Raw genomic sequence first — 56,975 nt, 5'->3', positions numbered from 1 at the left:
GCACTACTGGATGACGCCGTGGTTCGAACGCGTGCGCTTCGGCCGCTGGGACGAGATCGCGGCGCTGCCCAACCCCGCCGCGGACCTGCCCTATGTCACTGCGATCTGGCACTACGCGCAGGGCGTGGCGGCCGTGCGCCAGCATCGGCTGGACGCCGCCGGGCGCCACCTCGCCGCCCTGCGCCCCTTGGCGGCCGACCCGCTGATGGACACGCTGATGGTGTGGGACCGGTATCCACTGGCGTACTCGGCGCGAATCGCCGAACGCATCGTGACCGCGGAGCTGGCGCATGCAAGGAGCGCGCACGCCGACGCCGTGGCCGCCCTGCGAGAAGCGGTGGCGATGGAAGATGCGATCCCCTACGACGAGCCGCCCGGCTGGCACGCGCCAGTCAGGCATTCGCTGGGTGCCGTCCTGCTGGAGGCCGGTCGCGCCGCCGAGGCCGAACAGGTCTACCGCGAAGAGCTGCGACGCAACCCGGACAATGGCTGGTCGCTGCAGGGGCTGGCTTTGAGCCTGGCCGCGCAGGGCAAGCGGCAACAGGCGGCGGAGGCCGAGCGCAGCTTTGCCGCGGCCTGGAAGCATGCCGACATCAAGCCGGGGACTTCGCGGATGTAGGCGCCGCCACCCGATTGCAACGCCCGGGATCCGGGGCTTTCCGTCAGCGCCTCAGCGCCGGCGAATCCCATCCGGGGCGCGGCGCAAACCGGTCGCCGTGCGTTGCCTGCAACGCCTTCAGCCGCAGCAGCAGGGCGTCCGCCCCCGATTCGCGCACGTACTGGATCGGGCCACCCCGGAACGGCGCGAACCCGGTGCCGAAGATCACGCCCGCATCCAGCAGGTCGCCGTCGGCCACCACGCCTTCGTGCAGTGCCGCCACCGCTTCGTTGACCAGCGGCAGGATCAGGCGATCCTCGAGGTCTGCCGGCGCCTTGTAGTCCTTGGGCACCTCCGGCTTCTTCGCCTTGCCGTTTTCCCAGGCGTACAGGCCCTGGCCGTCCTTCTTGCCGCGCTTGCCCGTCCCGGGCGGCGTCGCCAGCGATGCCGGGATCGGCAGGCCAAGGAAGGGCGCGAGTTCGGCGCCCACGCCTGCGGCCACGTCCAGGCCCACGGTGTCGATCAGTTCGATCGGACCCATCGGCATGCCGAACTTCACCGCGGCCCTGTCGATCACCGCGCCCGGAACGCCTTCCGAATACGCGGTAGCGGCCTCGAGCATGTAAGGAAACAGCAGCCGGTTGACCAGGAAGCCGGGCGTCCCCGCCACCGGCACGGGCAGCTTGTCGATCGCCTTGCAGAACGCGGCAAGGCGGCGCTCGGTATCGGCGTCCATCGCCTCGTGGCGCACGATCTCCACCAGCGGCATCAGCGCCACCGGGTTGAAGTAGTGCAGGCCGGCGAACTGCGCCGGTCGCGCGAGGCCGGTGCACAACTCGTCAAGCGGGATCGAGGAAGTGTTGGTGGTGAGCAGGGCGTTGGCCTTGAGCTTTGGCTCCACGCCCGCGTACAGCGAACGCTTGGCGTCGGGCTGTTCGATGATCGCCTCGATCACGAGGTCCGCGCCGGCCACGCCGTCGCCGGCCAGGTCCGACTTCAGTCGCGCCGCGACCTCGGGCCGCTTCGCATCGACTTTGACCTTCTTCGCGAACAGGTCCTGCGCGCGTGCCAGCGCCGTGTCGATATAGCCCTGCTCGCGATCCTGCAGCGTGACCTCGAAACCCTTCAGCGCCGCCCACGCCGCGATGTCGCCGCCCATCACCCCGGCGCCGACCACGTGCACGCGCTGGATGCCGCTGTCCTTGCCGCCAAGCGCCTTCAACCGCTCCTGGAGGAAGAACACCCGCGTCAGGTTGCGCGCGGTCGGCGTGCCCGCAAGCTTCACCACCGACTTGCGCTCGGCGGTGAGGCGGTTCTGGATGCCGCCGCCGGTGCGCCGCCAGGTCTCGATCAGCGCGTAAGGCGCGGGGTAATGCTCCTTGCGTGCCTTGCGCGCGACCTGCTTGACCAGCATCGGCGCCATCAGTTGCCGCACCGGCCCGGTGTTGGTCAGCCAGCCCGTGAAGCGCTGCTTGAGCGGGCGCACCACGCCCTTGAGCGCGAGCCCGGCCGCGGCGTCGACCAGCTGCGCCGGTTCCACCACCTTGTCGACCAGGCCGATGTTCTTCGCCGCCGACGCCGACAGCGTGCGTCCGGTCAGCATCATGTCCATCGCCGCCGGCGTGCCCACCAGGCGCGGCAGGCGCACGCTGCCGCCCCAGCCGGGATAGATGCCCAGCTTCACCTCGGGCAGGCCGATGCGCGTGGAGGGGTCGTTGCTGGCCACGCGATAGCGGCAGGCCAGCGCAATCTCCGTGCCGCCGCCCATGCAGAACCCGTGGATCGCGGCCACGGTGGGGCAGGGCAGTTCCGCCAGGCGCTGGAAGGCCTGCTGGCCGCGGCGGATGGAATCACCGATGGTGCCCCTGGCGTCGAATTCGGCGAATTCGCGGATGTCGGCGCCGGCGATGAAGCCCTTCGCCTTGCCGGAGCGCAGCACGAGCGCCTTCGGGGGATCGAGCGCCAGCCGTTCGAGCAGGGCGTCGAGTTCGACCAGGACGTCCTGGGCGAAGGTGTTCACCGACTCGCCTTGGCGGTCGAAAGTGAGCAGCACAACGCCGTCTGTGCGCTGCTCCGCCTGCCAGTGGCTGAAGCGCAGACCGTCGAGGCCAGGAATCATGCGGAACCATCCGTGCGGGTACGGGGGAATTGCCTATGATCCAGAGTCTGTTTCACCGGCGTCAAATGGTCCGCCCCGGCCAAAGCGGCTTGCACGCGGCTGAACGCGACCCCAGATGATCCTGCAGCAGGGAACTTTTGCCCGGCGTGAAGGTCATAACCGGCCCCAAGGGCCGGTCCCGAGGAGAGCACCGGCCGATGACTGAAATCGACAATACGCGGCTCGACCAGGACCTTGTCCGCCGCGTCCAGCAGGGCGACATGGCGGCGTTCGACCTGCTGGTGCGCAAATACCAGCATCGCGTGGCCGCCGTGGTGGGGCGCTATGTGCGCGACTGGAGCGAGTGCCAGGACATCGCGCAGGAGACCTTCATCCGCGCCTATCGCGCGATCGGCACCTTTCGCGGCGACTCGCAGTTCTACACGTGGTTGCACCGGATCGCGGTCAACACCGCCAAGAACCACCTGGTCGCGCACAGCCGCCGTCCGCCGACCGATGACATCGAGGTTGGCGACGCCGAACACTTCGACTCCGCCACCGGCCTGCGCGACAACGACACGCCGGAGCGAGAGCTGATGCGCCAGCAGATGGAACAAACGGTGCTTCGCGCGGTCCAAGCACTGCCCGAGGAGTTGCGCACGGCCATTACCCTGCGCGAAGTCGAAGGCCTGAGCTACGAGGAAATCGCCTCGCGCATGGACTGCCCCATCGGCACCGTCCGCTCGCGGATCTTCCGCGCCCGCGAGGCGATCGACATCGAGCTCGAACCCCTGATGGACACCGGATCCGCGCCCGAACGCGCGGCGCAATGAGCACGCTGATGACCAACGACTACGACGACATCGACTTCGAACCGGCGCCGCCGGACAAGCTTTACGCCCACAACCGCCGGCAGCTCTCGGCGATGCTGGATGGCGAGCTGTCACCGGACCAGGCGCGCTTCATGCTGCGCAGGCTGCAGCACGACGCCGAGCTGGCGACATGCTGGGAGCGCTGGCAGGTCTGCGGCGAGGTCCTGCGCGGTCGCGGGCACGCCCTGTTGCCGGCGGATTTCTCCAGCCGGGTGGCGCGTGCCATCGCTGCGCCCGAGGCGACGGCGACCGCGTCCGCGGCGGGTCACGCGCGGACGCGGCGGGCCCGGACGCCGCGCTTGCTGCGCTGGGGTGGCGGTGCGCTGGCTGCTTCGGTCGCCCTGGTGGCCTTGTTCATGGCCCGCCAGCTGCCCGACGCCCAGGCGCCAGAGCTGGCCACGGCCTCCAGTACTTCGATGTCCGCGCCGGCCATGGTCGAGCGCGATGGAGTGGCGAGTTCGCTCGCCCACGCGACGGATGCCGGACGCACCGGCGACGACGCGGCGCCTGCCGCCACCGGGACCGATCCAGCGCCCGGCCTGCTGGCTGCAGCCGCGCCCCTGGCGATCGCGGTGGCCGAGGTTCCGCGCCGCGCCGCCGATCGCGGCAGCACGCGCAGCCAGGCGCAGCGCGCCGCGGCGCGCCGCTCGCAGGGGGTCGCCGACGCCCCGGTGCGGGCGGTGGCAAGGGCGCGACTGCCCGTGGCACCGCCGGTTCCGACGCACGGGGTCGGCCAGGGCTCGCGCCCGGCTGCGGTCGATCCGGTCGATGTCGGGCTGCCGGCGCTGGCGGCACTGCCTTCAGCCGCTGTCGGCGGTGAAGCCCTGTTTGGCGCGCCCGAGGCCGCCACCCGACCCTGGCCTCGCGCCACGCTGTCCGGCCTGCCGGGCACCCGACCGTTCGCGGCCAGCTACGGGCTGCAGCAGGCGGACGCCTTCGCGCCGTTCCAACCGCGCCTGGACGCGGCGCCCGCGGCGGCCAAGCCCCTTCCCGTTCATCCAGTCGAGGCCGATCCCCGATGAAAAAATCCGTCTTCGCCGTGGCACTGGTCGCCCTGACCGCTGCCGGCACCGCCGCGGTCGTGATCCCGGCCGCCACCGCGCAGTCCCAGGAGCAGGCGCCGGCCGCCGCGGTGTCGGCCCCGCCGTCCGCACCGCTGGTCACCGGCCTGCCGGACTTCACCCGCCTGGTCGATCGCGTCGCGCCGGCGGTGGTCAACATCGAAGTCACCATCGGCGCCCGCGGCAACCGTCAGGCGCAGGCGATGCCCGACGAGATGCCCGAGTTCTTCCGCCGCTTCTTCGGCCCCGGCATGCCCTTCCCGGGCGTGCCGCAGGATCCCGGTGGCGGCCGGGGCGGCATGTCCATGGGCAGCGGCTTCCTGATTTCCGGCGACGGCTACGTGATCACCAACCACCACGTGGTGGATGGTGCAAGCGAGGTCCGGGTGACGCTTCCCGACCGCCGCGGCTTCAGCGCCGAAGTGATCGGCAGCGACGAGCAGTCCGACGTCGCCGTGCTGAAGATCGACGCCAAGGGGCTGCCCTTCCTGCGCGCGGGCGACGCGAACAGCGTCAAACCGGGGCAGTGGGCGGTCGCGATCGGCTCGCCGTTCGGTTTCGACCAGTCGGTCACCGCCGGCATCGTCAGCGCCGTGGGCCGCGCCAACCGCTATTCCAACCAGCGCTACGTGCCCTTCATCCAGACAGACGTCGCGATCAATCGCGGCAACTCGGGCGGCCCGCTGCTCAACACCAGCGGCGAGGTGATCGGCATCAACTCGCAGATCTTCTCCAACTCCGGCGGCTACATGGGCGTGAGCTTCGCGATTCCCATCGACGTGGTGATGAACGTGGCCGAGCAGCTCAAGGACACCGGGCAGGTGCGCCGCGGCCAGATCGGCGTGCAGGTGCAGGAGATCCGGCCCGACGACGCGAAGGGTCTCGACCTGCCGGACATCCGCGGGGCGCTGGTGGTCGACGTGATCCAGGGCGGCGCGGCGGACAAGGCCGGCATCGAGCGCGGCGACGTGATCCGCGAGGTGGATGGCACGCCCATCAGGCAGTCCAGCGACCTGCCACCGATGATCGGTGCCAAGGCCCCGGGCAGCCGTGTCCGCGTCAAGGTCTGGCGCGAAGGGCGCAACAGGGACCTCACCGTGACCCTGGGCGAGCTTGACGAAGGCATCGTGGCCGCGGGACCCGGCCCGGCGACGCGCGCGCCGGCGGCGCAGCAGAGCAATCCGCTGGGTCTCGTGGGCAGCGAACTGGGCGCCGAGCAGCGCCGCAGGCTGGATCTGAAGCCCGACGAGGGCGTGGCCGTGGCCCGGGTCGAGGGGCTGGCCGCGCGCAGCGCCGGCATCCAGCCGGGCGACGTGATCCTGCAGGTGGGCCGCGTGAACGTGGCCACCCCGGCCGCGCTCGACCGCGAGCTTGGCAAGGTCAAGGCCGGGGAAACGGTCATGCTGCTGGTCCGCAACCGCAGTGGCGGCACGCAGTTCATCGCAGTGACGCCCCGCAAGAGCGCCGAGTAGGGGGCCCCACAACCCTGCGTGACCGGCCCTGTTTGAGCGGTCGTATGAGTGCGGCCATGCGGGAGCGGCCATGGCCGCGATGCGTTGCCGCCATGTTCGCGGACCCATCGCCGCCATGGCGGCTCCCACTGGATGGCGAGGCGGCGCCCACTGGCTGGCGCGCCGGATCCCGCAAGGGTGATGTGGCGCTTTGCACAGACGGCGCAGCGGCCCGCGGCGGCTGTGCGACAATATCCCGTTCGATCGCCCAGCCCCGGCCACGGGGCCACCAGACTGCCGCCCATGCCCCCCGAATCAATGCGGAACATCCGCAACTTCTCCATCATCGCGCACGTTGACCACGGCAAGTCGACGCTGGCCGACCGCATCATCCAGCTGTGTGGCGGACTGACCGCGCGCGAAATGGAGGCGCAGGTCCTCGACAACAACCCGATCGAACGCGAGCGCGGCATCACCATCAAGGCGCAGTCGGTATCGGTGCCGTACACGGCGCGCAACGGCGAGACCTACCACCTCAACTTCATCGACACCCCCGGCCACGTCGACTTCAGCTACGAGGTCAGTCGCTCGCTGGCAGCCTGCGAGGGCGCGCTGCTGGTGGTGGATGCGGCCCAGGGCGTCGAGGCGCAGTCGGTCGCAAACTGCTACACCGCGGTCGAGCAGGGCCTGGAAGTCATCCCGGTGCTCAACAAGATCGACCTGCCCACCGCCGACATCGAGCGCGCCAAGGCCGAGATCGAGGCCGTGATCGGCATCGACGCCACCGACGCGGTGGCGGTCAGCGCGAAGACCGGCCTCAACGTCGAGGAGGTGCTGGAAGCGATCGTGCACCGCATCCCGCCACCCGTGCCGCGCGACACCGACAAGCTGCAGGCGCTGATCATCGACTCCTGGTTCGACAACTACCTGGGCGTGGTGTCGCTGGTGCGGGTGATGCAGGGCGAGATCAAGGCCGGCGCCAAGATGCTGGTCATGTCCACCGGGCGCACCCACCAGGTCGACAAGGTCGGCGTGTTCACCCCCAAGCGCAAGGAAACCGCGGCGCTTCGCGCGGGCGAGGTGGGCTGGATCAACGCGTCCATCAAGGACGTGCACGGCGCGCCGGTCGGCGACACGCTCACGCTCGCCAACGATCCCGCGCCGCACCCGCTGCCCGGCTTCCAGGAGATGCAGCCGCGGGTGTTCTCCGGCCTGTTCCCGGTGGACGCCGACGATTACCCGGACCTCCGCGAGGCACTTGAAAAGCTGCGCCTCAACGACGCCGCGCTGCGCTTCGAGCCCGAGAGCTCCGAGGCCATGGGCTTCGGCTTCCGCTGCGGCTTCCTCGGCATGCTGCACATGGAGATCGTGCAGGAGCGCCTGGAGCGCGAGTACGACCTCAACCTGATCAGCACCGCGCCGACCGTGGTCTACGAAGTGCTGATGACCGACGGCGAGGTCATGTCGCTGGACAACCCGGCCAAGCTGCCGCCGTCCAACAAGATCGAGGAAGTGCGCGAGCCGATCATCCGCGCCAACATCCTCACGCCGCCGGACTACGTCGGCAACGTGATCACCCTGTGCGAAGAGAAGCGCGGCAGCCAGATCGGCATCAACTACCTCGGCAGCCAGGTGCAGATCAGCTACGAGCTGCCGATGGCGGAAGTGGTGCTGGACTTCTTCGACCGCCTGAAGTCGGTCAGCCGCGGCTACGCCTCGCTCGACTATCACTTCGTGCGCTTCGACGCCGGCCCCTTCGTGCGCGTGGACACGCTGATCAACGGCGACAAGGTCGACGCGCTGTCGATCATCGTCCACCGCAGCCACGCCGACCGCCGCGGCCGCGACCTGACCGACCGCATGAAGGACCTGATCCCGCGGCAGCAGTTCGACGTCGCGATCCAGGCCGCCATCGGCTCGCAGATCATCGCCCGCAGCTCGGTCAAGGCGCTGCGCAAGAACGTGCTGGCCAAGTGCTACGGTGGCGATATCAGCCGCAAGAAGAAGCTCCTGGAAAAGCAGAAGGAAGGCAAGAAGCGCATGAAGCAGGTCGGGCGCGTCGAGATCCCGCAGGAAGCCTTCCTCGCGGTGCTCCAGGTGGACAACAAGTGATGGCGGCCAACGGGCGTGCCACGGGCGAGGTGCGCGCATGATGAAGTGGTTCGAACTCGGCCTGGTCATCCTGACCTTCGCCTCCGGCATCATCTGGCTGCTGGACCGGCTGTTCTTCGCCAAGGCGCGCAAGGCGCGTGCAGGCTTGCTGGACGAGGACAGGGAGCCGGTCGTCGTCGACTACGCGCGCGCCTTCTTCCCGATCCTGCTGGTGGTGCTGGTGCTGCGCAGCTTCATCGCCGAGCCCTTCCGCATTCCTTCCAGTTCGATGATGCCGACGCTGCTGATCGGCGACTTCATCCTGGTCAACAAGTTCGCCTACGGCCTGCGCCTGCCGGTCAACAACAGGAAGGTGGTCGAGATCGGCCTGCCCGAGCGCGGCGACGTGGTCGTGTTCCGGCCGCCCGCGCACCCGGACCAGGACTGGATCAAGCGCGTGGTCGGCCTGCCCGGCGACCGGATCGCCTATGCCGACAACGTGCTGTACGTGAATGGCGAGCCGGCGGCCTACCAGCCGGTCGGCGAATACGTGGGCAAGGGCCGCGGCGAGGAGATGACCGGCGCGACCCTGCTGGCCGAAGACCTGGGCACCGGTCCGCACGAAGTGCTGGAGATCGAAAGCCCGCTGTTCGCCAGCCACGGCGTGGGCGAGTGGACGGTGCCGGCGGGCGAGTATTTCGTGATGGGCGACAATCGTGATAGAAGCGACGACAGCCGCTTCTGGGGCACGTTGCCGGAGGCCCAGTTGCGCGGCAAGGCGTTCCTGGTGTGGATGAACTTCGACAGCGCCGCCGGCGGCGTGGACTTCAAGCGCATCGGCACGCGCCTGTGACCACGGCCGCACCGGCCGGCGCGACAACCAACGCATCGCGGACCAAGGGGAGAGGGGCAATGAGGAATTCACAACGCGGCATCACCCTGCTCGGATTCATCATCGTGCTGGCGGTCGTGGGCCTGTTCGCCTACGTCGGCATGAAGCTGTTCCCGATGTATTCGGAGTACTACAGTGTGCGCTCGGCGATGAAGGGGCTGGCCAACGAGCCGGGCATCGCCACCACCGAGCCGCGCAAGATCCAGGACCTGTTCTTCCGCCGGCTGTACATCAGCTATTCCGAGAACGTGAAGCCCGAGCACGTCAAGCTCAAGCGCGTTGGCGCCGGCTGGCAGATGGACGTCAAGTACGAGGTCCGCAAGGAACTCATCGGCAACCTGGACGTCGTGGGCAAGTTCGAGTCCACGCAGATGCTGACCAGGGCCGGTGCGGTCGATTGATGCCCCTGCGCGCATCGCGGGACACGTGTTCCGCGATCCCGCGCTCCTGGCGCAGGCGCTGACCCATCGCAGCGCCGGCGCACCGCATAACGAACGCCTGGAGTTCCTCGGCGACGCCCTGGTCGGGCTGATCGTGGCCGAGGCCCTGTACCTGCGCTGGCCCAAGGCCGACGAAGGCGCGATGACCCGCGCCCGCGCCGAGATGGTGCGCGAATCATCGCTGGCGCGGATCGCGCGCACGCTTGAGCTTGGCGCCCGCATCACGCTTGGCCCGGGCGAGATGAAGTCCGGCGGGCACCGCCGCGACTCGATCCTCTCCGATGCGCTTGAAGCGGTGGTCGGCGCGATCTACCTCGACGCGGGCTTCGACGCCTGCTGCGCCGCGGTGCTGCCCTGGTTCGAGCCGGAGATCGATGCCCTCCCGGCCGCGGGCATCGGCAAGGATCCAAAGACCCGGCTGCAGGAGTGGCTGCAGGCGCGCCAGCGTCCGCTCCCGACCTACGAACTGCTGTCGGAAGGCGGCGAAGAGCACGCGCGGATCTTCATGGTCCGCTGCCAGCTCAGCGATCCCGCGACCGGGGCCGAAGGCAGCGGCAGCTCGCGCCGCGCCGCAGAACAGGAGGCCGCGTCCGCGGTGCTCGCCCAACTGGAACCAGTGAAACCATGAACACCCAAGCCCCCAGCCGCAGCGGCGCGATCGCCATCGTCGGCCGGCCCAACGTCGGCAAGTCGACCCTGGTCAACGCGCTGGTGGGCGTCAAGGTCAGCATCGTCTCCAACCGCCCGCAGACCACGCGCCACCGGCTGCTGGGCATCGCCACGTTCCCCGGCGGCCAGCTGCAGCTGGTCGATACCCCCGGCATCCACCGCGGCGAACGCAGGCAGTCGGCGACCGCGATGCACCGGATGATGAACCGCGCCGCGCGCGGTGCGGTCGAAGGCGTGGACGCGGCCGTGCTGGTGGTCGAGGCCGGGCGCTGGGACGAGGAGGACGGCCTTGCCTACGAAGCCCTGCGCGAGGCGAAGGTGCCGGTGGTGCTGGTGGTCAACCAGGTCGACCGCATCAAGGACAAGGCCAGCCTGCTGCCCTACCTGCAGCAGGCCACCGCGGACCGCGAATTCGCCGGCGTGCACCCGGTGTCCGCGCTCAAGCGCACCGGCCTGGACGCGCTGGTGGCCCAATTGCTGGCGCTGGTGCCGGAAGGCGAGCCCGCCTACGACGAAGACGCCATCACCGACAAGAGCCAACGCTTCCTGGCCGGCGAGCTGCTGCGCGAGCAGCTGATGCGCCAGCTGGGTGCCGAACTTCCGTACTCGACCACGGTCGAGATCGAGTCTTTCACCGAAGAGACCTCGAAGTCCGGGCCGCTGGTGCGCATCGGCGCCGTCATCTGGGTGGAGCGCGACGGCCAGAAGGCGATCGTGATCGGCAAGGGTGGCATGCGCCTGCGCGAGATCGGCACCAAGGCGCGTCTGTCGATGGAGCGCCTGTTCGACTGCAAGGTCTTCCTGGAGACCTTCGTCCGCGTCCGCGCCGGCTGGTCCGACGACGAAGCCGCCCTGCGCACACTCGGCTACGGCGACTAGCCACTCCCCGGAGGCCCGGAACCTACAATGGCGGGATGCGAATCCTTGGCGAGCCCGCCTACGTCCTCCACGCACGGGCCTGGCGCGAAACCAGCCTGTTGATCGAGGTGCTGTGCGCGGAGCACGGGCGCATCGGCCTGGTCGCGCGCGGCGTGCGCGGGCCGAAGCGGCAGGCGCTGCGCGCGGCGCTGCAGCCGCTGCAGCACATCCGGTTTGATGCCGTTCTCCGCGGCGAACTCGCCCAGTTGACCACGGCCGAAGCGCTGGACGCCGCGCCGCGGCTGCAAGGCGACGCGATGCTGTCGGGCTTCTACGCCAACGAACTGATCCTGCGACTGGCCCCGCGCCAGGACCCCCAGCCGGAGCTCTACGCCACCTACGGCGAGCTGCGCGCGCGCCTGGGCGCCGGTGAACCGCTCGCGTGGACCCTGCGTCGCTTCGAGCGCGACCTGCTGGATGCGCTCGGCGTCGGCCTGGACTACGCGCACGAAGGCGACGGTGACCCGCTGGATCCCGCGGCGCGCTACCGGTTGGACCCGGAGCAGGGGCCGCTGCGCGTGCACGGCGACCGCGGCGGCGATCGCGCACGGAGCGCCACCGGGCGCGCGTTGCTGGCGCTGGCCGCGGATGACGCGCCGCCGGCGGAGGATCTCGGCGGCCTGCGTCGCGTGCTGCGCGAAGTGCTGCAGTCGCACCTCGGCGGCAGGCCGCTGGCCTCGTGGCAGCTGCTGGGCGACCTGGGCCGGATGACCGCGGCGCCGGCGGGTCAGGGCGGCGGTGAGAGTTCCTGAGCCGCGGCGTCGAAGTGGGCCAGTGCGCCGGCCGAGCCCGGCGCGCGCTGCAGGGCGGCCACGGCCTGCTCCAGCCGCGCCGCGCCCACGAACCCGCAGCTCGCGCGCAGGCGGTGCAGGGCGTCCTGCAGCGCCTCGTGCCGGCCCGACTGCCCCGTGTCCATGACCAGGCGATGGGCGGCCGGCAGCTCCGCGAGGAACAGCTGGCGCAGGGCGTGGACGTGCGCGCGCTCGCCGTTGAGCGCGCGCAGCGCCGCGACGTCGTCCCAGGCCGATGGCGCGGCGCCCTGCGCGTCCGGGGCGTTGGCCATGTCCGGCAGCTCCTCGGCGATGCGCGTCGCCAGCCCTCCGGCCAGCGTGCCCGCGATCGCCGCCCGCAGCGCGGCCGCGGCCAGGGGCTTGACCAGCACGGCGTCGAAACCCGCTTCGTGCAGGTACCGGTGCACGTCGTCCTCGCGCGCGGCGGTGTGTGCGATCGCGGGCGTGGACAGGCCCAGTGCCCGCAGGTCGGCCAGCAGGCCCGCACCGTCGCCGTCGGGCAGGTGGGCATCGACCAGCCACAGGACGTACGCGATGTTGGCGGCCTGGGCGCGGGCGGCGGCGCGCGTTCCCACGGTATCCACGCTTGCGGGCAATGCTTCCGCGGCGGCGGCCAGGAAGGCGGCGGTGGTCGGGTCGTCCTCGACCAGCAGGATGCGGGGCTTCATCGACGCATACGCTCCTGTCGTTAACCTGACAGCCATGTCAGCGTGGATCTTACCCCTGCTTGGAGTGTCCGCGCTGCTCTGCGCCGGCGCCGCCGATGCGCAGGTGCTGACCGCGCGCGTGGCCACGGTGTCCACGCCGGTCGCCACGCTGCATGAAGTGGACGTGCGCCTGGACTGGCCGGCGGGTGCCGAGGCCGGCGACCTGCGGATCAGTGCGGGGCGAGCCGAGGCCACGGACCTCGGCTACCGCTTCCGCGCGCTGTCCTGGCGCTGCCCGCTGCGCCGCGACGGCGAGGGCGGCTGGAGCTGCGAGGGCGAGATCCGCCAGGAGCGGGGCGCGCCGCTGCGCCTGGCGCTGGCCCTGCCGCGCGGCGACATCAGGGCCGCGCTCTCAGGCGCCGAGGGTGCGCGCCTGGCCCTGCAGCGCAGTGCGGCTGAGCCCGACCTGTTCGCCATCGATCTGGCGCGGGTACCGGTGGCCTGGGCCCAGGCGCTGGCGGCGCAGGCCTGGAGCGAGGTCCAGCTCGGCGAGGGCCGAATCGACGGCCAGCTGCAGGTACGCGTACCCGACGCCGGGCCGCTGCGGGTGGAGGGACGCCTGGCGCTTGCCGAGGCGGCTTTCGACAGCAGCGACGGCCGCGTCGCCGGCGCCGGCCTCGCGGCAGGCCTGGACCTGGACTGGCTGGCGCTGGAGGACGGCCCGCTGCTCGCCCTCGACGGTGAACTGCACGGCGGCGAGCTGCTGCTGGGCAGCGGCTATTTCGTGTTCCCGGACGCGCCGCTGGCGATGCGCGCGCGCGCACGCGGCGCGCCCGGCGGCTGGGCCGTGACCGGATTCTCCGCCAGCGATCCCGGCGTGCTGGAGGCCCGCGGCAGCGCGTTCCTGGGCGATGCGGGCGTGCGCGATCTGTCCCTGTCGCTGCGCAGTCCCGACGTCTCGACGCTACCCGAACGCTATCTTTCGGGCTGGCTTGGCATGGCCGGCCTGGGCGGGCTGTCCATGGCGGGAGCGCTGGACCTCGACCTGGCGCTGCGCGACGGCGCCCTGGCCGAACTGGACCTGCGGCCGCGGGCGCTCGACGTGTCCGCGCCCGACGGCCGCTTCCGCTTCGAAGGCCTCGACGGCCGGGTGCACCTGGTGTCCGCGGGTAGCGTACAGAGCGACCTGCGCTGGCGCAGCGGTGCGCTGGGTGCGATCGGCCTCGGCGCTGCGCACCTGCCGTGGCAGAGCAGCGACGGCGAACTGCGGCTGCGCGTGGCGACCGCAATACCCGTGCTCGACGGGCGGTTGGCCGTGTCGGCCCTGAGGCTGCGCCCGCCCGGCGGGGCCGGCCCGCTGCTGGTCGAAGGCGCACTCTCGGTCGAGGCGCTGGACATGGCGCGGCTGATGCCGGCGCTCGGCCTGCCGGCCTTCCCGGGCACGCTGTCCGGCAGCATCCCGGGCGTGCGCTACGTCGGCGAACGCCTGGATTTCGACGGTGGCCTGGCCATGCATGCCTTCGACGGCGAAGTGCGCGTGTCGTCGCTGGCAATGGAGCGGCCCTTCGGCGTCGCGCCCACGCTGCTTGCCGACATCCGCCTGGATGGCCTGGACCTGCGGGCGCTGACCGGCGTGTTCGAGGTCGGCGGCATCAGCGGGCGGCTGCACGGCCATGTCGAGGGCCTGCGCCTGGTCGACTGGGAACCGGTGGCCTTCGATGCCGAGCTGCATACCGAACCGCGCCGCGGCGTGCGCCAGCGGATCAGCCAGCGCGCGGTGCAGGACATCTCCAGCGTCGGCGACGCCTCGTTCACCGCCGGCCTGCAGGGCCAGCTGCTAGCGCTGTTCGACGACTTCGGCTACCGCCGCATCGGGCTGTCCTGCCGGCTGGTGAACGGTGTCTGCACGATGGCCGGACTGCAGCCGCGCGGCAGCGGGTTTGTTATCGTCGAAGGGTCCGGGCTGCCGCGGCTGGACATCGTTGGTTTCAACCGGCGCGTCGACTGGGACACCCTGGTCGAGCGCCTGGCCGCCGCAGGTTCCGGCGAGGTCTCGCCGGTGTTCGATTGACCCGTCCCAGGAGGACTGCATGCGTTCGTACACTCTGCCAATCGCCGCTGCGCTGGTGCTCACCGCCTGCGTCACCATCAACGTGTATTTTCCCGCGGCCGAGGCGCGCGAAGCCGCGCGCGAGTTCGTGGAGAAGGTGATCGGGGAGGATGGCGCGGTAGCGGATCCCGCGGCGCCGGACCCCGCTGCGCCGGATCCCGTGGACGGCACGCCCGGTGGCATGGCGCTGCTGCCGGCGCCTGCGTCGCGCCAGCTGGCCTTCGATCCGTGGATCCTGCTGGGCATCGCCCCCGCGCACGCCCAGTCGCCCGACATCAGCATCCGCACGCCCGCGATCCAGGCGATCCAGCAGCGGATGGAGTCGCGCTTCACCTCGACCCTGCGCCCGCACTTCGACAGCGGCGCGCTGGGCTTCGGCAGCGACGGCCTGCTGGTGGTGCGTGACGCGTCCAGGCTGCCGCTCAAGGACCGCGTGGCGGTGAACGCCGCGGTGGCCGACGACAACCGCGACCGCAACGCCGTCTATCGCGAGATCGCCGTCGCCAACGGCCATCCCGAATGGGAGTCGCAGATCCGCGACGTGTTCGCGAAGCAGTGGGTGGCCAGCGCGCGTGCCGGCTGGTGGTACCAGCAGGGCGGCGCCTGGCGGCAGAAGTAACGCGGCAGCAAGAGGCAAAATGGCGCTTCGATAGATTGTTCCGGGTATTTTTCATTGGCACGCATCAACAAGACTCCATTCGAAGCCGAAATCCTCGAGCTCGGCGCTGACGGCCGCGGCATTGCCCGCCGGCCGGAAGGCCATCCACACGCCGGCAAGCCCGTGCATATCGCAGGCGCGCTGGCCGGCGAACGGGTACTGGCCGTGCAGACGCGCCGCGCACGCCGCTTCGACGAAGCCGAAGTCGTCGAGGTGCTGCTGGCCGCGCCCGAACGCGTGGAACCGGCCTGCCCGCACTTCGGCACCTGCGGCGCCTGCAGCCTGCAGCACATGGCCGGGGACCGGCAGATCGCCACCAAGGCGCGGATGCTGGCCGCGGACTTCGAGCACATCGGGCAGGTGCGGCCGGAAATGACGCTGCCCCCGCTCACCGCGAGCCCTTGGGGCTATCGCCGGAAAGGGCGGTTCTCGGTGCGGCGCGTGGAGAAGAAGGACAGGACCCTGGTCGGCTTCCGCGAGCGCGATGCGCGCTTCGTCGCGGAACTGAGCGAATGCCGCACCCTGGTTCCGCAGCTTGGCAGCCGTCTCGGGGCGCTCGCAGCCCTGGTCGACGGCATGGACGCGCGCAGCGCGATCCCGCAGATCGAGTTCGCAGCCGGCGATGACGCCACCGCGCTGGTGTTCCGCCACCTTGAGCCGCTCGGCGAACGCGACCGCGCGGCGCTGGTGGCGTTCGCGCAGGCGCACGATTTCGCCGTGTACCTGCAGCCGGGCGGGCTCGACACCGTTGCGCCGCTGTGGCCCGAGAACCCCAGGCTGTCGTTCTGCCTCGCTGCCTGGGACGTCGAACTCGAATTCCAGCCGCTGGACTTCATCCAGGTCAACGCCGCGCTCAACGAATCGATGATCGCGCACGCGCTCGACCTGCTCGACGTGCAGCCCGGGGAGCGCGTGCTCGACCTGTTCTGCGGACTGGGAAACTTCAGCCTGCCGCTGGGGCGGGTCGCGGACGAAGTGGTGGGCGTGGAAGGCGATGCCGGGCTGGTCGAGCGCGCGCGCGGCAATGCAGTGCGCAACGGCATGGCGCACGTGCATTTCCACATGGCCGACCTGACCACCGACCTGCGTGAGCAGCCGTGGATGAAGGCCGGCTTCGACCGGCTGCTGCTCGATCCGGCCCGCGCCGGCGCGCTGGAGGTGCTGCAGCAGCTGCCGCTGGACGGCCTGAAGCGCATCGTCTACGTCAGCTGCCATCCCGGCTCGCTGGCGCGCGACGCCGGCTACCTGGTCAACGAGCGCGGCTGGCAGCTGCGCGCCGCCGGCGTCATGGACATGTTCCCGCACACCGCACACGTCGAATCGATCGCCGTCTTCGACCCGCCAGCTCCCGCCCAACCCCTGCAGGAGCAGCTATAGCTGCGACCAGCCTCACCCCCACCTGTGGGAACGGCCATAGCCGCGATAAAGCCTCACCTTCACCTGTGGGAGCGGCTATAGCCGCGATAAGCGTCACCTTCACCTGTGGGAGCGGCTATAGCCGCGATAAGCGTCACCTTCACCTGTGGGAGCGGCTATAGCCGCGATAAGCTGTCTGGCCGGGATCGCAGCTATAGCTGCTCCTACAGAGGCAGGTCGCGGCCATGGCTGCTCCTACAGAGGGTTGTGAAGGTTCATGGGCATCGAGATCGAACGGAAATTCATGGTGACCGGTGAGGGTTGGCGCGATGCGGCCCACGCGGTGATACCCATGGCCCAGGGTTACCTCAACGACCAGTCGTCGATGGACGAAGGGCGGCAGCGCGCTTCGGTGCGCGTGCGGCTCGAGGGCGATGGAGCATTCCTCAACATCAAGTCGCGCGAGCTCGGCCACACCCGGCAGGAGTTCGAATACCCGCTGCCCGTGAGCGAAGCCCGCGAGCTGCTCGCGCTGTGCGTCGGTGGCCTGGTGGAAAAGCGCCGCCACCTGGTGCGCCACGGCGACCACCTGTGGGAAGTCGACGAGTTCCTCGGTGACAACGCCGGCCTGGTCGTGGCCGAGATCGAACTCGAATCCGCCGGCGAGGCCTTCGAACAGCCGCCGTGGCTGGGCGTCGAGGCCACCGATTGCTCCCGCTATTACAATCTGGCACTGGCCGCGCGGCCGTACTCGCTGTGGAGCGATGTGGAACGCGCGGGGCCGGCCGCCTGAGGAGAACCACCATGCTTGTCATCGGCATCGCCGGTACCGGATTGACCGCGCAGGAGCGCGACTGGCTGCAGCACGATGCCTGCGCCGGCGTGATCCTGTTCACCCGCAACTTCGCCTCTCGCGCGCAGGTGGCCGAACTGTCCGCCGCAATCCGCGAGACCGCGCCGCGGCCGCAGCTCATCTGCGTCGACCAGGAAGGCGGCCGCGTGCAGCGCTTCCGCGAGGGTTACAGCGCGCTGCCGCCGCTTGAGACCTTCGGCCGCGACTACGCACGCCACCCCGACGCCGCGCTGCAGCGCGCCCGCGAACACGCCTGGCTGATGGCGAGCGAAGTCCGCGCCTCCGGCGTCGACCTCAGCTTCGCGCCGGTGGTGGACCTTGGCCGCGGCAACCTGGCCATCGGCGACCGTGCCTTTTCCGACGATCCGCAGGTGGTTGCCGCCTTCACCCGCGCCTACGTCGAAGGCATGCACGAGGCCGGCATGGCCGCCACGCTCAAGCACTTCCCCGGCCACGGCTCGGTGCGCGAGGACACCCACTTCGACGACGCCGTCGACGACCGCGCGCTGGACGTGATCCGTGCCCAGGACCTTGTGCCCTTCGTCGCCGGCATCGACGCTGGTGCCGATGCGGTGATGCTCGCGCACGTGGTCTACCCGCAGGTTGCGCCCGAGCCCGCCGGCTACTCGCCGCTGTGGATCAACGACATCCTGCGCAAGGACATGGGCTTCCGCGGCGTGGTCTTCTCCGACGACATCGGAATGGCCGCGGCGCACGGCGTCGGCGGCATCAAGTCGCGCGTGGATGCGCACCTGGACGCCGGCTGCGACGTGGTCCTGGTCTGCCACCCGGAACTGGTGGAGGAATCGCTGGCCGCCGTCGAAGGCCGCAGCCTCAACACCATGGCGCTTGCCGGGCTGGTCGGCCGCGGCGCACTGGGCTGGGACGGCCTGCTTGCCGACGCGCGCCATGGCAGCGCATCCGCGCGCCTGGGCGGCGGGGTGGCGGCATGAACGCCCCGAGACTGGCCGAGGTCATGGTAGATGCCGACCTGATCCACGACCGCGACGTGCTCGAGGACGCGATCGAGGACATGGCCGATGCCATCAGGACCGAGTACGCCGATGACGAGCGCCCACCGCTGTTCGTGACCATCATGAACGGCGGCATGCCGTTCGCGACCCAGCTGGCGTTCGCCCTGGGCGAGCGCGGCCTGGACCTCGAATTCGACTACCTGCACGCCACCCGCTACCGCGGCAATACCAGCGGCTCGCGCCTGGCCTGGCTGCACCGCCCGGCCACGCCGATGCGCGGCCGCCGCGTGATCCTGGTCGACGACATCCTCGACGAAGGCCATACCCTGAAGGCCGTCACCCGCTGGTGCGAGGACGAAGGCGCCGCCGACATCCGCGTCGCGGTGCTCGCCACCAAGGTCCACGACCGCTGCGTGGACGGCGTCTGCGCCGACTGGTCGGGCGTCGACGTGCCCGATCGCTACGTCTTCGGCTACGGCATGGACTACAACGAACAGGGCCGCAACCTGCCCGCCATCTACGCGCTGGCCGACTGAGCGCACCACGCAGGAAGCGGACATGTCGCCCAAAACCAATGCGCCAGCGCTCGCCGATGAGCCGATCGCCCTGGCCGTGATCGGCGGCACCGGGCTGTACCGGCTCGCCGGCCTCGAAGACGTGGAATCGCACCAGCCGCCCACCCGCTACGGCGCGCTGTCGGGACCGGTGCGGATCGGCCGCATCGCAGGCCACCAGGTCGCGTTCCTGGCCCGCCACGGCGAGGGCCATTCCGTGCCCCCGCACCTGGTCAACTACCGCGCCAACCTCTCCGCGCTGCATGCGCTGGGCGCACGTCGGGTGCTCGCGCTCAACACCGTGGGCGGCATCACCGACGCTTTCGGCCCGCGCGTGCTTGCCTGTCCCGACCAGCTGATCGACTACACCTGGGGCCGCATCTCGACCTTCTGCGAGGAGCCGGGCACCGAGGTGCTGCACGTGGACATGGGCGACCCCTATACGCCCGCGCTGCGTGGCGACGTCCTGGCGGCTGCCGCACGTGCCGGCGTCGCCCTGGTCGATGGCGGGTGCTACGGCGCCACCCAGGGGCCGCGCCTGGAGACCCGCGCCGAGATCGCACGCATGCGCCGGGACGGCTGCGACCTGGTCGGCATGACCGGGATGCCGGAAGCCGGACTCGCGCGCGAACTCGGCCTGGACTATGCCTGCCTGGCCATCGTCGCCAACTGGGCGGCGGGCGCGGGCCCGCAGGTGGACGAGGTGATCACGCTTGATGACGTGCTCGCCAACGTTGCCGCGGCATCCTCCGGATTGCCCGCACTGGTCGCCGCGCTGCTCGCCGGCTGATTTGCACGGCGGCGCCGGGCTTTGCATACTCGGGGCGCGCATGTCCGGTCCCTTGCAGGTCGGCATGCGCAATCGCAACCAGACAAGGTAGGACGAGTCATGCAATTCGGCACAGTGAAGTGGTTCAACGACGCCAAGGGTTTCGGCTTCATCGCTCCAGAAGACGGCAGCTCCGACGTGTTCGTGCACTATTCGGCGATCTCTTCCGAAGGCTTCCGCAGCCTGCAGGAAGGGCAGCGCGTCAGCTATGAAGTCACGCAGGGCCCGAAGGGCGCGCAGGCGGCAGGGGTGGCGCCTGTCGCATAAGCGGTAGCGCAACAATATTTTCCTGTTCCAGGGCCCCGGAGTGTTTCCGGGGCCCTTTTTCGTAGCCCTTCCGCTTCACGACGTGTGATCCCGCACCTGGGCGAAGAACATTTTTCGTGCAGCGCCAATGCCGCGCATGATCGACAGGTGCGCCGACGCGCCGGGATTCACGTCTCCGCGCGACTGCCGCCGATAGGCTGGCCGCTCCACCGTTTCCGCAAGGCGATCCTGTCCCCGACAGTCCGATGGACCCCATCGCGCCGCCTACGCCAAGCCGGCAGGACGCACCTCGATCCCCAGCGCCGGCGCGATAGCCCGCATCGCTTCGTCATCGCGGCTCAGCGCGATCCAACCCGCCGTGGTTTCGGTCCCCGTCTCCCACACCCACAGTGTGTAACCGTAGGCACGCAAGGCGTCGTAGGCCACGTGCAGCAGGTCGGGGATGTTGGCGCTGGCCAGGAATTCAGGATCGGTCGCGTCGTCCACGTCCCAGTCCAGCTGGAGGTTCCAGCGCTCCACCAGCTCGTTGATGCTTTCCACGACGGCGGCGGCATCGTCGTCGTGCACCTGGAAGCCGGACTTCCAGTCGATGATGTCCTTCAGCACCCAGGCCGGCTCGAACTCGTCCTCCCCGGCGTCGGCGGTGGCCTCCCGGTAGGCGCCAAATTGCTGCAGGGCGGTTTCTTCGTCGTCCGGGTTGATGAGCAGCAGCAACTGCCAGACCAGCACCTCGGTGCCGGCGTCTTCGTCGACCTCCATGTCCGGTACGAAGCCGCTGGCGTAGTTGTCGTCGGGGTCGAATTCGCTGTCGGGGGCGTGCATGGCGGTGGTCCGGTGTGGGGAACACAGGATAAGCGCAGGCTTGCAGTGGCGCCCGTCGCGCGCCCGCGACCGACCGTCAGGCGCACCTGCCGTGGGACCATGTCCGCACCATGCCGCCCGGAGCGACCGTGCCGACCGATCACGTCCCCGCAATGCCCGCCGAGCGCGCGGATGCGGTGTTCACCTTCAGCCCGATCGCGTTCGTGCGCTCGCCCTACGCGCGGCGCATCGATGCGCCGCACCAGGCCACCGTGGTGGCGGGCACCGAAACCGGGAGCGCCGTCGACGCGCACATCGATTTCGTCCCGGCCGTGCCGGCCGCCGCCTTCCGGGACCTGGCCGGCTTCGCGCGGGTCTGGCTGGTGTTCGTGTTCGATCGCAGCCAGGGATGGAAGGCGGAGGTGCGGCCGCCGCGCGGAGGCGGCAAGCGCAGCGTGCTGGCCACCCGTGCGCCGCATCGGCCGAACGCGATCGGGCTGTCGGCGGTCGAGCTCGTGGCCGTGGAGGAAGCGCGGCTGCGGGTGCGCGGGCTCGACCTGCTGGACGGCACGCCGGTGCTGGACATCAAACCCTACGTTCCCTATGCCGATGCCTTCCCGGACGCGGCGGCGGGCTGGATCGACGGAATCGATGCGCGCACGGGCCGGCAGTCGGCACCGGGGCCACGGCGACCCAGGGTGCGTTGAAGGCTGCGCGGGCCACGCGCTATCGGGGCGTGGCATGCGCCTGGGACGCATGCGGGCCGGGCGCTGTCGTTTGCGGCGCCAAGCCCGCAAACTATGCGCATGACCACGACCCCTCCGGGCGCCACTGACGCCCGCACGCCGCTGCCCGCCGATTCCATCGAAGCGCGGCTGAAGCTTGCCACCGACACCCTTGAAACCGTCGCCGCGGACCACGCGCTGCTCGACGCGCTGGACGATGCCACCCGCGAGCGCCTGCATCGCGCGGTCGCCGCGCTTGGCGCACCAGTGGATGCGGTCGCCCGCCGCCAGCGCCGCAAGCAGGCCAAGCGCAGCCGCGTGGAAGCCAAGAACGCCCACGATGATGCGCTGCTCGACGCCACCGGCATTCGCACGTTGCGCCGCCAGCCGGTGTTCACCACCCCGAATTACTTCCCGCCCGTGGGCTTCGAGCCACGCGACTTGGACGCCGAGGTGCCGCCGCACCACGAGACCCTTGAGCCGCAGCACTGCTACGTGTGCAAGGAGAAGTATTCGCGCATCCATCATTTCTACGATCAGCTGTGCCCGACCTGCGCGGACTTCAACTTCGCCAAGCGCACCGAGCTCACGGACCTGACCGGCAGGGTGGCACTGCTGACCGGCGGCCGGGTCAAGATCGGCTACCAGGCCGGGCTGAAGCTGCTGCGCTGCGGCGCGCGGCTGATCGTGACCACGCGCTTCCCGCGCGATTCCGCCGCGCGCTACGCCGAAGAGCCCGACTTCGCCGAGTGGCACGACCGCCTGGAGATCTTCGGGCTCGACCTGCGCCACACGCCCAGCGTGGAGGCCTTCTGCAGCGAGCTGCTGGCGACCCACGACCGCCTCGATTTCATCATCAACAACGCCTGCCAGACCGTGCGCCGCCCACCGGGCTTCTACACCCACATGATGGCCGCCGAGACCGCGGCACTGCACGAGGCACCGGAGCATCTGCGCAGGCTGCTCGGCCGCTACGAAGGCCTGCGCGCGGACGCGCTGCTGCCCGACGCCGCCGCACTGGCCGGCGATGGCCCGGGTCACGCCGCTGCATTGCCTGGCGTCGGGGGATCAGCGGGCCGCAACCTGCGGCACGAGGCCGCCTCCGGCCTGGTCCGTGCCGCCGAGCTGTCGCAGGTGCCGCTGCTGGCCGAGGAGCTGCTGGGCCAGTCGCACCTGTTCCCCGAGGGCCGCCTGGACCAGGACCTTCAGCAGGTCGACCTGCGCGGGCGCAACTCCTGGCGCCTGCAGATGGACGAAGTGCCGTCGGTGGAGCTGCTGGAAGTGCAGCTGGTCAACGCGATCGCGCCCTTCCTGATCAACGCGCGCCTGAAGCCGTTGATGCTGCGCACGCCCGACGGCTCGCCGCCCTCGCGCGACCGCCACATCGTCAACGTGTCGGCAGTCGAGGGACAGTTCTACCGCAACTTCAAGACTACCCGGCATCCGCACACCAACATGGCCAAGGCCGCGCTCAACATGATGACGCGCACCGCCGCCGCCGATTACCACGGCGACGGCATCCACATGAACTCGGTCGATACCGGCTGGGTGACCGACGAAGACCCGGTGGAGATCGCCGCGCGCAAGACCATCGAGGAGCGCTTCCACCCGCCGCTCGATATCGTCGACGGCGCCGCGCGCATCGTCGACCCGATCATTGCCGGCCTCAACACGGGCGAGCACGTCTGGGGCCAGTTCCTGAAGGACTATCGCCCGACCGACTGGTAGCGGCAACGCCGCAGGTCTCAAGCGGGCTGTTGCCGGGTGCTAACGTTCGCGATGGATCCCACCGGAGCCGCGCGATGAAGCCCTTCCAGACGCACGAGGTCGCCAACCAGCCACCGCCATTCGGTGCGCACGATCTCTGGAGCGACGACATCGCGCTGCGCGAAGCCCTGCAGCGCGAAGGCGGTCAGGCGTTCAGCGTCGAGGTCGGAGCCTACGGCGCGCTCGCCGGTGGCGAGCTGCTGGCCCTCTCCCACGATGCCCACCGCGACCGCCCGCGCCTGCGCACGCACGACGCTACCGGGCACCGCATCGACCGCGTCGAGTTCCACCCTGCCTACCACCGCGTGGTGGAAGCCGCGATCGCCCACGGTGTCGCCGGCCTCTCCTGGGCGCGGCCGGAGCCTGGCGCCCACGTCGCGCGCGCGGCGCTGGCCTACCTGCACTACCAGGCCGAGCCCGGCAGCAGCTGCCCCCTGACAATGACCTACGCCGCCGTCCCGGTGCTGCGCCAGGCACCGGCGCTCCGCGAGTGGGCGGACAAGGTCGCCAGCTGCCGCTACGACGCGCGCGATATCGCAATCGGAGACAAGTCCGGCGTCACCCTCGGCATGGGCATGACCGAGAAGCAGGGTGGCAGCGACGTGCGCGCCAACGCGACCACTGCCACGCCGAGTGCCGCGGGCGGTGAGGCCTACACCCTGGTCGGCCACAAATGGTTCATGTCGGCGCCGATGTCCGACGGCTTCCTGGTATTGGCGCAGGCGCCAGGCGGCCTGACCTGCCTGTTGATGCCGCGCCGCCTGCCAGACGGCAGCCGCAACGCCTTCACCCTGATGCGCCTGAAGGACAAGCTGGGCGACTGGTCGAACGCATCCAGCGAAGTCGAATTCCAGGAGGCGCTGGCCTGGCGCGTCGGCGACGAGGGCCGCGGCGTGGCGACCATCCTTCAGATGGTCATGCTGACGCGGCTGGACTGCATGCTTGGTTCGGCCGGCTGCATGCGCATGGCGCTGGCGCAGGCCGTGCACCACGCGCGCCACCGCAGCGCCTTCGGCCGGCCTTTGTCGGAGCAGCCGCTGATGGGCAACGTGCTGGCCGATATCGCAATCGAGACCGAAGCGGCATTGGCACTATCGATCCGCGTGGCTCGCGCGGTCGATGCCGCCACACGCGATCACGCCGAAGCCGCGTTCGCGCGCATCGCCACGGCCATCGGCAAGTACTGGATCTGCCGCCGCGCGCCCGCAGTGGTGAACGAGGCGCAGGAGTGCCTGGGCGGCGCGGGTTATGTCGAGGAATCGCTGCTGCCGCGGCTGTACCGGCAGGCGCCGCTGAACTCCATCTGGGAGGGCAGCGGCAACATCCAGTGCCTGGACGTGCTGCGCGCGTTGAAACGCGAGCCGACGGCCGCGCACGCGCTGCGCGCCGAGATCGAAGCCGCGCGCGGGCTGCACCCCGCGCTCGACAGCTTGGCCACGAATCTTGCAGACCTGCTCCGGGCGGCGGATGAGGCGGGATCAAGGATGCTGGTCGAACGCCTGGCACTGGCGCTGCAGGCTTCGGTGTTGCTGCGCGCCGGAAGCCCCGTCGCCGATGCCTTCTGCCGCAGTCGCCTGGGCGGTGAACACGGCCTGGCGTTGGGAACGCTGCCGGCCGGCGTGGACTGTGGCGGGGTCATTGCGCGGGCGTTGCCTGGTTGAAAAGCATTTTTGCCACGAGGTGTGGGTGTTTCACTGCGGGGTCGCAGCTACAGCTGTTGCTGCAGAAGGCGTTTGCCCTGCCGGCCCTCGCGCCTGGCGGCCACGTCAGGGCGTAGAGGCAGGCGCGGCGTCGAGGAACTGCAGGCGCGCGAGTTCCGCGTACAGCCCACCCTGGGCGAGCAGTTCGGAGTGCGTGCCCTCGGCGACGATGCGCCCCTGGTCCATGACCACGATGCGGTCGGCGCGCAGCACGGTCGCCAAGCGGTGGGCGACGACGATCGTGGTGCGGCCTTCCATCAGGCGCTCGAGGGCATGCTGAACGGCGCGCTCGCTCTGCGCGTCGAGCGCCGAAGTGGCCTCGTCCAGCAGCAGCACCGGTGCATCGCGCAGCAGGGCGCGGGCGATGGCCACGCGCTGCTGCTGGCCGCCGGACAGTCGCGCGCCGCGTTCGCCCAGCTCGGAGGCATAGCCTTCCGGCAGCGCGGCGATGAAGTCGTGCGCTTCGGCCGCGCGCGCCGCGGCTTCGACCTCGGCGTCGGTGGCGTCCAGGCGGCCGTAGCGGATGTTGTCGGCGGCGCTGGCGGCAAAGATGGTGGGGCGCTGCGGCACCAGGGCCATGGCTTCGCGCAGCGCCACGGGATCGAGTTCGCGCAGGTCGATCCCGTCCAGCGCGACGCTGCCCGACTGCGGATCGCGGAAGCGCAGCAGCAGTGAGAACACGGTGCTCTTGCCCGCCCCCGACGGCCCGACCAGGGCCACGGTTTCGCCAGGCGCGACTGAAAGCGTGAAGCCCTCCAGCGCAGGCGCGTCGGGCCGGGTCGGGTAGTGGAACACGACGTCGCGCATCGCGACCGCGCCCCGCACCGGCTGCTGCAGCGCCTTCGGCGCGGCGGGCGGTACCACGGTGGCCTGTTCATCCAGCAGCTCGCCAATCCGGCCCATGCCGCCGGCGGCCTTCTGCAGCTCGTTCCAGACCTCGGCCAATGCGCCCACCGAGCCCGCGCCGAACATCGCGTACAGCACGAACTGCCCCAGCGTGCCCGCGCTCATGCGGCCATCGGCCACGTCGTGCGCACCCAGCCACAGCACCAGGGTGATCGCACCAAACACCACCGAGATCGCGACCGCGGTTACCAGGGCCTGCACGCCGATGCGCTTGCGCGCCACCGCCACCGCGGTCGCCACCGCCGCGCCGAAGCGGCCGCGCTCGTGGTTCTCGCGGGCATGCGATTGCACGGTGTCGACGGCGCCCAGGGTTTCGGTGGCCAGGGCATTGGCATCGGCCACGCGGTCCTGGCTCTGGCGCGAGATCTTCTGCAGCCGGCGGCCGCCCAGCACCAGCGGCAGCACCGCCAGCGGGATGCCGACCAGGGTCCAGGCGGCGAGCCGCGGGCTGGTCACCACCAGCATCGCCACGCTGCCGAGCACCATCACCGTGCTGCGCAGGGCCACCGACATGCTGGTCGCGACCACGCCGCGCAGCAGCTCGGTGTCGGCGGTCAGGCGCGAGACCAGTTCGCCGGTGCGGCTGCGTTCGAAGAAGGACTGGTCCAGGCCCACCAGGTGGCCGAAGAGCTTCGTGCGCAGGTCGGCGACCACGCGCTCGCCAAGCAGCGAAACGAAGAAGAAGCGCGCCGCGGTGGCGATCGCAAGCGCGAAGGTCACCAGGAACAGGAGCATGAACGCGGCATCGATGCCGGCGCCGCTGGCGAAACCGTCGTCGATCATGCGCCGCACCGCCAGCGGCAGGCTCAGGGTCGCGGTGCTGGATGCCAGCAGCGCAAGCAGCCAGGCCACCAGCAGGGCCCTGTGGCGGGCCAGGAAGGGCCACAGCGGGCGCAGGGTCGACAGCGGGACCCTGGACTTTCCGGTGGAATCATCCCCGCGCGCGCCGGTGGCGGAGGGCGGGGTGGGAGTGTTCGCGAACTGGGCCATCCGGCCATTGTCGCCGATGCCCCCGCCCTATGGGTCGCCCACGCGCGCGCGATCGCGCGTGGCGTCGCGCAGGTGGGCAGCCAGTTCGGCCACCCGGGCCGACGCCAGGCGCAGGCGGAAGTGGACGCCGTCGACGGCGAAGTCCTCGCCCAGCTTCTCCGCCTCGAAGGCCGGCAGCGCGGCGTGCACCGCGGCGAGGTCGGCGAAGGGGCAGGTGACATCGACCTCGGCCATCTCGACCACCTCGCGCCGCTCGGCCGTGCGCAGGCACTCGGCGGCGGTGCCTCCATAGGCACGGACCAGGCCGCCGGCGCCAAGCTTGATGCCGCCGTACCAGCGCGTGACCACCACCACCACGCCGTCCAGGCCCTGGCCGTCGATGGCGGCGAGGATCGGGCGCCCGGCGGTGCCGGCGGGCTCGCCGTCGTCGCTGGAGCGGTACGCGTCACCGAGCCGCCAGGCCCAGCAGTTGTGGGTGGCGTCGGGCACCGAGGCCGCGGCGATGAAGGCGGCCGCGGCGTCGACGCCATCCACCGGCGCCGCGTTGGCGAGGAAGCGGCTGTGCTTGACCACGAGTTCGTGCGCGGCGGCCGCGGCCAGGGTGGTGCTCATTCTTCCAGCAGGGAGCGCAGGCCCTCGGGCAGCGGCGCCTCGGGGTGCCGGCGGCGGAACTCGGCGAAGCTTGCGCGCGCCTCGTCGTAACGCTCGGCGGCGACAAGCTCACGGATCCGGGCCAGCCAGGCCTCGCGCACGGCCGGCGAGTCCACCGAAGCCGGTGGCGTGTCGTCGAGGGGCTGGTCGAACCACGCTCCGTCCTCGTCGTGGGTGCCGGTGTCGTCCGCGTCCCCGCGGGCGGCGCTCGCGCCGGTGGCCGGGGGCGGAGCGAAGCCCGCGTCCGCGGACTGCTGTTCGCTCCGCGCCCGGGAGCCCGCGGGCGGGGGTGGGGGCAGCGCCCGCAGCGGCCCGGGTTTTGCTGCCACGGGAGCGGGCGGCGAAGGCGGTGCGGGCGGGGACGCCGGTGCCGCGGTGGGTTCGATCCTGCCGAACACCACCGGCGGCGCGCTGTCGGCCTCCGGCAGTGCCTTGGGCGCCCGGGGCGTGGCGTTGTGCGGTTGCGGCGCGAGCGTGGGTGCCGGTGCGGGTGCGGGTGCGGGCGCGGGCCGGACCGGTGCTTCGGCAGGCGCTCCACCGGGCTCGAACGTGTCCGGGGGCGATGCCACGGGGCGGCCGGCCGCCGGCATCGCCTGCCGTGCCGCATCCCGTGCAGCCGGCGGGGCGTGCGCCGGCTCCACCGCCGGCGTCCCGGCCGCGCGCTCGGCCCGGACCGCGGCGAGGGGTGCTTCGCCGGCATCCATCGACACCGGGTAGGGCTCCATGTGTGGCTTCATCTGCCAGGCCACGCCGACCGCGACGACCAGTGTCGCGGCCAGCGCGCCACCGCGCAGCCAGGCAGGGCTGCGCCGGAGGCTGCGATGCGCGGCGGCTGCGGCCCTGGCGGGACCGGTGGTTCCAGGCGGGGCGGGCGCGCCGGTGGCGACGCCCGCCACCGACGCCGCCCGGTCCGCCGCGGCACCGCGCGCGGCCGCGATGATGGCCGCGTCCAGGCAGGCCGAGGGGCCCTGGGACGACGCCGTGCGGGCCAGCGCCTCGGCCAGCTCGCGCTCGTCGGGCTGCAGTGGATCGGGGCCGGCGGGGCGCGTCATGGTGCTTCCTCCCGCACGGCGGCCGTGGCCGGCGGAGCCAGGGCCGCGCGCAGCTTGTCCATGGCGTAGCGCAGGCGTGATTTCACCGTTTCCCGGCCGGCACCGGTGATTTCGCCGATGTCCTCCAGGCTGAGCTCCTGCTCCAGGCGCAACAGCACCACCTCGCGCTGCTCGTCGGGAAGTGCGTCGAGGGCCTGCTGCAGCTCGCGGCGACGGGCGAAGGCGAGCATCTGCAGTTCGGGGGTGTCGGGGTCTTCGACCCGCAGCGTGCGCTCTTCGGCGTCGACGGGCGCCGGTGGCCGGTGCTGCCGGGCGCGCCAGTGATCGGCCACCAGGTTGCGGGCGATGCGGTACAGCCAGGATGCGAACAGCGTTTCCGGACGCCAGTCGCGGCCGGCCGCCACCACCCGCTGCCAGGTGTCCTGGAAGACCTCGTCCGCCAGGCCCGGGTCGCGCAGCTGGCGCAGCAGGAAGCGGTACAGGCGTTCACGGTGGCGCGCATACAGTGCCTCGAACGCGCCCACGTCGCCCCTGGCCCAGGCGAGCATCAGCGCGTCGTCATCGGCCGCGCCGATGGCATCTTCCGGATCATGTCCCCGTGAGGTGTCCATCGCCACGAGGTTAAGCCCTGGGCGGCAAGGCGGGAAGTCCGTGCGCGCGGCCGGCCCAGCGGGCATGATGGCGGCCGTGGCTGCAGGGGGCGCGCGCGCGGCCCTGCCGTCGCTTGGCGCATACGCCGTTTTCCCCATGGTGCCGGACCGGAGAAGAGGGCGTTGCGAGTGCAGGTCGTGCAGGACATAGCGGTCACATCGCCAACCCGCGAGGTCGACCTCGCAGGGCTCGCGGACATGCTTGCCCAGTCGCTGCCCACCGGCTCCGGCGTGGTGGTGTGCTGGGAGGACGAGCGGCTGGGGACCGGTTCCTCCGAGGTCGAGGGCGTCACCGGCGAGTTGCGCAGGCACGCCGCCCGGCTCGTGACCGGCAAGTGCGCCGTGGACAGGCGCAAGGGCGCGGTGATCGATGAATGCTGGAACGAGGGCGAGGCCCGGGTCGCCATCGCGGCGCGGCTTCCGGAGCCGCTGACGCCCTCGTCGCGCGATGCGTGGCGCGCCCTGGCGCGGCGCCTGGTCTCGGCCACCATCGCTTCGGCGCAGGCGGAAAGCCGGATCGAATCGCTGCGCAAGTCGGAGCGGCTGCAGCAGAGCCTGTACGAGATCGCCGACCTGGCCGGCTCGGGCCTGGAGATGGCGGAGGTGCTCAAGCGCATCCACGGCATCGTGGGCGGCCTGATGTCGGCGGCGAACTTCTACATCGTCCTGTATGACGACGTGCGCGACACCATGCGCTTTCTGTATTTCGCCGACCGGCTGGACCCCTGGCTCGCCGATCCCGCCATCGAGACGCCGGTCGCGACGATGCCCACCAGCCTGACCGTGGCCCTTCTCCGCCACGGGCATCCGCTGCGCGGGTCGACCGGGGCGATCCGCCGGCAGCTGGCCGTCGACGCCGACCTGGCCCACGGCCCCGAGGCCGCGGACTGGCTGGGCGTGCCCCTGCGTCGCGAGGGCCGGGTCAGCGGCGCGATCGTGGTCCAGAGCTACGACCAGCCGGACTGCTACACCGACGAGGACCGCGCACTGCTGGAGTTCGTGGCCCAGCACATCCTGACCGCGCTCGACCGCAAGCACGCCCAGGCCGAGCTGGAACGCCGGGTGGATGCGCGCACGCGCGAACTGCAGCAGGCCAACCAGGTGCTGCAGGCGGAGATCATCGAGCGCCAGCGCGCCGAGCGCCTGCAGCGCGCGCTGTTCCGGATCAGCGAGCTTTCGTTCACCGCCGAGAGCGTGGAAGGCTTCTACGGTGACCTGCACGCGGTGGTCGGCGAGCTGCTGTACGCGCGCAACTTCTACATCGCCATGGTGTCCGGCGACGGCGGGCACATCGAATTCCCGTACTCGGTGGACGAGCGCGACATCGTGCGCCAGCCACGGCGGATGATCCACGGCCTGAGCGAGTACGTGATCAACAGCGGACGCGCGCTGCTCGCCGACCGCGAGGTCATCACGCGCCTGGAATCCTCCGGCGAGCTGCGCCACCACGGCACGCTGGCGCATTGCTGGCTGGGGGTGCCGCTGCTGCGCGACGGCATGGCGGTGGGTGTGATCGCGGTGCAGAGCTATTCGCGGGACATCGCCTTCACGGTGCAGGACCAGAAACTCCTGACCTTCGTGGCCCACCACATCGGCGGCGCGCTGGCGCGCAAGCGGTCGCAGGACTACCTGAGGGCGGCCCACGCCGAGCTGGAGCACCGGGTCGACGCGCGCACGCGCGAGCTGGAGGACACCAACCGCGAGCTGCGGGCCCAGGTGTCCGAACGCATGCGCGCCGAAGAACGCCTGATCCACCAGGCGCGCCACGACCACCTCACCGGGCTGCCCAACCGCATCCACCTGCTCGACCGCCTCGACGCCGCCATCGCCGAAACCCGGACGCGCGAGCGCGGGCCGTTCGCGGTGCTGTTCCTCGACCTGGACCGCTTCAAGCTGGTCAACGACAGCGTCGGCCACGCCGCCGGCGACGATATGCTGGTCGAAGCAGGGCGCCGGATCGCGCGGATGCTGCGCGAAGACGACGTGGTCGCGCGCCTTGGCGGCGACGAGTTCGCGGTCATGCTCGCGCATGCGAGCGACGAATCGGTGGCGGAGGCCGTGGCGGCGCGGATCCTCGCCGAGCTGGGCAAGCCGATGTGGGTCGCCGGCCGCGAACTGTTCCCCTCGGCCTCGGTGGGCATCGCGATGTGGCAGCCGCGCTACCAACACGGCGAGGACCTGCTGCGCGACGCCGACGCCGCGATGTACCGCGCGAAAGCCCGCGGGCGCGACCGCAGCGAGCTGTTCGACGAGGAGATGCGCGCCGAGGCCACGCGCCTGCTCGATCTCGAGGCCGACCTCAGGCGCGCGATCCTTGCCGATGCCTTCGAGCCCTGGTTCCAGCCGATCATCGACCTGGCCACCGGCAAGGTGGTCGGCCACGAGGCGCTGCTGCGCTGGAACCACGAGGTTCACGGAGCGCTGTCGCCCGGCGACTTCATCGGCGTGGGCGAGGACAGCGGCCTGATCGAGCAGGTCGACTGGCTGGTGTACCGGCGCGCCTTCGCGTGGATGGCGCGGCACCGCGATGGCTATGTGTCGATCAACGTTTCGCCGCGGCACTTCCACTCCGACAACTTCGCCGAGCGGCTGCTGCAGATGCTTGAGGACAGCGGCGCCGAGCCTGCGCGGCTGCGCATCGAGATCACCGAGGTGGCGCTGCTGGACGACGCACCGCGCGCGCTGCGCATGCTCAAGACCCTGCGCGCGCGCGGCATCCTGGCCCTGCTGGACGACTTCGGCACGGGCTTCTCGGCGCTGTCCTACCTGCACCGGTTCCCGATCCACGCGCTGAAGATCGACCAGAGCTTCGTCGCCGGCCTGGACGACGCCCTGCATCCCGAGAGCCTGGCGCTGGTGCGCGCGATCCTGGCCCTGGCCAGCACGCTGGGCATCGACACCATCGGCGAAGGCGTGGAGACCGAAGCGCAGGCGACGATCCTGCGCCAGCTCGGCTGCACCATGGGCCAGGGTTTCCTGTTCGGGCGGCCGAGGCCCGCGCCCGCCGCCGAGAGCCGCGGCGCGGCCTGAGCGGACGCAGGGCGCGGGCATCGCTCAGCCGCCGGTGTGACCGCGGCTGTCGCGGCCACCGTCGCGGTCGCCGCCGTCGTCGCGACCATGTTCGCGGCCACCGTCGCGGGTGACCGCGCGTCCGGCCTCGACCAGTTCGGCGAACTCCGCGCGCAGGCCCCAGCGGTCGGCGCCGCGATTTTCGCGCGCGCTGGCGGAGATCGCATCCCAGTCCCAGCCGTCGAGGTCGTGGCCGCCGCGGAGGGCGTCGGCGAAAGCGGCGACGGTGGCGGCGAAGCGCAGCGTCGGGCCGGCCTGGTCGCGGATGTCCGCGCGGCGCAGCGGCACTTCGATCAGGCGGCTCGTGTCGCTGTCGGGCTGCTTGTAGCGCAGGCGCAGGTGGCCCAGTTCGCTCGTGCGCGTCGGAGCCTGCGAGTCGCCTGCGCCGTAGCGCAGCGCCGGCAGGCGTTCGGCGCCGGAGCCGGCCAGCGCGATCTCGTACAGCGCGGTGACCTCGTGCCCGGCACCGATGTCGCCGGCGTCGACGCGGTCGTTGGCGAAGTCCTCTTCGCGCAACATGCGGTTGGCATAACCGACCAGCCGGTACTCGGCCACGACCGCCGGGTTGAACTCGACCTGCACCTTGACGTCGCGGGCGATGGTCAGCAGCGTCGAGGACATCTCTTCCACCAGTACCTTGCGCGCCTCCAGCAGGGTGTCGATGTAGGCATGGTTGCCGTCGCCGGCGTCGGCCAGGCGCTCGGCCATGGCGTCGTTGTAGTTGCCGGTGCCGAAGCCGAGCGTGGTCAGGGCGATGCCGGACTTGCGCTGGTCGGCGACCAGGGCTTCGAGCGTTCCGCGCTCGATGGTGCCGACGTTGAAGTCGCCGTCGGTGGCCAGGATCACGCGGTTGGCGCCGCCTTCGACATGGCCCTGGCGCGCCATGGCGTAGGCCAGCGTGATGCCGGCGCCGCCATTGGTGCTGCCGCCGGCCTGTAGGCGCTCGAGCGCGGCCAGGATCTCGCCCTTGCGGTCGCCGGACGTCGGCGGCAGCACGAGGCCTGCGGAGCCGGCATAAGCCACTATCGAAACCTTGTCCTGCGCACGCAGCTGGTCGGTGAGCGCGGCAAAGGCCTGGCGCAGCAGCGGCAGCTTGTCGGGCGAATGCATCGAGCCCGATGTGTCGACCAGGAACACCAGGTTGGCCGGCGGCAGCTCGGCCTTCGCCACGTCATAGCCCTTGATGCCGACCATCAGCAGGTGGCGCTTCGGGTTCCAGGGCGCGGGCGCGATCTCGGTGGTGACCCGGAACGGCACCTCGCGCGTGGCCGGTGCGGGGTGGCCATGGCTGAAGTAGTTGATGAACTCCTCCGCGCGCACCGCGTCAGGTGGCGGGCGCACGCCCATGCGCAGCATGCGGCGCACATTGCTGTAGCTGCCGGTGTCGACGTCGACGGAGAAGGTCGAGACCGGATGTTCGGAGGCGCGGCGCACGGGGTTGTCCTCGACCTCCGCGTATTCCTCGGTGTTGGCGGGATCCGCCGGCCACGCGCGCGGCGGCGGCATGGGGTGGTGGCCGGGACCGAACGGCGAGGCCGCGTGGAGCGTGCGTGCCCGAGCCGCGTCGGCGCGTCCGGCCTTCACGGCCATGGCGCTGGCTTCCAGGGCCGCCGGGGAGGGCGACGCCGGCGGTGCATGCATCGGGCCGTGCGGCGTCGATGGATCGGGCGCGCCCCCGCCGGCCTTGTCCGCAGTGGACTGCGGGGTCTGGCAGGCGGCGAGCAGCAGGCTGGCCGCGAGTGCGGCGATGGTGGCGATGCGGTTCATTGCGGGCTCCGTCGTTGGGCAGGAGCGACAACGCGCGAAGAGCGCACTTGGGGTTTTCCGCGCGGAGGCCTACAGGTGGGCGGGGTTGTCCCGGATGACGAGCAGGCGCGGCTCGGTCATGTCTTCGATGGCGCTCTTGATGCCCTCACGGCCGAGGCCGGAGTCGCGGACGCCGCCGTAGGGCATGTTGTCGACGCGAAAGCTGGGGATGTCGCCGACCACCACGCCGCCGACCTCAAGCCGGTCCCAGGCGCGCATGGCGTGGGCAAGGCTTGCGGTGAACACGCCGGCCTGCAGGCCGAAGTCGCTGTCGTTGGCGCGCGCCAGGGCGTCGTCGAAATCGTCGAACGACTCCATGCATGCCACCGGCCCGAACGCCTCCTTGCGGTACAGGTCGGCGTCGCGCGGCACGCCTTCCAGCAAGGCCGCCGGGTGCATGTTGCCCTTGCGTTCGCCGCCGGCGAGCAGCTTGGCCCCCGCCTTGCGCGCGTCGCCGATCCACTGCTCGACGCGCTTTGCCGCGGACTCGTCGATCATCGGGCCGACGAAGGTGCTTTCGTCGCGCGGGTCGCCGCTGCGCAGTTTCCCGACCGCGGCCTTGAGCTTGCGGCGGAGGGCGGGGTAGACGTCGGCGTGGGCGATGATGCGCTGCACGCTGATGCAGCTCTGGCCCGACTGGTAGTAGGCGCCGGAGACCAGGCGCTCGACCACGTGGTCGAGGTCGACGCCGGGGTCGGCATCGACGATGCAGGCGGCGTTGCCGCCGAGCTCCAGCGTGACCTTCTTCTTGCCCGCGTTCGCCTTCAGCTCCCAGCCCACCAGGCCGCCGGTAAAGCTCAGCAGGGCGATGCGCTCGTCTTCCACCAGCTGCGCCGCGTCGTCGTTGCTGCAGGGCAGGACCGAGAACGCGCCCCTGGGGAGATCCGTCTCGGCCAGTACCTCGGCGATGATCAGCGCGCCGATCGGCGTCTTCGCCGCCGGCTTCAGCACGAAGGGACAGCCGGCCGCGATCGCCGGCGCGACCTTGTGCGCGACCAGGTTGAGCGGGAAGTTGAACGGCGTGATCAAGCTGCAGGCGCCGATCGGCACGCGCTTGACCATGCCGCGGTAGCCTCGGGTGCGCTGGGACAGCTGCAGCTCGATCACCTCGCCGCCGATGCGCGTGGCTTCGCCGGCCGCGATGCGGAAGGTGTCGACCAGGCGTTCGACCTCGCCGCGGGCGTCGCTGATCGGCTTGCCGGCCTCGATGCACAGCGCCAGCGCCAGCTCTTCCGAACGTTCGCCGAAGCGGCGGACGCAATGTTCGAGCACGTCGCGGCGCGCATCCGGCGGGAACGCGGCCATTGCCGGCCGGGCCTTGTGCGCGGCCACGATCGCCTTGCGCACGGCGCCGGCATCGGCGAATGCGACCCGCGCGGCGACCTTGCCGCTGTATTTGTCCAGCACGTCCAGGTCGGTGTTGGCCGCGACCGGCCGGTTGGCCAGGTAGTAGGGGTAGCTGGCGGCCAGCGCACCCGGCTTGCCGGATGTGCCGGGTGTGTCGGACCGTCCGGCCTTGGCAGCCGTCCCCGATTTGCCGGTCTTGCCGGTCTTTCCCGGCGTACCGCTCGCACCGGCTGCCGCGCGTCCCGCGTTCGCCTTCTTCTGCCTGGGCATGGTCGCTGTCCTCCTCGAATCCGTATGCAGGTGGCTATTCCACCGCGGCGCTGAGCCGCGGGATCTCCTCGTTCAACAGCCAGTCGTCGTCGCCGTAATCGATCGGCACGTCGATCAGGTCGATGCCGGGACTGTCCAGCGCCTTCCGCAGCAGCGGCATGAACTCATCGGCCGACGCGGGGCGATGCCCGCGCGCACCGTAGCTCCCGGCGTATTCCACGAAATCGGGATTGCCGAGGTCCATGCCGAAGTTGGGATAGTCCTCGTGCGCCTGCTTCCACTTGATCATGCCGTAGGCGTTGTCGCGCAGCACCAGCACCACCAGGTCCAGTCCAAGGCGCACCGCGGTCTCCATCTCCTGAGAGTTCATCATGAAGCCGCCGTCGCCGCACACCGCCACCACCTTGCGCCCGGGATGCACGATGGCCGCGGCGATCGCCGACGGCAGGCCGGCGCCCATGGTGGCCAGCGCGTTGTCGAGCAGCAGCGTGTTCGGCCGCCGGCAGCGGTGGTTGCGCGCGAACCAGAGCTTGTAGAGGCCGTTGTCGAGGCAGGTGATGTCGTCGGGGCCGAGCGCCCGCGCCAGGTCGGCGACGATGCGCTGGCTGGCCATGGGGAAGCGCGCGTCGCCGCTTCGCTCCTTCAGCTGTTCGCACAGCGCCGCGCGCACGCGGTCGAAGAAGGCGAAGTCCCAGTGCGCCTGCGGCTCGATGGCCTCGGACAGGCGCCAGACCGCATCGGCGATGTCGCCGACCACCTCGACCTGCGGGAAGTACACGGCATCGACCGCGGCGCCTTCGTAGTTGACGTGGATCACCGTGCGCCGGCCCTCGCGCATGAAGAACGGCGGCTTCTCGATGACGTCATGGCCGACGTTGACGATGCAGTCGGCGGCGTCGATCGCGCGGTGCACGTAGTCGTGGTCGGACAGCGCCGCGGTGCCGATCCACAGCGGGTCGGTTTCATCCAGCACGCCCTTGCCCATCTGGGTGCTGAAGAAGGGGATGCCGAGTCTGTCGACAAAGGTGCGCAGCGCGCGCGCGGTGGTCTTGCGGTTCGCACCGGCGCCGATCATCAGCAGCGGATGGCGGGCGGCGCGGATGGCTTCAGCGGCGTGCGCGATCGCCTTGTGCTCGGCCACCGGCCGGCGCGAGTACGACCTGGCGATCGGAACCGCGTCGGTCGGGTCGCCGGCAACGTCCTGCGGCAGCTCGAGGTGGGTGGCGCCGGGGCGCTCCTCCTCGGCGCGCCGGAAGGCCTCGCGCACGTGCGCCGGGATGCTGTCGGCGGACACCAGCTGGCGCGTGTACTTGGTCAGTGGCTGCAGGGTGTCGACCATGTCGATGATCTGGAAATGGCCCTGGCGGCTGCTGCGGATCGGCTTCTGGCCGGTGATCATCAGCATCGGCATCGCACCCAGCTGTGCATAGGCCGCGGCGGTGACCAGGTTGGTGGCCCCGGGGCCGAGCGTGCTCAGGCAGACCCCGGCCTGTCCGGTCAGCCGGCCACAGGTCGCGGCCATGAAGCCGGCGGCCTGTTCGTGGCGGGTCAGCACCAGGCGGATGCGCGACTTGCGCAGCGATTCGAGCAGGTCGAGGTTTTCCTCGCCCGGGATGCCGAATACGTAGTCCACGCCTTCGGCCTCGAGGGCCGCGACCAGCAGGTCGGATGCCTTGGCCATGGGCCCTGTCTCCTTCGACTGCAGCGGGAACAGGGAGTATGGCGAGCGCGCCGTTAGCGCGAAGCGAGCATGCGCCGGCTGTCGCGCTCAGGACAGGTCGTCGTCGCCTTCCACGCGCACGCGCAGCTGGCCGTCGCCCACGCGCGCGCTCAACCTGTCGCCGGGCGCGGCATCGCCCGTGTTACGCACCAGGCGGCCATCGTCGTGCTGGAGGATGGCGTAGCCGCGCGCAACAGTGGCCAGCGGGCTGACCGCTTCCAGCGAACGCGCCAGGTCGCGGAGCCGCTGCGCATCGCCCTGCAGCATGCGCGCCACGGCGGCCTGCGGGCGGGGTGCCAGCATGGCGAGGCGCTCGCGGAGCATGGCGAGCCGCCGGTCGGGCCGGGTTGCACGCAGCACCGCGTCGGCATGGCGCAGCCGCGCGCGCAGCCCGCCCTCGCGGGTCTGCCAGGCCAGTTGCAGCCGGCGCAGCGCCTGCCGCTGGCGTTCGCCCAGGGCCTGCAGCCGCGCCTGCGGCCGCAGCGCCTGAAGTCGCAGGGAGGCACGATCGGCGCGCTGCATCCGGTCGCGCATGCGTTGCAGGTGCAGTGCTTCGAGGCGCTGCTGCAGGCCGCGCACGCGGGTCCCGACGTCGACCGCGTTGGGCACCAGCAGCTCCGCCGCCACCGAGGGCGTGGGCGCGCGCAGGTCGGCTGCGAAGTCGGCGAGGCTGAAGTCGGTTTCATGGCCGACGGCCGAGACCACCGGCACGGGCGAGGCGGCGATCGCGCGCGCCAGGGCTTCGTCGTTGAACGCCCACAGGTCCTCCAGCGAGCCGCCGCCGCGCGCCAGCACCAGCACGTCGTAGCGGCCGCTCGCCCCGGCGCGCTCGAGCATGCCGCGGATCTGCGTCGCCGCCGTATCGCCCTGCACCGGCACCGGAAGCACATCGACTTCGACCAGGGGAAAGCGGCGCCCCAGCACGCTCAGCACGTCGCGCACGGCCGCGCCCGACGGCGAGGTGATGATGCCCAGCCGCCGCGGGTACGCCGGCAGCAGGCGCTTGCGGGCGTCATCGAACAGGCCTTCGGCCTGCAGACGGGCTTTCAGATCTTCGAACGCGCGGCGCAGGGCGCCTTCACCGGCTTCCTCGAGGGAGTCGAGGATCAGCTGGTAGTCGCCGCGTGCTTCGTACAGGGTCAGGCGACCGCGGGCCAGCACTTTGAGTCCGTCGCGTGGCTGGAATTTCAGCCACTGGCTCTTGGGCTTGAACAGGGCGCAGCGCACCTGTGCGCGGGCGTCCTTGAGGGTGAAGTACATGTGCCCGGACGCCGGGCGCGAGACGTTGCCGAGTTCGCCTTCCACCAGTACCACGGGGAAGGCGTCTTCCAGCAGGCTGCGCGCGAGTGCGTTGAGCTGGGTGGGGCTGAGGACGTTGTCGTTGGGCGGGGTCGGCATGCCGGTCAGGATACCGGGGTCCGCCAGCCAGGCAGTGCGGCAATACGCCTCAGGCGCGATCGCTGTCCAACTGCCAGGTGATTTCCAGGGTCTCGCCGCGCGCCATGCGTTCGAGATGCGAGGCGACGACGCCCTGGTACTGCTCCAGCCTGGCCACGTCTGGCGCGGTGACGCGGGCCTGGAGGGCGTCGGGCGTGGCGGTGAGCCTGGTGCCCGTGTCGGCGTCGAAGGCCACGCGGGCGCTGGTATCGTCGAACTCGACTTCAAGCTTGTGCGCCCAGTGGGTGCACAGGCGCTTGATCAGGCGGCTGCCATCCGCGGTGGCGATATGGGCAGTGGACGTTGGCATGGGGATCCTCCGAAGGCGTAGTCCTGAACTGGGGACGACGCCAGGCGGAACAACTGTGGCGCCAGGGACTAAAATGGAACGATGAACGCCATTCCCAGCACCGCACACGCCGGCACCTCCCAGACCCTCCAGCAATGGGCTTTCGGCCCCTCGCCGCGCCGCGCCACCCGCCAGGTGCTGGTCGGAAGGGTCGCCGTCGGCGGCGATGCGCCGGTGGTGGTGCAGTCGATGACCAATACCGACACCGCCGATGTGGCATCGACCGTGAAGCAGGTGGCCGACCTCTGGCGCGCCGGCTCGGAACTGGTGCGGGTGACGGTGAACAACCCGGAATCGGCCGCGGCGATACCCCGCATCGTCGACAGGCTGGCGATGATGGGCATCGAAGTGCCGATCATCGGCGACTTCCACTACAACGGGCACCAGTTGCTGAGCGGCGAGCCCGCCTGCGCCGAGGCGCTGGCCAAGTACCGCATCAATCCGGGCAACGTGGGCTTCGGACGGAAGAAGGACCTCCAGTTCGCGCAGCTGATCGAGTTCGCGATGCGGTATGGCAAGCCGGTGCGCATCGGTGCCAACTGGGGCTCGCTGGACCAGTCGCTGGCGACCGCGCTGATGGACGAGAACGCCGCGCTTGCCGAGCCGCGCGACGCCGGCCGCGTGCTGCGCGAGGCGCTGATCCGTTCGGCGATCGATTCCGCGGAGCGCGCGGTGGAGCTTGGCCTGGCGCGCGACCGGATCATCCTCTCGGCCAAGGTCAGCGGCGTGCAGGAGCTGGTGGCGGTGTACCGCGACCTGGCGATGCGCAGCGATTTCGCCCTGCATCTCGGCCTCACCGAGGCCGGCATCGGCAGCAAGGGCATCGTCGCGTCCAGCGCGGCGCTGGCGGTGCTGATGCAGGAAGGCATCGGCGACACCATCCGCATCTCGCTCACGCCCGAGCCCGGCGCGTCGCGCACCCAGGAAGTGATCGTGGCGCAGGAGCTGCTGCAGACCATGGGCCTGCGCGCGTTCACGCCGATGGTCACCGCGTGCCCGGGCTGTGGACGCACCACCAGCGAGTTCTTCCAGGAGCTGGCCAAGGTCGTGCAGGAGCACGTGCGCGCGAAGATGCCGGAGTGGAAGGTCACCCACCCGGGTGCCGAGCACCTGACGCTGGCGGTGATGGGCTGCATCGTCAACGGCCCGGGAGAGTCGCGCCACGCCGATATCGGCATCTCGCTTCCCGGCACCGGCGAGGCGCCGGCGGCGCCGGTGTTCATCGACGGCGAGAAGTCGGTGACGCTGCGCGGCGACAACATCGCCCATGAATTCGTGGACCTGATCGACGCGTACGTCGACCGCCGCTACGGCGCGCCCACCTCCGCCTGAGTCAGTTCCCGATCCGGACCAGGTTCCGGCCATCGTCCTTGGCGCGGTAAAGCGCGGCGTCGGCGGCGGCCATCAGGCTGCTGCGGCTGGCGCGCCCCGGCGCAAGCGTTGCGATGCCGATGCTGATCGTGATCCGGTGCGGCTCGCCGCCGATGTCGAACCCGGTGGCCTCGACGGCCGCGCGCAGCCGCTCGGCGAACGCCAGCGCGGCATCGGCCTCGCATTCGCACAGCAGGACCGAGAACTCTTCGCCGCCCACCCGCGCGGCGATGTCGTCATCACGCACGTGGCTGCGGATCACCGCGGCCAGCCGGCGCAGGACCGCATCGCCGGCGATGTGGCCATGGCGGTCGTTGATCGGCTTGAACAGGTCGACGTCGATCAGGCACAGCGCCAGGGCACGCCCGTGGCGCGCGGCGCGTGCGATCTCCTTGTCGGCGAGTTCGCAGAAGTGGCGGCGGTTGTAGAGGTCGCTCAGCGCGTCATGGGTGGCGAGCTGGTAGATCTCTTCGTGGTAGCGGGCCTCGACGCTGGTCTGGCTGATGAACTTGAGGATGCTCTCGCCGATGGTGACGTGGTCGCCGTCGCACAGGACGTGTTCGGCAATGCGCGCGTCGTTGACGCGCACGGCATTGGTCGCGCCCAGGTCCCGGATCCGGTAGTCGTTGCCGTCGCGCCACACTGAACAGTGCTCGCGCGAAACGCTCTTGTGGGCGATGCAGAGGTCGGCGTCCTGCGAGCGGCCGATGAGGACGGCGCTGTCCTCGATGTCGACGCGGCGCCCGAGGGCTTCGCCGTGGATCACCACCAGGCATGCCGATCGCGGCGCGGGGCGGGCAGGCCCTGCGCTCAGCATCGTGCGCTGAGTGGTTTCGTCCGCCATGATGGCGCCCCGCTGGTCTCAACCGGAAAGTGTATCCCGCTCCGTACCGGAGTTGGAGTGCGCGCTAGGATAGAGCCGCAAGGGGGATGCATGATCCACGCTGGCGACGATCCTGATCGCACCGAGCTTCTGGCTACGCGCACCGGCGCGGCCGGAACGGGCGATGGTGCCACGCTGGCCGCGGGGGTGCGCCTGGGGCGCTATCGCATCGTCGAACTCCTTGGCCGCGGTGGCATGGGCGAGGTCTACCGCGCGGAGCAGCTTGAGCCGGTGCGGCGTACGGTCGCGCTCAAGCTGATGCGCGGCAGGCGCCTGGAGGCGCGGCACCTGGCGTACTTCGAAGTGGAGCGCCAGCTGCTGGCGCAGATGCGGCATCCCGCGATCGCCCAGGTCTTCGACGCCGACACCACCCCCGATGGCCAGCCCTATTTCGCGATGGAGTTCATTGCCGGCAGTCCGCTGACCGCGTATTGCGAGGCGAATGCGCTGCCGCTTGAAGCGCGGCTGCGGCTGCTGGTGGGTGTCTGCGAGGGCGTCCAGCACGCCCACCAGAAGGGCGTGGTGCATCGCGACCTCAAGCCCGGGAACCTGCTGGTGGACGAAGTCGACGGCCGCGCGCTGCCGAAAATCATCGATTTCGGCATCGCCACCGCGGCCACCGCGGTCGCTCGCGATTCGTCCGGTGGCCATCGGGAGGTCGCGGGAACGCCGCAGTACATGAGTCCGGAACAGGCCCTTGGCGACCAGGCGCTGGTCGACACCCGCAGCGATGTCTACTCCCTTGGCGTGGTGCTGTTCGAACTGCTCACGGGGCAGCGCCCTGCCGTTGCCGGCGAGAGCATCGCGGGCACCACGCGCACGCTGCGACTGCCGTCCCGGCACCTGGCCACGCTGCCGCCGGGCGAAGGAGAGCGGCTGGCCCGTGCGCAGGGCATGAACGTGCCGCGGATGCGGCGGGTGCTGCGCCACGAGCTCGACTGGGTGGTCGCCCGCGCGATGGCCCATGACCGCGCCGACCGCTATCCGTCGGCCGCGGCGCTGGCCGACGACCTGCGCCTGTTCCTGGCAGGCCGCGCGCTGTCGGCGGTGCCCGCGTCGCGACGCTACACCGCAGTGAAGTTCATGCGCCGGCACCGCGCCGCCGTGCTTGCGGCGTCGGTGGCGGTGGTCGCCCTGCTGGGCGGCCTGGCGATGTCGGTGCACGGCCTGATGCAGGCCCGCGCGCAGCGCGCGATCGCCGAACAGCGCAGCGCGCAGTTGGAGACGGTGGCGGCGTTCCAGCAGTCGATGCTCGAGGACATTGACGTCGAGGCCATGGGCAGCGGGCTGGCCGCGGGCCTGCGCGCGCAGCTCGACAGAGCGGGGCCGGAGGCGGCCGCGGCGCTTGACGAAGTCCTGTTCCACGCCAGCACGCCCGATCTCGCCCGCAGCCTGGTCGACGGCAATATCCTGCTGCGGGCGGAAGCGGCCATTGCGCGCGACTTCGCCACCCAGCCGCTGCTTGACGCCGACCTGGGCGAATCGGTCGCGGCCGTGCGCGCCGCGCTGGGACTGCACGCGGCCGCGGCGCAGGGCTACGCGAGGGCCGCGGCGATCCGTTCGCGTGAGCTCGGGCCCGGGGATCCGGGTGCACTGGACGCGCGCCGCGAGCAGGCCGAGATGTTGCTCCTTGGCGGCGATCCCGAAGCGGCCCGCGAGGCCATCGACGCGGCCTTTATCCACGCCGGTGGGCTGCCTGCCGATGGCCCGCTGCGGCTGCGGATGGAGCATACCGATGCCGACATCCTTGCCTCGATCGGCGACCGTCCCGAATCTTTGCGTCGGCTGCAGGCGCTCCACGCACGCGCCGCTGCCGCCCAGGGCGACGAGGGCGCGGAAGCCACGTCGATCCTCAACAGCCTGGCGATCCTTCAGACGCGCATGGGCGATCCTGCTGCCGGCCTGGTGTCGATGGAACGACTGGTCGCCATCCACGAGCGCGAATTCGGGCGCGATGGGTCGGAAACGATCAATGCACTGCACAACATGGGTCCGATGCTGGTGCTGACCGGCAACGTCCAGGGGGCGATCACGCTCCAGCGCGAGGTCGTGGCCCTGCGCAGCCGCCGACTGGGTGCCGAGCATCCCGCCACGCTGTCCTCGCGCAGCAACCTGGTGTCGTTCCTGAGCGATGCGGGCGAGCTGGAAGAATCGCTGGAGACCGGTTCCGATGTGGTCGAAGCGATGGAGCGCGTGCTCGGCAGGGCCGACCGCGCCACCCTGCGCGCGAAGTTGAACCGGTCCACCACGTACGCACGCGCCGGTGACTACGAGGCCGCGCTGGCGATGCAGGCCGAGGTGCTGGAGGCGCGCACGAAGCTGCTGGGGCCGACCCATCCCGACACGCTGTTCATCGCCATCAACCGCGCCGGGACCCTGCTGCAGTCGGGGCGCCCGGAAGACTCGCTGGCCCGCATCACGCAGCTGCTGCCGCCCGCTGCCGAAGTGCTCGGCCGGCGCCATCCGCAGCTGCATGCCGCCATGCAGATCCACGCCGAGGCGTTGGAGGAGCTTGGCGACCATGCCGCCGCCGCCACCGCCTTCGCCGGGCTGCTGGCCATCCGCCGCGACGTGGCCGGTGAGGACCATCGGCTGACGGTCGAGACCGCGGTGCAGCTGTCCGATGCGCTGGCGGGCGCGGGGCGCAATGCCGACTCGGAGGCGGTGTGGGCCGATCTGGTCGCGCCGCTGCTTGCGGCCGAACCGGACAGCCTGGCGCCGCCGCTGCGTGAGCTGGCCGACAATCTGCGCGATGACGCGGGTGGGCGGTAGCGCTACGGTTGGCCGGCGCGGTTGAGGCTGCGCTTGGCTAGCCGCGATCCCGCTATTCGCCCGGCTTCGCCGCTTCGGCGGGCGCGTTGGTTGCCGCCCGCCGGGCAAGCTGCACTTCGCGGTGCGCGATGTAGATGTTGGCGGCCAGGATGATGCCGGCGCCGAGCAGGGTCCATCGCGTGGGCTCTTCGCCGAACAGCAGCCACGCCGCCAGTGCCACCAGCGGCAGCTGGACGAAGCTGATCGGCTGCAGCGCAGAGACCTCGCCAATCTTCAGCGCGCGCGTCCACAGCAGCTGGCCGCCGGTCCCGAAGGCGCCCAGCAGCAACAGCCACAGCCAGGTGATGCCCTGCGGCCACTCCCAAGCGAACAGCGCCGGCACCAGCGACATCGGCACCCAGAACACGTAGGTGTAGAAGACAATCGTGTCCGCGGCGTCCACGCGCGAGAGCTGCTTGATCTGGATTGCGACCAGCGCCGCGAGTACGGCGCCGCTCAGGGCCACCAGTGTGCCGAGACTGAAGTCGGTGCTGCCCGGGCGCACGATCACCAGCACGCCCACCAGGCCGATCAGCACCGCCGACCAGCGGCGCATGCGCACGACTTCGCCAAGGATGAACACCGCCGCCACCGTCGCGAACAGCGGCGTGGCATAGGACAGCGCCACAGCCTGCGCCATCGGCAGGTGGCCCAGCGCCCAGAAGCCGCAGAGCATCGACCCGACGCCGATCGCACATCGCAGCACGTAGCGCGGCAGCTGGGCGGTGCGCGGCAGGTGCCAGCGGCCATGGAACAGGAAGGGCAGCAGGAACAGCAGGCCGAAGAAGTTGCGGAAGAACGCGATCTGGTAGGTGGAAAGATCCGCCGAGGCGAGGCGGATGGTGACCGCCATCGCGGCGAAAAAGCTGGTGCTTCCGAGCATCAGCAGCGCCGCGCGGGCCTGCGGGACCGCCGCCGCTGCGCTCACCAGTGCGCGCCGATGATGCGCGGTTCAGGCTCCAGCGCCACGCCGAAACGCGCCTGCACCGAAGCGGCGATGCGGCGGGCGAGCGCAAGCAGTTCCGCGCCGCTGGCGTTGCCGTGGTTGACCAGTACCAGCGCGTGGCCGGGCGCGACGCCGGCGTCGCCGTCGCGATGGCCCTTCCAGCCGGTGGCGTCGATCAGCCAGGCGGCCGAGAGCTTGCGCAGGCCGGGCGTCCCGGCGTCGAAGCAGGGCAGGCCGGGATGCGCGGAGAGCAGGGCAACCGCCTGCGCTGCGGGCACGATCGGGTTCTTGAAGAAGCTGCCGGCATTGCCGAGCCGGGCCGGGTCGGGAAGCTTGCGCCGGCGGATCCGGCAGACGGCGTCGGAGACCCGGGTCGGCGTGGGCGCATCGATGCCCATCGCCTCGAGTTCGGCGCCCAGGCCCGCGTAGCCAAGCTCCAGCTGCGGCGTGCGCGACAGCATGAACTCCACCGCGGTCACCACCCAGCGCCCGGGCTCGCGCTTGAAGCGGCTGTCGCGATAGGCGAAGCCGCAGTCGGCCGCGGCCAGGCGTACCGCTGCGCCGCGTTCGCGGTCCCAGGCCTCGACCGCATGCACGTGGCGGTCGAGTTCGACGCCATAGGCGCCGATGTTCTGGATGGGCGCGGCGCCGACCGTGCCCGGGATCAGCGAGAGGTTTTCGAGCCCGGACAGCCCCATGGAGAGGGTGTGCAGCACGAAGTCGTGCCAGCCGCAGCCTGCTTCGGCGCGCACGATGACGGCGTCGCCGTCGCCGTCGCCGTCGCCGTGCGCACCGAACGTGATCGCATCGCCGGTGAGCGCCAGCGCGACGCCGCTGAAGTCGCCCGCGAACAGCAGGTTGCTGCCTCCACCGAACACCAGCAACCCGTCCGCCATCCGCGAATCGGCGAGGACCGCGGGCAGGGCATCGGCGTCGGCCACTTCGACCAGCCAGGCCGCGCGCGCGGGCACGCGGAAGCTGGTGCGCGCGCCGAGGTCGGCGTCGCGCGTCCAGCGCACCGCGGGGTCTGCGTCGATGGCGGCGGCACTCACAGGTTCGGGAGGTTGCCGCGGCTCGGCGCTTCCTTGCGCCGGCGGATGGCTTCGACGCACTCGCCGATCAGCGCCGGGCCGCGGTAGACAAGGCCGGTATAGAGCTGCACCAGCGAGGCGCCGGCGGCGGTCTTCTTGGCCGCGTCGGCGCCGGAAAGGATGCCGCCAACGCCGATCAGGGGGATGCCCTCGGGCAGGCGGGTGCGCAGCATGCGCAGCACCGCGGTGGACTTGTTCATCAGCGGCTCGCCCGACAGCCCGCCTGACTGGTGTGCGTGCGCATGGCCCTGCACCGCGATGCGCGACACCGTGGTGTTGGTGGCGATCACGCCGTCCACGCCCAGGTCGCCCAGCACGCGCGCGGCGGCGTCGATGTCCTCGTCGCTGAGGTCGGGCGCGACCTTGACCAGCATCGGCACGCGGCGGCCGTGGCGCGACGCCAGCCGCTCCTGCGCCTCGCGCAGCGTGCCCACCAGGTGGCGCAGCGACTGCTCCTCCTGCAGCTCGCGCAGGCCGGCGGTGTTGGGCGAGGAAATGTTGACCGTGACGTAGTCGGCCAGTGGATACACCCGCTCCAGGCAGTGCAGGTAATCGACGTGCGCCGACTCGTTGGGCGTGTCCTTGTTCTTGCCGATGTTGATGCCGAGCAGGCCCCGGTCGCGGTGGCGCGCGCGGCCGACGTTGCGTACAAGGGCGTCGACGCCGTCATTGTTGAAGCCCAGGCGGTTGATGATGGCCTGGTGCTTCGGCAGGCGGAACATGCGCGGCTTCTGGTTTCCCGGCTGCGGCCGCGGCGTGACCGTGCCGACTTCGACGAATCCAAAGCCGAGCCCCAGCAGTGCATCGATGTGCGCGCCGTTCTTGTCCAGCCCGGCGGCCAGGCCGACCGGGTTGGGGAAGCTCAGGCCGAAGACCCTGGTCGGGAACGCGCGCGGCACGCCCCCGAGCAGGCGCTGCACCCGCATGCGGTGCAACGCCTCGAGCGAGGACAGGCCAAGGCCGTGCGCGCGCTCCGCGTCGAGTGCGAAGAGGAAGGGGCGCGCCAGGCCGTACATGCGGTCCTCAGAGGTCGAACTTGATGCCCTGTGCCAGCGGCAGCGCGTCGGAGTAGTTGATGGTGTTGGTCTGGCGGCGCATGTATGCGCGCCACGCATCCGAGCCCGACTCGCGACCGCCGCCGGTGTCCTTCTCGCCGCCGAACGCGCCGCCGATCTCGGCGCCCGAGGTGCCGATGTTGACGTTGGCGATGCCGCAGTCCGAACCCGCCGCCGACAGGAAGGCCTCGGCGCGCTTGAGGTTGGTGGTGAAGATCGCCGAGGACAGGCCCTGCGGCACGTCGTTCTGCATGGCGATCGCGTCCTCGAGCTCCGAGTACTTCATGACGTACAGGATCGGCGCGAAGGTCTCGGTCTGCACCACCTCGGCGTCGTGGGCCAGCCCGGTGACGATGGCCGGACGCACGAAGAAGCCCTTGCGGTCGGTGAACGCGGTGCCGCCGCTCTCGACCGTGCCGCCGGCGGCCTTGGCCTGTTCGATCGCCGCCAGGAAGGCATCGATCGCCGACTGGCTGTTGAGCGGGCCCATCAGGTTGGCAGGGTCGGTCGGGTCGCCGATCTTCGTTTCCACCTGCGCGTAACCGGCCTTCAGCTTGGCCAGCACGTCGTCGTAGATCGACTCGTGGATGAAGGCGCGGCGGGTGCTGGTGCAGCGCTGGCCGGCGGTGCCGACGGCGCCGAACACGATCGCCGGGATCGCGAGCTTCAGGTCGGCGGTCTCGTCGACGATCATGGCGTTGTTGCCGCCGAGCTCGAGCAGCGAACGGCCGAGGCGGCGCGCGACGCGCTCGCCGACCTGGCGGCCGACCCTGGTCGAGCCGGTGAAGCTGATCAGCGACACGCGTCGGTCGTCGACCATGCGCTCGGCAAGCGCGTTGTCGGTGTCGTTGAACAGAAAGAACAGGTCCGGGAAGCCACCTTCGCGCAGGGCCTCGTTGCAGATGCGGATCGAGGCGATCGCCGACAGCGGGGTCTTGCCCGAAGGCTTCCAGATCGAGATGTCGCCGCAGACGGCCGCGATCAGCGCGTTCCAGGCCCAGACCGCTACCGGGAAGTTGAACGCCGAGATGATCCCGACGATGCCCAGCGGCTGCCACTGTTCGTACATGCGGTGGCCGGGGCGCTCGGAGTGCATGGTGAGGCCGTAGAGCTGGCGCGAGAGGCCGACGGCGAAGTCGCCGATGTCGATCATCTCCTGGACCTCGCCGTCGCCTTCCGGCTTGGACTTGCCCATCTCGAGCGCGACCAGCGAGCCCAGCATGTCCTTGTTGGCGCGCAGCGCGTTGGCGCACAGGCGGACGGCTTCGCCGCGCAGCGGCGCGGGCGTGGTGCGCCAGGTCTTGAACGCGCGCTGGGCGCGCTCGACGATGACTTCGTAGTCCTCGGCGGAAGAGGCATGCACCTGCGCCAGCACCTCGCCATCGGTCGGGTTCACGGGCTCCAGCACGCCGGCATCGCGGGTCTTGGACCACTCGCCGTTGCCGAGGTAGGTGCCGGATTCGGTGGCGGACAGGCCGAGGGCGGTGAGGACGGGATGGGGCATGGGTGAAACTCCTTGAGGCGAAAAGTGGTGCCCCCGGCGCGATTCGAACGCACGACCTTCCCCTTAGGAGGGGGACGCTCTATCCAGCTGAGCTACGGGGGCAGCAGCCGGCAATTCTCGCACGGTGCCTCCGGGGCGGGCAAAGATGCGGGTGTGTGCGCAAGGCGTGGGGTGCCGGTGGCGGGCTCCGGACAACAAACGGCTCTTCCGGAATCCCGGGGATGCTCCGGGGGGGCGGCTGCCCCTCAGCGCAACAATGCCTCCAGCGCGCACCATCGCCCCGCAGTCCGGAGAAGACCCAACAAAAAGGCCGGAGCGGTTTCCCGTCCAGCCTTCTTGCGTGTGCATCACTGCGGCGAGTGACGAATCTGATTGGTGGAGCGGAGGGGGATCGAACCCCTGACCTTCGCGATGCGAACGCGACGCTCTCCCAGCTGAGCTACCGCCCCATCAGACGGAACATTCTACGCGTGCGCATCCCCGGTCGGCAATTCCCCCGCGCCATCGGCGAGCAGGGGCGCGAGCACGGGTTCCAGCTGGTCGCGGCGCCAGCGGCCCAGCGTGGCCCAGTCCTGGTCATCCAGGAGAGCCTCAAGTCGGCGGCGGGAGGCCAGCACGCCGTCGGGCAGGCCGAGTTCGGCGCTGCGGGAGGCCACGGCATCCTGCAGGCGGCGCACGGCGCGCTTGTCGCGCTCCTCGGTGCGGATGGGCGGTGCGTCATCCTCGTCGGCCAAGGGCGTCACGAGCGCCGTCCAGACCTCGGCCAATAGCTTGCGCGGAGCCTTGGGATGGCGGTCGAACAGGGCCTTCAACGCGGCCTGGTCGGCGGGCTGGGCGCGGGCGATGGCGGCAGCCAGGTCGTTGTCGAGCACCCAGCTGCGCGGCCGGTCGTGTTCGCGCGCCCAGGCGTCGCGCCAGCGCAGCAGGCGCAGCAGGCGGTGCTGCGCGGCCTGGTTGAAGTACTGGGCGGCGCGGATCGGCAGGTGCGGCCAGCGCTCGAGGCTTTCGTCGCGGGCGTTGCTGACCATGCGCCCGCAGTCCTCGCGCAGCCAGGCCTCGCGGCCCAGGGCTTCAAGCCGGCCCTGAAGATGGTCGTGAAGCTCGAACAGGTGGCGCACGTCGTCGGCGGCATAGGCGAGCTGCGCGTCGGACAGCGGGCGGCGCGTCCAGTCGGAGCGGGTTTCGCCCTTGCCCAGCGCCACGCCGGTGATGTCGGCCACCAGCCGCTGGTAGCCGGCGCCCGCGGCGAGGCCGGCGATCGCCGCGGCCACCTGGGTGTCGAACAGCGGTTCGGGCACCGCCTTGCAGGCGTGCAGGAAGGCGATCAGGTCCTCGCTGGCACTGTGCATCACCTTGGTGATACCGGTATCGAGCAGGATGCCGCGCAGCGCGTCCGCCATGCCGGGCGCCTGCATGTCGAGCAGCAGGATCTCGTCGTGCACGGCCATCTGCGCCAGCGCCAGGTGCGGCCACCAGGTGCGTTCGCGGATGAATTCGGTGTCGAGGCCGATCCGGGACGGACGGGTTTCGAAGCGGGCGAGCAGGGCGGCGGGCTCGGAGACCCAGGTGAAGTCATGTTCCATCGGCGCCAGCGTACCGGCCGCCGCGCATCCCCGGCAATCACGGGCCGGCGGGGCGGCCGGCTGCGCGGCCCGGCCCGCTTGCCGTAATCTGGCGGCCGTGACTACCCCGCAGACGCTTCCCACGCCCGTCGCCTGGCCGCGCCGGGCCGGCATCGCCGCAGCGCTCGCGCTGCTGCTGGTCGCCGGCTGCGCGCGCGAAGAGGCCGAAGCGCCCGACGCCCGGGCCGCCGCCGGCGAGCCCCGCGGCGACGGCAGCGTGACCATCAGCGGCGATGACCGCCTGGCCGGGAGCCTCACCTGGCAGGCGCCGCGGGTGGATCTGGGCGATGAGGACACCGCGCTGCCGGACGCACTCGAGCGCGCGGGCCAGGCGCTGGAGGCCGCCGACTTCGACGCCGGCCCGGACTCGGCCATCCCCCTGTACCAGGCGGTGTTGGCCCGGGACCCGGACAACACCGATGCCGCGGACGGCCTCCGGCGCGCGCTGCAGGGGCTGTTGGCCCAGGGCGGCGAGGCACTCGCACGCGCGGGCGACGATGACGACGCGCTGCGCCGGGCGCGCGAGGTCGCCGCGGTGGCGCGCAGCCTGCGCCCCGCCGACGCCGGCGTGCGCGAGTACCTGGCCGGCGTGGATCGCGCCGAACAGCTGGCCGAGATCAACCGTGCCGCCGAGGACGCGCTTCGCGCCGGGCGCCTGGGCGAAGCGGGAGGCGGCGCCCTCGCGCTCGTGCGCAAGGCTCTGGCGCTCGATGAAGCCCAGCCCCGCGCGCTGCAGGTCCGCGCGGCGGTGGAGAGCGCCATGCTCCGCCGCGCCGAACAGGCCGCGTCCAAGGGCGACTTCGAAGCCGCCGACACCTGGCTGGGGCATGCGGGCGGAGTGCGCGACGACGCCGCCACGGTGGTCGATGCCCGTGCCCGCATCGACACCGAGCGCCGTGCCTGGATCCTGCGCCTGCGCGACGAGGGCATCGCGGCGTTGCCGCAGGCCGACGGCATCGAGCGCGCGCGCGCGCTGCTGGCGCGCATGCTGGTGCTGGCCGAGCCCGGCAACGCCGCGGTCGCCGAGCTTCGCGAGCGCATCAACCTGGCCGTCCATTACGGGAGCTATCGGCCCGGGCAGCGCTTCACCGACGCGGCCGGCGGCGGGCGCGGGCCGCAGATGGTCGTGGTGCCGCACGGCGGTTTCAGCATGGGTGCGCTGGACGACGACGGCGATGCCGACGACAACGAGCGGCCGAGGCGCTACGTGCGCTTCGATCGCGGCTTCGCACTCTCGCTCGGCGAGGTCAGCGTGGGCGAGTTCCGCCGCTTCGTCGACGCCACCGGCTATCGCACGCGCGCCGAGCGCCGTGGCTTCTCGATGGCCTACGACGAACGCAGCGGCAACTTCGTGCGCCGCAGCGGCGTGGACTGGCGCTCGGACTTCGCGGGCGCGCCGGCCGAGGCCAGGTTGCCGGTCGTCCACGTCGGCGCGCGCGACGCCCAGGCCTATGCCGACTGGCTGGCCGAGGTCAGCGGCCAGCGCTACCGGCTGCCAAGCGAAGCCGAATTCGAGTATGCGCTGCGTGCCGGCGGGGAAGGACGCTACCCGTGGGGCGACGGTGCGCCGCCCGCGCGCGCCGGCAACCTGACCGGTGGCAAGGACCGCTCGCCCGGCGGCCGTGGCTGGAGCAATGCCTTCAAGGACCACGACGACGGCTACTGGGGCCCCGCGCCGGTCGGGAGCTTCACGCCGAATGCATTCGGCGTGCACGATCTTGAGGGCAACGTCAGCGAATGGGTCGCCGACTGCTGGCACGACAGCTACCGTCGCGCGCCGGTGTCCGGAACCGCCTGGGTGAACCCGGGCTGCCGGATGCAGGTGGTGCGGGGCGGGGCCTGGGCCAGTTCGCCGCCGCAGACGCGCAGCTCCTGGCGCGCGCCTTCGCCGGTCGACAACACCAACGCGCGCGTCGGCTTCCGGGTCGCGCGCGACCTCTGAAGACAGGGCGGGGAGCAGGCATGCGACAGGATCCTTTCGGGCGTCGGCAACAGCAACAGGCGGCGCGGCCCCGCCGGCGCGGTTTCAATCCCAGGATCCTGATCCTCGTCGCCTTCATCGGCTACGGCGCGTACTACTACTTCTCCAACCAGACGCTCGATCCGGTGACCGGCGAGAAGGTGCTGATCGACCGTTCGCTTTCGGTCGAGGACGAGAAGGCGCTGGGCCTGCAGGCCTACGAGGAGATCCTCTCGCAGGAACGCCCCGTGGACCCGGATACGCCGATCGCGCGCGAGGTGCAGGAGATCGCGCGCCGGCTGATCGCCAAGGTGCCCGAGATCGAGGCGGCGCTGGCGGCGGAGAACGGCCAGCAGCCGACCGGCTTTTCCTCGACTTTCGAATGGGATGTCCAGGTCATCCAGTCCGAGCAGGCCAACGCCTTCTGCCTGCCGGGCGGCAAGATGGCCGTCTACACCGGCCTGGTGCCGGTGGCGCAGAACGAAGACGCGATGGCGGTGGTGATGGGCCACGAGATCGCCCACGCGCTGCTGCGCCACGGCGCCCAGCGCATGGCGCAGCAGAAGCTGTCGCAGGTCGGGCAGATGGCGGGCGCGATGAGCGGCATGGACCCGCAGCAGCAGCAGATGGTGATGGCCGCGATGGGCTACGGATACCTGCTGCCGTATGCGCGCAAGCACGAGACCGAAGCCGACCACGTGGGCCTGATGCTGGCGGCTGCCGCCTGCTACGACCCGCAGGAATCGGTGCCGCTGTGGGAGCGCATGAGCGCGGCCAGCGGCGGCCAGGCGCCGCCGGAGTTCCAGTCGACGCATCCCAACCCGGGGACGCGCATCGAGAACCTGCAGTCGCTGATGCCCAAGGCCATGGAGTACCGCCAGCGCTTCTGCGCGGAGGCGCCACCCGCCACGCGCAGCTAGCCGGGCGATTGCCTTCGCAGGAGCGGCGACGGCCGCGATCGCGTTGGAGACTTACTTGCGCCTGGTGCCGGTGGCCGGCTCGCGCGGCTTTTCAGCAGGCTTGGCGCCGGCAGCCAGGTTGCGCTGGAACTCCTGCCACATGGCCATGTTGCGTTCGGTGATCCCGCTCATCATCGACCAGGGGGTCTGGCCGAGCATGCCGCCCATTTGCTGGCGGAACTGCTGTTGCTGCTCGAGGAAGGTATGCATCGAGCGCTCCAGGTAGGAGCCCATGAAGCCCTGCAGGGAGTCGCCGTAGAAGCGGATGATCTGGCTCAGGAGTTCGGTCGACAGGATCGGCTGGCCGTCCTGCTCCTGCTCGGAAATGATCTGCAGCAGCACCTGGCGGGTGAGGTCGTCGCCGCTCTTGGCGTCGCGGACCTCGAAGTCTTCGCCGTCGACGATCAGCTGGCGCACGTCCTCGATGGTGATGTAGCTGGAAATTTCCGTGTCGTACAGTCGGCGGTTCGGATACTTCTTGATGACGCGCGTGGCCATGCTGCAGTGCTCGATTTCCCTGACTCACCGCAGCATGACGCAGCGCAACAGCGCTTGCAACCGGCGCCCGCGGGGCGTTGCGCGGGCTACCAGCCCATGTATTGGCCGCCGTTCGCGGCGAGGTTCGCACCGGTGATCCAGGCGGCCTCGTCGGGCAGGAAGAAGGCCACCGCGTAGGCGATTTCATCCGGCTTGCCCAGGCGGCCGGTCGGGATCTGGGCGACGATCTTCTCGCGCACCGCCTCGGGCACCGCCATCACCATGTCGGTGCCGATGTAGCCGGGCGAGACGGTGTTGACCGTGATGCCGAGCTTCGCGTTCTCCTGCGCCAGCGAGATGGTGAAGCCGTGCATGCCGGCCTTGGCCGCGGCGTAGTTGGCCTGGCCGTACTGGCCCTTCTGGCCGTTGATCGAGCTGATCTGCACGATCCGTCCCCATTTGCGCTCGCGCATACCTTCAATCACCGGGCGGGTGACGTTGTAGCAGGCGTTGAGGTTGGTGGTGATGACGTCGGTCCACTGTTCGGGCGCCATCTTGTGGAAGGTGGAGTCGCGGGTGATGCCGGCGTTGTTGACCAGGATCTCGATCGGCCCCAGTGCCTCTTCGACCCTGCGCACCATGGCCTCGGCATCCTCGGCCGAAGACACGTCGCCCTTGACCAGGGTGAAATCGAAGCCTTCCGCCTGCATCGCCTGTTCCCAGGCGCGGGCCTTCTCTTCGTTGCGGTAATTGGTCGCGACCCTGTGGCCGGCCTTTGCAAGGCGCTTGCAGATGGCAGTGCCGATGCCGCCGGTTCCCCCGGTAACCAACGCAACCCGTGACGTCATGTCATCGCTCCCGATGCCAGGCGCGGCGTGCGCCCGCTGCGTTCGATTCTATGCGCGCGGCATTGCAGTGGCATTGTGCAGTGCGGTGGCGGACACGGGCCCGCGCGGGATGCGCGCCGGATCGAAGCTGCGCACCGCCGCGTGGAGCGTGGCCCCGAGCGCGGCCGGCGCCGGCAGCATGCGCGGGTCCTGGCCGAGCACGCCCCAGGCGCAGCGCAGCGCGGGCAGCGGATCGGCGTCGTCCACCGGAAGCGATGCGCGCGACTTGGACAGCTTGCGGCCGTCCCCGTCGAGGACCAGGGGCAGGTGCAGATAGCGTGGCCGCCGCAGGCCGAGCGCACGCTGCAGGAACAGCTGGCGCGGCGTCGAGTCGAGCAGGTCCGCCCCGCGCACCACGTCGGTGATGCCCTGCGCGGCATCGTCCACGACCACGGCGAGCTGGTAGGCCCACCAGCCATCGGCGCGGCGCAGCACGAAGTCGCCGGCTTCGCGCGCCACGTCCTGGGCCACGTGGCCGTGGACCGGGTCGTCGAACGCGGCGTGGCTGCCGTCGGGCACGCGCAGGCGCACGGCCGGGTCCGGGCGACGTGCGCCGGGCCGGCAGGCGCGATGGATGCCGCCCGACAGGGCGACATCGCTCCGGCTGCAGTGGCATTCGAAAGCCCGCTCGTCGTCCAGCAGCGAGGCAAGAGCGGAGGCGTACAGCGCGCCCCGGTCCGACTGCCGGACCACCGGTCCGTCATGCTCCAGCCCGAAGGCCGCCAGGGTGCGCAACTGCGCCCGGGCGGCGCCCGGCACCTCGCGACCCTGGTCCACGTCCTCGATCCGGATCCACCATTCACCGCCGTCGCGGCGCGCGGCCAGCCAGCTGCCGAATGCGGCCAGCAGCGAGCCGAAATGCAGGGGTCCGGTGGGCGAGGGCGCGAACCGGCCGCGCACCGGGGCCGCGGGCGGCGTGGCGGGAGGCGGCTGGAGGCTGTCCGGAGGAGGCGGTCTGGTCGTCATGGCGGGGTCTGCGCCGTCATCTTGAATTCAATGCCGGCCGGTCACACTTCATGGCATTGCACCACGAACCTTGCAGGAAACCTCCCCATGCTCAAGCGCGTCGTCCTTTTCCTCGCCACCAACCTGGCGGTGCTGGCCCTGCTCAGCATCATCATGTCGGTCTTCGGCATCAACCCGCAGTCGATGGGCGGATTGCTGGTCATGGCGGTCCTGTTCGGCTTCGGCGGCTCCTTCATCTCGCTGCTGATGTCGAAGTGGGTGGCCAAGCGCGCCGCCGGCCTGCACGTCATCGAGCGCCCGAACAGCGACGTCGAACGCTGGCTGGTCGATACCGTCGCCCGCCAGGCCCAGGCCGCCGGCATCGGCATGCCCGAGGTCGCCATCTACGAGGCGCCCGAGATCAACGCCTTCGCCACCGGCGCCAGCCGCAACAACGCGCTGGTAGCGGTGTCCACCGGCCTGCTGCGCTCGATGGACCAGGACGAGGCCGAGGCGGTGCTCGCGCACGAAGTCAGCCACGTCGCCAACGGCGACATGGTGACCATGGCGCTGCTGCAGGGCGTGCTCAACACCTTCGTGATCGTGCTCGCGCGCGTGGTCGGCCGGGCGGTGGACGGCTACCTCAGCGGCGGACGCGACAATGGCGGCGGCGGGCTGGCCTACTTCGGCATCGTGTTCGTGCTGGACATGGTGTTCGGCCTGTTCGCGAGCATGATCGCGATGTGGTTCTCGCGCCATCGCGAGTTCCGCGCCGATGCGGGCGGTGCCGCGCTGGCGGGCCGGGAGAAGATGATCGCGGCGCTGAAGCGCCTGTCGCTCAACCAGGGCCAGAACACGCTGCCCAAGCAGGTCGCTGCCTTCGGCATCAGCGGTGCGATGGGCCACGGCCTGCGCCGGCTGATGCTCAGCCACCCGCCGCTGGAAGAGCGCATCCGCGCGCTCGAAGCCGGCAGCATGGACGGCGAGGCCGCCCTGCGCCAGGGCCTGTTGGCCTGACGGCACTGGGGGGGGGGGGGGGGGGGGTTGTACCAGCCGGCCCGCCACCAGAAACGACCCACACGCAAGCACCACAGG

General features: G+C 70.8%; 48 protein-coding genes and 2 tRNA genes (1 of these 50 running past the window's edge). 27 read left to right on the top strand and 23 right to left on the bottom strand.

The genetic code is table 11. From position 1 onward, the window contains the following. Positions 1–619: the 3' portion of a tetratricopeptide repeat protein gene (locus WCE39_RS07530; RefSeq protein WP_343276079.1), read on the top strand. It extends 1,079 nt beyond the left edge of the window; only the last 619 of its 1,698 coding nucleotides appear in the window; its start codon lies beyond the left edge, outside the window; the stop codon is at positions 617–619. Between the two features lie 43 nt (positions 620–662). Here WCE39_RS07530 and WCE39_RS07525 read toward each other — a convergent pair whose 3' ends face one another. Further along, positions 663–2,717, bottom strand: a complete 2,055-nt coding sequence (locus tag WCE39_RS07525; protein ID WP_343276078.1) for a 3-hydroxyacyl-CoA dehydrogenase NAD-binding domain-containing protein — start codon at positions 2,715–2,717, stop codon at positions 663–665. A gap of 197 nt (positions 2,718–2,914) precedes the next feature. Between WCE39_RS07525 and rpoE the strand changes: the two genes are divergently transcribed. The 9 genes from rpoE to recO all read left to right on the top strand — a co-directional run bounded on the left by rpoE (position 2,915) and on the right by recO (position 11,842). Next, a complete protein-coding gene (gene rpoE / locus WCE39_RS07520) occupies positions 2,915–3,529 on the top strand; it encodes an RNA polymerase sigma factor RpoE (RefSeq protein WP_343276077.1) in 615 nt (204 codons plus the stop codon). Next, positions 3,526–4,590: a sigma-E factor negative regulatory protein gene (locus WCE39_RS07515; RefSeq protein ID WP_343276076.1), complete on the top strand. Its 1,065-nt coding sequence runs from the start codon at positions 3,526–3,528 to the stop codon at positions 4,588–4,590. Before rpoE ends, WCE39_RS07515 begins: the two co-directional genes overlap by 4 nt. Then, positions 4,587–6,101, top strand: coding sequence for a Do family serine endopeptidase (locus WCE39_RS07510; protein WP_343276075.1), 1,515 nt, complete (start codon positions 4,587–4,589; stop codon positions 6,099–6,101). The genes WCE39_RS07515 and WCE39_RS07510 overlap by 4 nt, the downstream gene beginning before the upstream one ends. A gap of 297 nt (positions 6,102–6,398) precedes the next feature. Further along, complete coding sequence (lepA, locus tag WCE39_RS07505; protein ID WP_343276191.1) at positions 6,399–8,192, top strand: translation elongation factor 4; 1,794 nt, start codon at positions 6,399–6,401, stop codon at positions 8,190–8,192. A 40-nt stretch (positions 8,193–8,232) separates the two neighbouring features. Next, a complete protein-coding gene (gene lepB / locus WCE39_RS07500; protein ID WP_343276190.1) occupies positions 8,233–9,024 on the top strand; it encodes a signal peptidase I in 792 nt (263 codons plus the stop codon). Between the two features lie 59 nt (positions 9,025–9,083). After that, complete coding sequence (locus WCE39_RS07495; protein ID WP_343276074.1) at positions 9,084–9,464, top strand: DUF4845 domain-containing protein; 381 nt, start codon at positions 9,084–9,086, stop codon at positions 9,462–9,464. Beyond that, on the top strand, positions 9,451–10,131 hold the full coding sequence (rnc, locus tag WCE39_RS07490) for a ribonuclease III (RefSeq protein WP_343276073.1): 681 nt from the start codon (positions 9,451–9,453) through the stop codon (positions 10,129–10,131). Before WCE39_RS07495 ends, rnc begins: the two co-directional genes overlap by 14 nt. Continuing rightward, positions 10,128–11,051: a GTPase Era gene (era, locus tag WCE39_RS07485; protein ID WP_343276072.1), complete on the top strand. Its 924-nt coding sequence runs from the start codon at positions 10,128–10,130 to the stop codon at positions 11,049–11,051. The genes rnc and era overlap by 4 nt, the downstream gene beginning before the upstream one ends. 35 nt (positions 11,052–11,086) lie before the next feature. Next, entirely contained in the window at positions 11,087–11,842 is a 756-nt protein-coding gene (recO, locus tag WCE39_RS07480) for a DNA repair protein RecO (protein WP_343276071.1), read from the top strand. Here recO and WCE39_RS07475 read toward each other — a convergent pair. Then, positions 11,818–12,549, bottom strand: coding sequence for a response regulator (locus WCE39_RS07475; RefSeq protein ID WP_343276070.1), 732 nt, complete (start codon positions 12,547–12,549; stop codon positions 11,818–11,820). The genes recO and WCE39_RS07475 overlap by 25 nt on opposite strands. Positions 12,550–12,583: 34 nt before the next feature. Here WCE39_RS07475 and WCE39_RS07470 point away from each other — a divergent pair, with 34 nt between their 5' ends. The 8 genes from WCE39_RS07470 (at position 12,584) to WCE39_RS07435 (ending at position 20,129) form a co-directional block, all read left to right on the top strand. Beyond that, positions 12,584–14,599, top strand: coding sequence for a hypothetical protein (locus tag WCE39_RS07470; RefSeq protein ID WP_343276069.1), 2,016 nt, complete (start codon positions 12,584–12,586; stop codon positions 14,597–14,599). A gap of 19 nt (positions 14,600–14,618) precedes the next feature. After that, a complete protein-coding gene (locus tag WCE39_RS07465) occupies positions 14,619–15,257 on the top strand; it encodes a YdbL family protein (RefSeq protein ID WP_343276068.1) in 639 nt (212 codons plus the stop codon). A 54-nt stretch (positions 15,258–15,311) separates the two neighbouring features. Beyond that, positions 15,312–16,673, top strand: coding sequence for a 23S rRNA (uracil(1939)-C(5))-methyltransferase RlmD (gene rlmD, locus WCE39_RS07460; protein WP_343276067.1), 1,362 nt, complete (start codon positions 15,312–15,314; stop codon positions 16,671–16,673). A 256-nt stretch (positions 16,674–16,929) separates the two neighbouring features. Further along, complete coding sequence (locus WCE39_RS07455; protein ID WP_343276066.1) at positions 16,930–17,445, top strand: CYTH domain-containing protein; 516 nt, start codon at positions 16,930–16,932, stop codon at positions 17,443–17,445. Between the two features lie 11 nt (positions 17,446–17,456). Continuing rightward, on the top strand, positions 17,457–18,458 hold the full coding sequence (gene nagZ / locus WCE39_RS07450; protein WP_343276065.1) for a beta-N-acetylhexosaminidase: 1,002 nt from the start codon (positions 17,457–17,459) through the stop codon (positions 18,456–18,458). Further along, the gene (locus WCE39_RS07445) at positions 18,455–19,015 is read left to right on the top strand and encodes a hypoxanthine-guanine phosphoribosyltransferase (RefSeq protein ID WP_343276064.1); all 561 of its coding nucleotides are present in this window, start codon (positions 18,455–18,457) and stop codon (positions 19,013–19,015) included. The genes nagZ and WCE39_RS07445 overlap by 4 nt, the downstream gene beginning before the upstream one ends. Positions 19,016–19,037: 22 nt before the next feature. Further along, positions 19,038–19,823 carry an S-methyl-5'-thioinosine phosphorylase gene (locus WCE39_RS07440; protein ID WP_343276063.1) on the top strand — a complete coding sequence of 262 codons (786 nt, stop codon included), beginning with the start codon at positions 19,038–19,040 and terminating at the stop codon, positions 19,821–19,823. Between the two features lie 99 nt (positions 19,824–19,922). Beyond that, positions 19,923–20,129 (top strand): cold-shock protein, encoded by a 207-nt coding sequence (locus WCE39_RS07435; protein ID WP_343276062.1) that lies wholly within the window; start codon positions 19,923–19,925, stop codon positions 20,127–20,129. Positions 20,130–20,393: 264 nt separating this feature from the next. Here the strand turns inward: WCE39_RS07435 and WCE39_RS07430 are convergent, their stop codons facing one another. Further along, a complete protein-coding gene (locus WCE39_RS07430; protein ID WP_343276061.1) occupies positions 20,394–20,951 on the bottom strand; it encodes a DUF6630 family protein in 558 nt (185 codons plus the stop codon). 128 nt (positions 20,952–21,079) lie between these two features. On the opposite strand from WCE39_RS07430, the gene tsaA reads away from it, so the two are divergent. From tsaA to WCE39_RS07415, 3 genes are all read left to right on the top strand, one after another. Next, positions 21,080–21,637, top strand: coding sequence for a tRNA (N6-threonylcarbamoyladenosine(37)-N6)-methyltransferase TrmO (gene tsaA / locus WCE39_RS07425; RefSeq protein ID WP_343276060.1), 558 nt, complete (start codon positions 21,080–21,082; stop codon positions 21,635–21,637). 99 nt (positions 21,638–21,736) lie between these two features. Then, complete coding sequence (locus WCE39_RS07420) at positions 21,737–23,383, top strand: SDR family oxidoreductase (protein WP_343276059.1); 1,647 nt, start codon at positions 21,737–21,739, stop codon at positions 23,381–23,383. A gap of 74 nt (positions 23,384–23,457) precedes the next feature. Beyond that, positions 23,458–25,083 carry an acyl-CoA dehydrogenase family protein gene (locus WCE39_RS07415; RefSeq protein WP_343276058.1) on the top strand — a complete coding sequence of 542 codons (1,626 nt, stop codon included), beginning with the start codon at positions 23,458–23,460 and terminating at the stop codon, positions 25,081–25,083. A gap of 105 nt (positions 25,084–25,188) precedes the next feature. Here the strand turns inward: WCE39_RS07415 and WCE39_RS07410 are convergent, their stop codons facing one another. Genes WCE39_RS07410 through WCE39_RS07395 form a run of 4 tightly spaced genes read right to left on the bottom strand, consistent with a single transcriptional unit; the run spans position 25,189 to position 29,332 of the window. Further along, entirely contained in the window at positions 25,189–27,018 is a 1,830-nt protein-coding gene (locus WCE39_RS07410; protein ID WP_343276057.1) for an ABC transporter transmembrane domain-containing protein, read from the bottom strand. A 27-nt stretch (positions 27,019–27,045) separates the two neighbouring features. Beyond that, positions 27,046–27,630 carry an IMPACT family protein gene (locus tag WCE39_RS07405; RefSeq protein WP_343276056.1) on the bottom strand — a complete coding sequence of 195 codons (585 nt, stop codon included), beginning with the start codon at positions 27,628–27,630 and terminating at the stop codon, positions 27,046–27,048. After that, positions 27,627–28,721, bottom strand: coding sequence for a hypothetical protein (locus WCE39_RS07400; RefSeq protein WP_343276055.1), 1,095 nt, complete (start codon positions 28,719–28,721; stop codon positions 27,627–27,629). The genes WCE39_RS07405 and WCE39_RS07400 overlap by 4 nt, the downstream gene beginning before the upstream one ends. Then, positions 28,718–29,332 carry an RNA polymerase sigma factor gene (locus WCE39_RS07395; protein WP_343276054.1) on the bottom strand — a complete coding sequence of 205 codons (615 nt, stop codon included), beginning with the start codon at positions 29,330–29,332 and terminating at the stop codon, positions 28,718–28,720. Before WCE39_RS07395 ends, WCE39_RS07400 begins: the two co-directional genes overlap by 4 nt. Positions 29,333–29,569: 237 nt before the next feature. Between WCE39_RS07395 and WCE39_RS07390 the strand changes: the two genes are divergently transcribed. After that, positions 29,570–32,401 carry an EAL domain-containing protein gene (locus WCE39_RS07390; RefSeq protein WP_452299571.1) on the top strand — a complete coding sequence of 944 codons (2,832 nt, stop codon included), beginning with the start codon at positions 29,570–29,572 and terminating at the stop codon, positions 32,399–32,401. A gap of 24 nt (positions 32,402–32,425) precedes the next feature. Here the strand turns inward: WCE39_RS07390 and WCE39_RS07385 are convergent, their stop codons facing one another. The 5 genes from WCE39_RS07385 to WCE39_RS07365 all read right to left on the bottom strand — a co-directional run bounded on the left by WCE39_RS07385 (position 32,426) and on the right by WCE39_RS07365 (position 39,330). Beyond that, positions 32,426–34,207, bottom strand: a complete 1,782-nt coding sequence (locus tag WCE39_RS07385) for a vWA domain-containing protein (protein WP_343276053.1) — start codon at positions 34,205–34,207, stop codon at positions 32,426–32,428. 69 nt (positions 34,208–34,276) lie between these two features. Beyond that, complete coding sequence (locus WCE39_RS07380; protein ID WP_343276052.1) at positions 34,277–35,863, bottom strand: aldehyde dehydrogenase family protein; 1,587 nt, start codon at positions 35,861–35,863, stop codon at positions 34,277–34,279. Between the two features lie 34 nt (positions 35,864–35,897). Next, complete coding sequence (locus WCE39_RS07375; RefSeq protein ID WP_343276051.1) at positions 35,898–37,544, bottom strand: acetolactate synthase large subunit; 1,647 nt, start codon at positions 37,542–37,544, stop codon at positions 35,898–35,900. Between the two features lie 87 nt (positions 37,545–37,631). Then, positions 37,632–38,981 (bottom strand): exodeoxyribonuclease VII large subunit, encoded by a 1,350-nt coding sequence (gene xseA / locus WCE39_RS07370; RefSeq protein WP_343276050.1) that lies wholly within the window; start codon positions 38,979–38,981, stop codon positions 37,632–37,634. 49 nt (positions 38,982–39,030) lie between these two features. After that, the gene (locus tag WCE39_RS07365) at positions 39,031–39,330 is read right to left on the bottom strand and encodes a DUF2218 domain-containing protein (protein WP_343276049.1); all 300 of its coding nucleotides are present in this window, start codon (positions 39,328–39,330) and stop codon (positions 39,031–39,033) included. An 81-nt stretch (positions 39,331–39,411) separates the two neighbouring features. Between WCE39_RS07365 and ispG the strand changes: the two genes are divergently transcribed. Continuing rightward, on the top strand, positions 39,412–40,701 hold the full coding sequence (ispG, locus tag WCE39_RS07360) for a flavodoxin-dependent (E)-4-hydroxy-3-methylbut-2-enyl-diphosphate synthase (RefSeq protein WP_343276048.1): 1,290 nt from the start codon (positions 39,412–39,414) through the stop codon (positions 40,699–40,701). A gap of 1 nt (position 40,702) precedes the next feature. Here ispG and WCE39_RS07355 read toward each other — a convergent pair whose 3' ends face one another. After that, a complete protein-coding gene (locus tag WCE39_RS07355) occupies positions 40,703–41,584 on the bottom strand; it encodes a GGDEF domain-containing protein (protein ID WP_343276047.1) in 882 nt (293 codons plus the stop codon). 90 nt (positions 41,585–41,674) lie between these two features. Here WCE39_RS07355 and WCE39_RS07350 point away from each other — a divergent pair, with 90 nt between their 5' ends. Continuing rightward, the gene (locus WCE39_RS07350) at positions 41,675–44,395 is read left to right on the top strand and encodes a serine/threonine-protein kinase (RefSeq protein ID WP_343276046.1); all 2,721 of its coding nucleotides are present in this window, start codon (positions 41,675–41,677) and stop codon (positions 44,393–44,395) included. 52 nt (positions 44,396–44,447) lie between these two features. Here WCE39_RS07350 and WCE39_RS07345 read toward each other — a convergent pair whose 3' ends face one another. The 7 genes from WCE39_RS07345 to rnd all read right to left on the bottom strand — a co-directional run bounded on the left by WCE39_RS07345 (position 44,448) and on the right by rnd (position 50,613). Continuing rightward, positions 44,448–45,317, bottom strand: a complete 870-nt coding sequence (locus WCE39_RS07345) for a DMT family transporter (RefSeq protein ID WP_449284003.1) — start codon at positions 45,315–45,317, stop codon at positions 44,448–44,450. 41 nt (positions 45,318–45,358) lie between these two features. Beyond that, the gene (murB, locus tag WCE39_RS07340) at positions 45,359–46,432 is read right to left on the bottom strand and encodes a UDP-N-acetylmuramate dehydrogenase (protein ID WP_343276045.1); all 1,074 of its coding nucleotides are present in this window, start codon (positions 46,430–46,432) and stop codon (positions 45,359–45,361) included. Then, positions 46,429–47,487, bottom strand: a complete 1,059-nt coding sequence (locus WCE39_RS07335; RefSeq protein ID WP_343276044.1) for a quinone-dependent dihydroorotate dehydrogenase — start codon at positions 47,485–47,487, stop codon at positions 46,429–46,431. The genes murB and WCE39_RS07335 overlap by 4 nt, the downstream gene beginning before the upstream one ends. Before the next feature lie 7 nt (positions 47,488–47,494). Continuing rightward, complete coding sequence (gene amaB, locus WCE39_RS07330; RefSeq protein WP_343276043.1) at positions 47,495–49,030, bottom strand: L-piperidine-6-carboxylate dehydrogenase; 1,536 nt, start codon at positions 49,028–49,030, stop codon at positions 47,495–47,497. Between the two features lie 25 nt (positions 49,031–49,055). After that, positions 49,056–49,132: transfer RNA gene (locus WCE39_RS07325), tRNA-Arg, on the bottom strand. Between the two features lie 271 nt (positions 49,133–49,403). Then, a tRNA-Ala gene (locus tag WCE39_RS07320) sits at positions 49,404–49,479 on the bottom strand. A 15-nt stretch (positions 49,480–49,494) separates the two neighbouring features. Further along, positions 49,495–50,613, bottom strand: a complete 1,119-nt coding sequence (rnd, locus tag WCE39_RS07315) for a ribonuclease D (protein WP_343276042.1) — start codon at positions 50,611–50,613, stop codon at positions 49,495–49,497. A 97-nt stretch (positions 50,614–50,710) separates the two neighbouring features. Between rnd and WCE39_RS07310 the strand changes: the two genes are divergently transcribed. Together WCE39_RS07310 and WCE39_RS07305 are read left to right on the top strand one after the other, a co-directional pair. After that, positions 50,711–52,594, top strand: a complete 1,884-nt coding sequence (locus tag WCE39_RS07310; protein ID WP_343276041.1) for an SUMF1/EgtB/PvdO family nonheme iron enzyme — start codon at positions 50,711–50,713, stop codon at positions 52,592–52,594. Between the two features lie 20 nt (positions 52,595–52,614). Then, positions 52,615–53,532 carry a M48 family metallopeptidase gene (locus WCE39_RS07305; protein ID WP_343276040.1) on the top strand — a complete coding sequence of 306 codons (918 nt, stop codon included), beginning with the start codon at positions 52,615–52,617 and terminating at the stop codon, positions 53,530–53,532. A 51-nt stretch (positions 53,533–53,583) separates the two neighbouring features. Here WCE39_RS07305 and phaR read toward each other — a convergent pair whose 3' ends face one another. The 3 genes from phaR to gluQRS all read right to left on the bottom strand — a co-directional run bounded on the left by phaR (position 53,584) and on the right by gluQRS (position 55,901). Further along, positions 53,584–54,069: a polyhydroxyalkanoate synthesis repressor PhaR gene (gene phaR, locus WCE39_RS07300; RefSeq protein ID WP_343276039.1), complete on the bottom strand. Its 486-nt coding sequence runs from the start codon at positions 54,067–54,069 to the stop codon at positions 53,584–53,586. 86 nt (positions 54,070–54,155) lie between these two features. Continuing rightward, positions 54,156–54,896, bottom strand: a complete 741-nt coding sequence (phbB, locus tag WCE39_RS07295) for a beta-ketoacyl-ACP reductase (RefSeq protein WP_343276038.1) — start codon at positions 54,894–54,896, stop codon at positions 54,156–54,158. A gap of 48 nt (positions 54,897–54,944) precedes the next feature. Then, entirely contained in the window at positions 54,945–55,901 is a 957-nt protein-coding gene (gene gluQRS, locus WCE39_RS07290) for a tRNA glutamyl-Q(34) synthetase GluQRS (protein WP_343276037.1), read from the bottom strand. Between the two features lie 87 nt (positions 55,902–55,988). On the opposite strand from gluQRS, the gene htpX reads away from it, so the two are divergent. Beyond that, the gene (htpX, locus tag WCE39_RS07285) at positions 55,989–56,897 is read left to right on the top strand and encodes a protease HtpX (protein ID WP_343276036.1); all 909 of its coding nucleotides are present in this window, start codon (positions 55,989–55,991) and stop codon (positions 56,895–56,897) included. Positions 56,898–56,975 lie beyond the last annotated feature (78 nt).

Origin of the sequence: Luteimonas yanweni (assembly GCF_039548475.1) — a bacterium.
Classification (GTDB): domain Bacteria; phylum Pseudomonadota; class Gammaproteobacteria; order Xanthomonadales; family Xanthomonadaceae; genus Luteimonas.
The sequence above is the reverse complement of the archived record's forward strand: the minus strand, read 5'-3'. Positions and strand labels throughout refer to the sequence as shown.

Coding starts and splice junctions, on each gene's coding strand:
- WCE39_RS07525 (WP_343276078.1), bottom strand. CDS start 2,717: ATGATTCCTGGCCTCGACGGTCTGCGCTTCAGCCACTGGCAGGCGGAG.
- rpoE (WP_343276077.1), top strand. CDS start 2,915: ATGACTGAAATCGACAATACGCGGCTCGACCAGGACCTTGTCCGCCGC.
- WCE39_RS07515 (WP_343276076.1), top strand. CDS start 3,526: ATGAGCACGCTGATGACCAACGACTACGACGACATCGACTTCGAACCG.
- WCE39_RS07510 (WP_343276075.1), top strand. CDS start 4,587: ATGAAAAAATCCGTCTTCGCCGTGGCACTGGTCGCCCTGACCGCTGCC.
- lepA (WP_343276191.1), top strand. CDS start 6,399: ATGCGGAACATCCGCAACTTCTCCATCATCGCGCACGTTGACCACGGC.
- lepB (WP_343276190.1), top strand. CDS start 8,233: ATGAAGTGGTTCGAACTCGGCCTGGTCATCCTGACCTTCGCCTCCGGC.
- WCE39_RS07495 (WP_343276074.1), top strand. CDS start 9,084: ATGAGGAATTCACAACGCGGCATCACCCTGCTCGGATTCATCATCGTG.
- era (WP_343276072.1), top strand. CDS start 10,128: ATGAACACCCAAGCCCCCAGCCGCAGCGGCGCGATCGCCATCGTCGGC.
- recO (WP_343276071.1), top strand. CDS start 11,087: ATGCGAATCCTTGGCGAGCCCGCCTACGTCCTCCACGCACGGGCCTGG.
- WCE39_RS07475 (WP_343276070.1), bottom strand. CDS start 12,549: ATGAAGCCCCGCATCCTGCTGGTCGAGGACGACCCGACCACCGCCGCC.
- WCE39_RS07470 (WP_343276069.1), top strand. CDS start 12,584: ATGTCAGCGTGGATCTTACCCCTGCTTGGAGTGTCCGCGCTGCTCTGC.
- WCE39_RS07465 (WP_343276068.1), top strand. CDS start 14,619: ATGCGTTCGTACACTCTGCCAATCGCCGCTGCGCTGGTGCTCACCGCC.
- WCE39_RS07455 (WP_343276066.1), top strand. CDS start 16,930: ATGGGCATCGAGATCGAACGGAAATTCATGGTGACCGGTGAGGGTTGG.
- nagZ (WP_343276065.1), top strand. CDS start 17,457: ATGCTTGTCATCGGCATCGCCGGTACCGGATTGACCGCGCAGGAGCGC.
- WCE39_RS07445 (WP_343276064.1), top strand. CDS start 18,455: ATGAACGCCCCGAGACTGGCCGAGGTCATGGTAGATGCCGACCTGATC.
- WCE39_RS07440 (WP_343276063.1), top strand. CDS start 19,038: ATGTCGCCCAAAACCAATGCGCCAGCGCTCGCCGATGAGCCGATCGCC.
- WCE39_RS07435 (WP_343276062.1), top strand. CDS start 19,923: ATGCAATTCGGCACAGTGAAGTGGTTCAACGACGCCAAGGGTTTCGGC.
- WCE39_RS07430 (WP_343276061.1), bottom strand. CDS start 20,951: ATGCACGCCCCCGACAGCGAATTCGACCCCGACGACAACTACGCCAGC.
- WCE39_RS07420 (WP_343276059.1), top strand. CDS start 21,737: ATGACCACGACCCCTCCGGGCGCCACTGACGCCCGCACGCCGCTGCCC.
- WCE39_RS07415 (WP_343276058.1), top strand. CDS start 23,458: ATGAAGCCCTTCCAGACGCACGAGGTCGCCAACCAGCCACCGCCATTC.
- WCE39_RS07410 (WP_343276057.1), bottom strand. CDS start 27,018: ATGGCCCAGTTCGCGAACACTCCCACCCCGCCCTCCGCCACCGGCGCG.
- WCE39_RS07405 (WP_343276056.1), bottom strand. CDS start 27,630: ATGAGCACCACCCTGGCCGCGGCCGCCGCGCACGAACTCGTGGTCAAG.
- WCE39_RS07400 (WP_343276055.1), bottom strand. CDS start 28,721: ATGACGCGCCCCGCCGGCCCCGATCCACTGCAGCCCGACGAGCGCGAG.
- WCE39_RS07395 (WP_343276054.1), bottom strand. CDS start 29,332: ATGGACACCTCACGGGGACATGATCCGGAAGATGCCATCGGCGCGGCC.
- WCE39_RS07390 (WP_452299571.1), top strand. CDS start 29,570: ATGCTTGCCCAGTCGCTGCCCACCGGCTCCGGCGTGGTGGTGTGCTGG.
- WCE39_RS07385 (WP_343276053.1), bottom strand. CDS start 34,207: ATGAACCGCATCGCCACCATCGCCGCACTCGCGGCCAGCCTGCTGCTC.
- WCE39_RS07380 (WP_343276052.1), bottom strand. CDS start 35,863: ATGCCCAGGCAGAAGAAGGCGAACGCGGGACGCGCGGCAGCCGGTGCG.
- WCE39_RS07375 (WP_343276051.1), bottom strand. CDS start 37,544: ATGGCCAAGGCATCCGACCTGCTGGTCGCGGCCCTCGAGGCCGAAGGC.
- xseA (WP_343276050.1), bottom strand. CDS start 38,981: ATGCCGACCCCGCCCAACGACAACGTCCTCAGCCCCACCCAGCTCAAC.
- WCE39_RS07365 (WP_343276049.1), bottom strand. CDS start 39,330: ATGCCAACGTCCACTGCCCATATCGCCACCGCGGATGGCAGCCGCCTG.
- ispG (WP_343276048.1), top strand. CDS start 39,412: ATGAACGCCATTCCCAGCACCGCACACGCCGGCACCTCCCAGACCCTC.
- WCE39_RS07355 (WP_343276047.1), bottom strand. CDS start 41,584: ATGGCGGACGAAACCACTCAGCGCACGATGCTGAGCGCAGGGCCTGCC.
- WCE39_RS07350 (WP_343276046.1), top strand. CDS start 41,675: ATGATCCACGCTGGCGACGATCCTGATCGCACCGAGCTTCTGGCTACG.
- WCE39_RS07345 (WP_449284003.1), bottom strand. CDS start 45,317: ATGCTCGGAAGCACCAGCTTTTTCGCCGCGATGGCGGTCACCATCCGC.
- WCE39_RS07335 (WP_343276044.1), bottom strand. CDS start 47,487: ATGTACGGCCTGGCGCGCCCCTTCCTCTTCGCACTCGACGCGGAGCGC.
- amaB (WP_343276043.1), bottom strand. CDS start 49,030: ATGCCCCATCCCGTCCTCACCGCCCTCGGCCTGTCCGCCACCGAATCC.
- rnd (WP_343276042.1), bottom strand. CDS start 50,613: ATGGAACATGACTTCACCTGGGTCTCCGAGCCCGCCGCCCTGCTCGCC.
- WCE39_RS07305 (WP_343276040.1), top strand. CDS start 52,615: ATGCGACAGGATCCTTTCGGGCGTCGGCAACAGCAACAGGCGGCGCGG.
- phaR (WP_343276039.1), bottom strand. CDS start 54,069: ATGGCCACGCGCGTCATCAAGAAGTATCCGAACCGCCGACTGTACGAC.
- phbB (WP_343276038.1), bottom strand. CDS start 54,896: ATGACGTCACGGGTTGCGTTGGTTACCGGGGGAACCGGCGGCATCGGC.
- gluQRS (WP_343276037.1), bottom strand. CDS start 55,901: ATGACGACCAGACCGCCTCCTCCGGACAGCCTCCAGCCGCCTCCCGCC.
- htpX (WP_343276036.1), top strand. CDS start 55,989: ATGCTCAAGCGCGTCGTCCTTTTCCTCGCCACCAACCTGGCGGTGCTG.